Below are 57,671 nucleotides of genomic sequence, written 5' to 3' on the forward strand. Positions count from 1 at the left end.
GATGCCGAAGGCCACTGCGATCAGCAGGCCGAGCATGTGGCTGTCCCAGACCTTCTCATTCCAGCTGCTGACGTACTGCGGGTGCTGATCGCCTGGGATCGTCTGCACGCCCCGGATGATGATGAACTCTTCCGGCGACGACAGGCCCTTCTCACTGATCACACCGGTCGGCTTATCGACGCCGTACTGCTTGCTGAGGCTGGACCAGTGCTTGGCGACCTCAGGTGAGACGAAGACCTCGCCCGGCTTGGGTGTGTGGTCGAGGCCGGGAGGTGGCGCGAGTTCGTTGGGGCGGAGGACTGCGAGGTCGAGGACGCTGAGGCGGTGGTCATCGACGCGCTGGTCGTCGTCCAGGTTCAGTACGCCGATCGCCGTCGCCGGATCGGCCTTGTCGGCACTCCGCCACCCGATCCGCTCTGAGCGTTGCGACAGGCCGAGCGAGCCGGCGATCAGGAACGTCACGAGCAGCGCGACCACTGCGGTCGCGCCGAAGGCTGCCAGGTTCGCGGCACGCCCGCCTGGCCCGGGACGCCGTACGAACCGCAGGCCGAGGTCGGTCATCGGATTCATCGCACGGCTCCCATGGCGTCGCTGACTCGACCGTCGACGATGTGCAGCGCACGGTGGCAGCGGGCGGCGACAGCGTTGTCGTGCGTGACGACGACAACGGCGGCTCCGCGGTACGTCGCCGCGCCTACGAGCAGGTCGATGACCTGTGAGCCGGTGGCGGCGTCCAGTGCGCCGGTCGGCTCGTCGGCGAACACCACCTGCGGCTCGCCGACCAGTGCCCGCGCGATGGCGACGCGCTGCGCCTGCCCGCCGGACAGTTCACCCGGCCGGCGACCGACCTCAGCGGCGAGCCCGACCTGCGCGAGCGTCATGCGCGCCCGTCCGATCGCATCGCGCCGGCTCAGGCCGTCGACCATCAGCGGCAGGGCGACGTTCTCGTCCGCGGGCAGCTCGGCGAGCAGCTGGTTGTCCTGGAACACGAAGCCGAGCCGGCGACGGCGCAGTACCGTGCGGGCGGCGTCGTTCAGCTGGTCGACACGTTCACCGCCCAGCCACACCTCGCCCTGGTCGGGCGTCAGGATCCCGGCGAGTACGTGCAGCAAGGTCGTCTTGCCATTGCCACTCGGACCCATGACCGCGAGCGCTTCGCCCGAGCGGACAGCGACGTCCACTCCGGCCAGGCCGACCACGCTGCCGTAATGCTTCACCAGGCCATGCCCGCTCAACACAACCTGCGGGACCGCCTGCGACTGGGGACTCTGGAAGTTCATGCCCCGAGCCTTTCGCGATCACCGCCCGCGATCGTCGGCCCTCGGACCGGTCTTGCCGTCGCCTTTCGACCGGTCCGGCGTACGACCCAAGTCGTACGTCAAGCAGTCGGAAACGCCGACGGATAGGCGTCGCGGTAGCTCGGGATCGTCCCGGACGGGGTCTGCACCGACTCGGCGTTCAGCATCGCGTGCACGATCGCCCGCGCCAGCGTCCGCGCGCCGGCGGCGTACACGGTCTCCAGCCGGCCGAGCGCGGTCGGATCGGTCACGCTCAGCGGCGGCTCGTCCGTCGTCCGGGTCGAGAGCGCGAAGATGCTGTCGCCGTCGACGAGCGTGTGGATCGGGTCGATCGCCCGGGCCAGCCCGTCGTGGGCAACCATCGCCATCCGCTGCGTCGCCGCTTTGTCCAGCGGTACGTCGGTGGCGACGACCGCGATCACGGTGTTCATCGACGGGCCAGGGATGAGGTTGCGGCCGGGGGCCGCGGGCGGCGGCGGTTCGACCGGCGTCCGTAGGTGCGCGAACTCGGCGCCGAGTCCGAGGCGGGCGCCGTACAGGTTGCCGTCGGCATCGACCGTGGAGCCGGCCGCGTTCACGACCACCAGCGCGCCGACCGTCGTACCGTCGTCGAGCCGGACGCTCGCCGAGCCGACGCCGCCCTTCAACGACCTCGCCCTGGCGCCGGCCCCGGCGCCGTGGTTGCCTAGGGCGACTTGTCCGTCGGTGGCGGCGGCGATCGCGTCCGTTCCCCACGACGGCTCCGGGCGCGCCTTGAAGTCACCGCCGCGGGCCAGGTCGAAGATCACCGCGGCTGGGACGATCGGCACCACGTCGTACTCGCCCTGGCCGACGCGGACACCCTCACCGCGCTCCTCCAGCCAGCGCATCACGCCGCCGGCCGTGTCGAGCCCGAAGGCGCTCCCGCCGGTCAGGACGATCGCGTTCACGCCGCCGTTCGAGTTCACCGGTGCGAGGAGGTCGGTCTCGCGGGTGCCCGGCGCGCCGCCGCGGACATCGACGCCGGCGACGGCGGTCCCGGGGAGGTACACCACCGTCGTGCCGGTCAGGTACGGCGGGTCCACGCGCTCGACCTGCCCGACGAGAACTCCAGGGACATCGGTGATCGCGTTGTGCGGTCCGGGCTGCATGCCGCCGATCCTAATCCGGTTGCGGTGAGCGTTAGCGTGAAAGGCATGAACGCCGATCAGCTCTGTGGTCTGCTCGCCGAACCGTCGAGGTTGCGGACGTACTCCGCCGTCGTCCTCGGCGCGTCTACTCCCGGCGAGGTTGCCGGCAGCACCGGACTGGCCGCGCCGGTCGTGGTGAAGGCGCTGCAACGGCTGACCAAGGGCGGGCTGATCGCGGCCGGGCGGGATGGTTTCACGGCGGATGTGGACGCGTTCAAGGACGCCGTACGGGAGAGCCGGCCGGAGTGGGTGCCGCTGGATCCTGATCCGGCGCGCGACAACGTGCTGAAGTCGTTCATCCGGGATGGGCGGCTGACGCATTTCCCGACATTTCCGGAGAAGTATCAGATCGTTCTCGAGTACGTCGTGCAGGCGTTCGAGGTGGGTCGCAGCTATCCCGAGGCCGAGGTCAACGAGATCCTCAACCGCGTACACCCCGACCACGCCGCCCTGCGCCGAGGTCTGGTCGACGCGAGACTCCTCACCCGCGAGAACAGCATCTACGTTAGGTAAGTCGGCGGGCTGGGGTGTCCTGGCGGGGTTTTTCGTTGGGGGCTATGCGGATTCTGGTGTCCAGGACCGTCGCGCCTTGGGCGGCTACCAGGACTGAGCGGAGGTCGAGGCGGACTACTTCCTCGAGGTCGAGGGTGAGGCGGGAGACCCGGTGCAGGAGGTCCTCGATCGCGGGGATGTCGACCGGGTCCGAGCCGCGGTAGCCGTACAGCAGCGGCGCGGCCTTGACCTCGCGGACCATCTCGGCCGCGTCGCGGGTGGTGAGCGGCGGCATCCGGTACGAGCGGTCGCCGAGCAGATCCGTCGCGACACCCGACAGCCCGAACGTCACCACCGGCCCGAACGACACGTCCTCGATCGTCGAGATCACCACCGGTACGCCGGGCGGCGCCATCTTCTGCACGACGAACTGCGCCCGCGCCGGATCCGCCGCCACCCCGAACGTATGGGTCATCTCCGCCCAGGCCGCGCGCATGTCGTCCTCGTCGTGGATGTGCCGCCAGATATCGGCCAGATCCGGCCGCATCCGCCACTGCTCCGCGGTCGCCTTGAGAATCACCTCGAACCCGAGATCCGCCGCCCGCCCAACCGCCTCGTCCGCGGACAGCACCGGGAACGCCGGCAGCACCGAAATCCCGTAGAAGGTCAGCAGCCGCTGCCGATCCGCCTCGTCGAGGTCCGCGCCGGACGGGTGCCGTTGCAGGAACTCCGCGACGAAGTCCTCTCCCCCGCCGGTGTCGATCTCCGGCAGGTCCGGGATCCGGCTGTCCGACCGGCGCCGCCACTCCGCGTACTGCGTCGCCTTCGCGAGCGCGCCCACGGCGTACTGCGGGTTGAGGAACGACGGGATCGAGCCACGGGCGGCGCCGCCGTCCTCGTCCGGCACCTGCAGCTCGGCGGGCACGCTCCGGGACGCGAGGAACGTCGACACCACGGGTTTGTCCGATCCGGCGGCGGCCGCGGCGAGGACCTGCGCGACCTCACCGCCGTTCGACTGCACGGGCGGTGTGTAGATCACCACGACCGAGTGCACCTTGTCGTCGGCGAACACCTCGGACAGCGCGAGACCGAAGTCGGACGCGGTCGCGTCGGCGCTCAGGTTCCGCGGTTCACCCGCGACGTCCAGGCCGCAGCCCGCCATCGTGTCGAGCGCGAGCAGGGTCAGCGCGTCCGAGTTCGAGACGATCGCGACCCGGCGGCCCTTCGGCAGCGGCTGGTGCGCAAGCAGCTGGGCGACGTCGAACAGCTCACCGGTCGTGTCCACGCCGATCAGACCGCTCTGCCGGAACATCGACTCAATCGTTGCCGGTGGCAAATGACTGCGGCGCACCAGCTGCCCGACCGGGACGCCCTGGGTCGCACGTCCGGACTTCAGCGCGATCACCGGCTTGCGGCCCGCCAGTCGCCGCGACACCCGGCTGAACTTCCGCGGGTTGCCGAGCGACTCCAGGTACAGCAGCACGACCTCGGTGGCCTCGTCGGAGTACCAGTACTGCATCAGGTCGTTGCCCGACACATCCGCGCGGTTGCCCGCCGACACGAAGCTCGACAGCCCGAGACCACGCCCGACCATGTCGGCGAGGATCGGCACGCCCAGCGCACCCGACTGGCAGAAGAACGCGACCCGGCCCTTGCTCGGCATCAGCGGCGACAGCGTGGCGTTCAGCGAGACCCCACTGGCGGTGTTGATCAACCCCAGCGCGTTCGGCCCGATCACCCGCATGCCGTACGACCGCGCCAGACCGACCAGGTACCGCTGCCGCTTGCGCCCCTCGTCACCGATCTCCGCGAACCCGCTGGACACCACGACCAGCCCGCGCACACCCTTCGCCGCGCAGTCCAGGACGACGTCCGCGACCATGTCCGCCTTGACCGCGACCACCGCCAGGTCGACGGTGCCCTCGACCTCCCGGATCGTCGGGTACGCCGGGACGCCCTCGATCTCTGTCCCGGGAACGGCCTTCGTGTCGGTGTTCACGGCGTACAGCCGGCCGGGGAACCCGCCGTCGCGGAGGTTGCGCAGCAGCGCGTTGCCGATCGTGCCCTCACGGCGGCTCGCGCCGATCACGGCAACTGAGGACGGGGTCAGCAGGCGGGCGATCGACAGCGCCTCGGAGCGCTGCTCGCGGGCCTGCATCACCCCGAACGACGTGTCCGTCGGCGCGATGTCGAACTCGACCATGATCACGCCGTCCTCGAACTCCCGCGCGACCTTGTACCCGGCCTCGGTGAAGACCGTGATCATCTTCCGGTTGTCCGGCAGCACCTCGGCGACGAACCGGTGGATGCCGTTCTCCCGGGCGGCCTGCGCCAGGTGCTCGAGCAGCAGCTGCCCGAGCCCGCGTCCCTGATGCGCGTCCTCGATCAGGAACGCGACTTCCGCCGTACGCCGGTCGGTGCCCTCGTAGCGCCCGACGCCGATCATCTCGTCACCGACCGTGACGATCAGCGCCAGCCGCTGGTGGTAGTCGACCTGCGTGAACCTCGCCACATCACGGTCGGACAGTTCGGGGTACGGGGCGAAGAAGCGGTAGTACTTCGACTGTTCGGATACCCGCGCGTAGAACGCCACCAGGAGCGCGGCATCGTCCGGCGTGATCGGTCGCAGGTGCGCGGTCGCGCCGTCCCGCAGGACGACATCGGCCTCGTACTCCGCCGGATAGCCGTCCGGAGGCTCGGGGTCATACTGATCCGGCACCTGGACAGCGTACTCAAACAGGCACTTCGGAGGTTGTGAATTTGGTCGAGCGGATCGCGCCGGTGCTGGTGTTCCTGGTCGCGGTGACCGTCATCGCCGAGCTGGCCGACCGGGCCAAGGTGTTCGACGTCGCGGCGCGGGAGGCCGCGCACCTCGCCCGCGGCCGGGTATGGCGTCTGTGGCTGCTGGTCGTCGTCCTGGCCACGGGGCTCACGATCGTGCTGTCCCTGGACACCTGTGCGGTGCTCCTGACACCCGTGGTGCTGTCGATGGCCCGCCAACTGGACATCCCGCCGAAGCTGTTCGCGTTCACCACCGTCTGGCTGGCCGGTACGGCGTCCCTCCTGCTGCCGGTGTCCAACCTCACGAACCTCCTCGCCCTGCACCCGTTCCGCCAGCTGGACGTGAGCTATCTGTCCGTGAGCTGGCGCCCTGCCATCGCCGCGATCCTCGTCACGGTCGTGGTGCTCGCGGCGCTGTTCCACCGCGACCTGCCACGCCGGTACGTCGTCCCGCCGACACCTGCCGTCGAGGACAAGGTCCTGTTCTGGGGCTCCGCGGCTGTCTGTCTGCTGCTCGGCCCAGCCTTCGTGTCAGGTATCGAGGTGGCGATACCCGCGAGCATCGGAGCGCTCGTGCTGGTCGTTCTGTTCGCAGTACGGCGACGCAGTGTCCTTCGGTGGTCGCTGATCCCGTTCAAGCTCGTCGGGACCGTCGTGGTGCTGTTCACCGTGGTCGGGTTCCTCAGCTCCCACGGGCTCGAGGACCTCCTGCGGCGGGTCGCCGGCACCACCTCCGAGCTGCGCTTGAGCGCGACCGCGGCGCTCGGGGCGAACCTCTTCGACAACCTCCCGGCGTACCTGGCCATGGAACCGGTCGCCGCAGACAGCCCGCACCGCATGCTCGCACTCCTCATCGGCGTCAACTGCGGCTGCCTACTCACCCTCTGGGGCTCCCTCGCCACCCTGCTCTGGAGAGCCCGCTGCGACGCCGCCCGCGTAGACATCTCCTGGTGGTCGTTCCTGTGGCGCGGACTCATCCTCACGCCACTCGTGGTAACCGGAGCTGTCCTCGCCCTGAATGGGTAGTGTGCGCAGCATGGCGACGGAGCAGAGTACTTCGGAGGTCACCCGGGAGTTCCGGACTGCGCGCGACTTTCTGGTGGCGCACCGGGACGACTACGAGACGGCGTACCGGGACTTCAGCTGGCCGGCGTTCGAGCGGTTCAACTGGGCGCGGGACTGGTTCGACGCGCTGGCCGTCGAGCAGCCCGAGGTGGCCGCGCTGACGATCGTCGAGGAGGACGGTGAGGTCAACTCCCGGACCTACGCCGAGATGGGTGAGCGGTCCCGTCAGGTGGCCGGCTGGCTGACCGAGGCCGGGCTGAAGCCGGGCGACCGCGTCCTGATCGTGCTCGGCAACCAGGTCGAGCTCTGGGAGACCATGCTCGGCTGCATCCGCGCCGGCGCGGTCATGATCCCCGCCACGACCCTGCTGACGGACGCCGACCTCGCGGACCGCATCTCCCGCGGCAACGTCCGCGCTGTCGTCACCAGCAGCGCCGACACCGCCCGGTACGCCGGAATCGCGGACGACTGCATCCGCGTCGCCGTGGGCGAACCGACCGAGGGCTGGCTGACCTACGCCGATTCCGAGATCTACGAAGGCGCCGTCCCCGACGTCGACACCGCGGCCGACGACTCGCTGCTGCTCTACTTCACCTCCGGTACGACGAGCCAACCGAAGCTGGTCGAGCACACGCAGGTGAGCTACCCGGTCGGCCACCTGTCCACGATGTACTGGATCGGCCTGCAGCCCGGCGACGTACACCTCAACGTCTCCTCCCCCGGCTGGGCGAAGCACTCGTGGAGCAACGTGTTCGCGCCCTGGAACGCCGGCGCGACCGTCTTCCTCTACAACTACACGCGCTTCGACGCGGCGAAGATGCTCGACGTGCTGGCGACATACGGCGTGACCACGTTCTGCGCGCCGCCGACGGTGTGGCGGATGCTGATCCAGGCCGATCTGTCCGCGGTCGAGGTCCAGATCCGCGAGTGCATCTCGGCCGGTGAACCGCTGAACCCCGAGGTGATCGAGCAGGTCCGCAACGCCTGGGACGTCACGATCCGCGACGGGTACGGCCAGACCGAGACGACCGCGCAGATCGGGAACCCGCCCGGCCAGCCGGTGAAACTCGGGTCGATGGGCCGCCCGCTGCCCGGGTACCGCATCGCGCTGATCGACCCGTCCACGGACGAGATCGGCGACGACGGCGAGATCTGCATCGAGCTGGCGCCCGCGCCGGTCCCGCTGATGCGCGGGTACCGGGACGCGCATGAGCTCACCGAAGAGGTCATGCGGAACGGGTACTACCACACCGGCGACGTCGCGAGCCGGGACGCCGACGGCTACATCACGTACGTCGGGCGCTCGGACGACGTGTTCAAGGCCAGTGACTACCGCATCTCGCCGTTCGAGCTGGAGTCGGTGCTGATCGAGCACCCGGCCGTCGCCGAGGCGGCTGTCGTCCCGTCGCCGGATCCGGTGCGGCTCGCCGTACCGAAGGCGTACGTCGTGCTCGCGGCCGGACACGAACCGTCGCGGGAGCTCGCCGGGGAGATCCTGGCGTACTGCCGCGAGCACCTCGCGCCGTACAAGCGGATCCGGCGGATCGAGTTCGCCGAGCTGCCGAAGACGATCTCGGGGAAGATCCGGCGGGTCGAACTGCGGGCGGACGAGGCCGCTAAGGTCGAGAGCGGGACCAGCGGGCAGACGTACGACGAGGCCGACTTCAAGTAAATGTCCTTCCACACGGGCCTCGGCTGGGCGGCCGTCGGCGTCCTGCCGCTGCTGATCGCGATCGGTGTCGGGGCCTCGCGGTACGCCGGGCTCCGGCACGACAAAGGCATCGTCACGGCGGCGTTGCGCGCGCTCGTGCAACTCGCCGCGGTCGGGGCCGTGGTCGGCGTCGCGCTGCAGCATACGCTCGGCGCGATCGCGTTCGTACTGCTGATGTTCGTGGTCGCGACCGTGACGAGCACCCGACGGCTCCAGCACGCGGCGGTCGTCCCACGACAGTGGATGTACTGCGCGGCCGCGATCGGCGCCGGCGCGTTCGTCGTACTGCTGCTGCTCATCCTGCCGGGCGTCGTCCCACGGAACCCGGCGAGCATCCTGCCGATGGGCGGCATCATCGTCGGCGGTGCGATGACCGCGACCACGCTCGCGGGACGGCGCGTGCTGAGCGAGTACGGAACCCGGTACGGCGAATTCGAGGCGGGACTGTCGATCGGGCTGCTGCAGCCGGACGCGTTCAAGCTCGTTGTCGGTCCGGTCGCGGGTGATGCCCTGCTGCCGGCCCTTGATCAGACCCGCACCGTCGGCCTCGTCACCCTCCCGGGCGCGTTCGTCGGCATGGTCCTCGGCGGGGCCTCACCGACCCAGGCCGCCGCGCTCCAACTCGTCGTCCTGATCGGCCTGGTCGCGGCCGAGGCGATCGCGATCCTGGTGGTGACGGAGCTCCTGTCCCGCTCGAGCCTTCCGGACGGGCGTACCGTTTCAGCATGAGCGATGACAAGAGCATCTTCAGCCGGATCGACGAGCTGGTGGCCGAGGAGCACGAGCTGCGGACCAAGCACGCGGCGGGACAGGTGAACGACGCCGACGAGCACACCCGGCTCCGGGCCCTCGAGGTCGAGCTGGACCAGTGCTGGGACCTGCTCCGCCAGCGCCGCGCCAAGCGCGAGTTCGGCGAGAACCCCGACGACGCCACCGCCCGCTCCGCCGACATCGTCGAGGGCTATCGCAACTAGCAGCGCGGGATCAGAAGCCGCGGAGTTTCCCGGGGGTGATCCGGATCAGGACCGAGTAGTCGGCGTGGAACTGGTCCGGAGTCATCCCGAGCCCGGCGATGTCGTCGCCGTACTTCGCGTTGTACGCCGCCAGCGCGTCGCCGCTGATCGGGTCCGTGTCGACCACCGCCGTGCCGGAGATGACGCCGACGTCTCCCCCGGTGTGCGTCGCGTTGAAGTTGACGGTCACCTGCGGGTGGTCGGCGACGTTGTGCAGCTTGGCCTTGTTCGGCTGGCTGCTGATCAGGATCTCGTTGTCGTGCCAGAGGAACCACACCGGGTTCGGCGCCGGCGTACCTGACCTGCCGACGGTGGTCAGCCAGACCACGAGCTCATCGTCGAGCTGCCGTTCGATCCGCTTGCCGAAGCCGGTGGAGGTGTCGATCGTGAACATCGCTGCCCTTCAGTCGCTGTCAGACGGGTCCGAGGCGGGTCCGAGACGTCCCCACTCGATCGCCGGGCAGTGGTCCATCACCATCGTGAGACCCGCCGCCGTCGTTCGTGCGTAGGCGTCCTGATCCACCACATCGAGCTGGAACCACACCGCCTGCGCGTTGATTCCCACCGCCTGGTCCGCGATGTCGCCGGCCAGCTCGGACCGCACGAACACGTCCACGCAGTCCACCGGGAACGGGATGTCCGCGAGCGTCGCGTACCCCTGCTCACCGTGCACCGTCTCCGCGGCCGGATGCACCGGCACGACCCGTTTCCCGTGACTCTGCAGGAACCGCGCCACGCCGTACGCCGCCCGGCTGGTGTTGTTCGACAGCCCCACCACGGCCCAGGTGTCGCAGTCGGCCAGGATCTTGCGGATCGCCTCGTCCATCACTAACCCCTCAAGTACGTCAGCACTGCGGAAACGCGCCGGTCCAACCCCTCGTCCAACCGCAGCTTGGCGAAGATATTCCCGACGTGCTTGCGGACGGCGGCCTCGCTCACCACCAGGTGCTCGGCGATCGACCCGTTCACCCGGCCCTCCGCCATCAGCGCCAGTACCTCCAGCTCGCGCGGCGTCAGCGCCGACAGCGGACCGTCGTTCCGCCGCCGCGCCAGGAGCTGCCGCACCACCTCGGGGTCGACCACGGTCCCGCCGTCGGCGACCCGGTCCAGCGACTCGAGGAACTCGGTGACATGCCCGACCCGGTCCTTCAGCAGGTACCCGATCCCGCCGGTCGTTGTCTCCAGCAACGACGAGAGGTACGCGTCGGCGACGTACTGCGACAGCACCAGGATCCCGATCGCGGGCAGCTCCGCCCGGATCGCCGCCGCGGCCCGCAGTCCCTCGTCGCTGTGCCCGGGCGGCATCCGCACGTCGGTGATCACCATGTCCGGCGGGTTCTTGCGTACGACGGCCAGCAGCGCGTCACCGTCCCCGACAGCGTCCCGTACCTCGTGCCCGGCGCGATCCAGGATGCTGGCCAGACCCTCCCGCAACAGCAGCGAGTCCTCCGCCAGCACGATGCTCAATCGCCGAGTCGGCACGGGCACTCCATTCTCAATCGCGTCGGCCCTCCGGAGGGGCTGTCGACGTCGAGTGTGCCGCCCAAGGCGTCCAACCGCGTCACCAACCCGGTGAGTCCTGTCCCGGCGCCCAGTTGCGCGCCTCCGACACCGTCGTCCTGCACTGTGATGACGAGCCGGTCCCGATCCACCCAGCCGGTCACGTCGCAGGTCGTGGCCTGGGCGTGTTTGGCGACGTTCGCCAGCGCCTCACTGACGACGAAGTACGCCGCCGCCTCGATCGGCCCGGGCAGCCGGGTCGGGACCGACAGTTCCATGGTCACCGGCAGCGGCATCCGGTCCGCCACTTCGCGGACGGCTGCCTCCAGTCCGTGATCCACCAGCACGCGCGGATGAATGCCCCGTACGGCGGCCCGCAGATCCGCCAGCGCGGCCTCCGCCTCGCTGTGCGCCTTCACCACCAACCGCCGGCCCTCGCCGTCGGGCAGGTCCAGCTCGGCCAGACCGAGTGTCATGGTGAGCCCCACCAGCCGCTGCTGTACGCCGTCGTGCAGGTGCCGCTCGATCCGCACGCGCTCGGTCTCGAACGCGTCGACCAGGTCCAGCCGGGAACGACGCAGCTCGGCGAGGTTCCGCTGCAGCTCCTCCTGCCGGGGCCCGAGCATCGCCCGCGCCAGCGAGGCTTCCGCGCCGGCGATCACCCCGAGCAGGTACGAGCTGACCACGTAGTACGGCGGCCCGAACAGGACGAGGAACAGGAGCCCTTCCCCCGCGGTGTCCATCGTCCACGGGCCCATGCCCATCTGGTCGCCGTCCGCGATCACCGGCGAGGCCAGCGTCGTCAGGAGGATGGTCACGCTGAGCCCAGCGAAGAGCGCACTCAACGGCCATACGAAGACACCGAGCACGAAGCCGTACCCGAGCGCCCGCATCGACGCCTGCTCGCGGCGCCGGAACGTCACCTTCGCCCGCCGCGTCAGGCCGGCCGGGAGCTTCGCGTGCGGGCTCTTGATGCCGTCGACGAGCATCATCCCGGCCCGCCGCCGCTCCACCCACCCGATCGCCGCGCCGATCAGCGGGAACGCCGTCAGCATCAGGATCCCGATCAGGATCGGACTCAGCAGCGCACTCAACGCGGCCAGCCCGACCAAGACCACGATCGACACCGCCCCCATCGGCACCGACGTGAGGAGGTACGCATAGCTCCGCCACGGCCACGACGAGATCAGGTAGCGCGGCGAAGCCAACGCGGCCCACACGGTCACGGGGCCTCCCAGAGACCCTCGCGCCGCGGGCGCGGCATTCAACGCCGTCATGGGCCAACCCTAGGCGGGCGGCGGTCGCTGGGCGGTAGCGTGCGCGCTACTGCGGGTCTCCCCTGTGGGCCAGCGTCCAGAGCGGCGTACGGCGGTTTGCTGGAACCATGACCGCTACCGCGCCCACCTATCCGTTCACCGCACCGGCTGAGCCGCCTGCACTTCTGCTGGACGGCATCACCAAGACATACCGCTCCAAGGCCGGAGCGGTCGACGCGCTGCGCGGGGTGACGTACCACTTCGCGCGGGGCTCCTTCACGGCTGTCATGGGCCCGTCCGGCTCCGGCAAGTCGACGCTGTTGCAGTGCGCAGCGGGGCTCGACCATCCGACCACGGGCACTGTGGTGCTCAACGGGGTCACTCTTCTGGGCCTGAACGAGGTGGAGCTCACCAAGCTGCGCCGGGCCGAGATGGGTTTCGTGTTCCAGGCCTACAACCTGCTGCCGTCGCTGACCGTGTACGACAACGTCGCGCTCCCGCTGCGGCTCACCGGTCGCCGGCCGGCGCGGGACGACGTACACCGGGTGCTGGACCAGGTCGGCCTGGAGGGGAAGGCGAAGCGGCGGCCTGCCGAGTTGTCCGGCGGGCAGCAGCAACGGGTCGCGATCGCGCGGGCGTTGATCACCCGGCCGTCGGTCTTCTTCGCCGACGAACCGACCGGAGCACTGGACAGCGGCACCAGCCGCCAGATCCTCGGCCTGTTGCGCGAGGCAACCGACCGCGCCGGCCAGACCGTCGTCATGGTCACCCACGACCCGGTAGCCGCCGCCTACGCCGACCGCGTCCTCTTCCTCGCCGACGGTCTCCTCACCGGCCACCTCGACCGAGCCACCCCCGCCCAAATCGCAACAGCCATGAGCGACCTGGAGCGATGATGTTCTTCCTCAGTCGGCAGACCGTTGGGCGGCACAGGTCGTTGTATGCCGGGTCGTTTGTGGCGCTTGCGGTGGGAGTGTTTCTGCTGGGGCTGGCCGCTACGGCGACGGCTGCCACGGTCGCGTATCGCGGGCCGGCCTCGGCAAGTATCAGCGTCACCACACCTGGCGGTGACGGTACGCCGCCTCAGACGGTGAAGGTTCCGTTGTCGGATGCCGATGTGTCCGGGTTGCAGACCGTGCTGAGCATGGTGGGGACGATCAGCGGGTTCATCACGGTCTTCGTGATCGCCAGCACGTTCGCGTTCGCGGTCGCGTCGCGGCGGCAGGAGCTTGGGCTGCTCCGGCTGATCGGCGCGACGCCGCGGCAGATTCGCCGGATGGTGCTCGGCGAGGCGGTGGCCGTGGCGCTTGCCGCCTCGCTCACCGGAGCGGTCGCGGCCCAGCTCGCCACACCGTTCCTCCTGAGCAAGGCGTCGTACACCGAGTTGGCGCCGGTGAAGCTGGAGCCGGCGTCGCCGTGGGTTCCGCTGGCGATCGCCGTCGGGGCCGGGCTGCTGGTGGCGATGCTCGGTGCGCGTTCGGCGGCCCGCCGAGCGGGCCGGGTCGCGCCCATCGACGCGCTGCGGGAGGCCGCCCTGGAACCGCCGCGGATCGGGCCGGTGCGGATCGTGTTCGGGCTGCTGTTCCTGGCCGGCGCGATCACGATGCTGACGCTGATCCGGCCGTCGAGCGGCGAGGGTGCAGTACCGCTCGCGATGTTCACGCCGATGGTGATGGTGATCGCGCTGACCTTGCTCGCGCCGCTCGTCGTACCGGTGGTCGGACGGGTCTGGGCGCTGCCGCTGGTGGCGTGGACGCAGGTCTCGGGCCGGCTGGCCCGGAGCAACGTGCTCGCCGCGCCGCGACGGAGTGCGTCCCTCGCGGCGCCGATCCTCGCGATCTCGGCGATCGCCGGGTCCATGGTGCTCAGCCTCAGTTTCGCCGCGGACAGTGCCGAGGCGACGATTCGGGATGCTGTTCGCGCACCGATCGTCGTCACCGGGGTGGCACCGGCCGCCGGCCCTGACATGAAGGCGGTGGATGCCGGACTGCCGGTTCAGATGGTGCGGGTCGCGGCGGACTACGCGGAACTGGAGGACGCGGAGGGGATCGACCCGGGGATTGCCGCGCAGACCCGGGATCTCACTGAGTTGTCAGGCAAGCTGAGTGACCTGACCGGGAACACCGTCGCTGTCAGCAAGGAGATGTCGGGGTTCGAGGGGTACGACGTCGGCGACGAGATCCCGGTGGTGTTCGCCGACCAGACGTCGGTGAAGCTCCGGGTGGTGGCCGTCGTGAAGAACGCGTTCGGGGTGAACCCGTCGTTCCTGATCCCGCTCGATCTCGCCCGCAAGCATGCGCCCGACGCGCAGGCCGAGCGCAGTTTCGTGCTGCCCGCCGACGGTGTCGATCCGGGTGAACTTGTGAAGCGCTTGCCTGGCGCGCAGTTGGCCGCGGACTGGGAGGCCGACCAGGCGGAGGGTGTTCGGAAGGGAAACCGGGTCGGGCTCGTCATGCTGCTCGGGCCGGCCGCGCTCTACAGCGCGATCGCGATCGCCAACACCCTCCTGATGGGCAGCCTGCAGCGCCGCCAGGAGTTTGTCACCTCACGGTTGCTCGGTGCGACGCCGGCGCAGCTGCGGCGGATGGTGCTGTGGGAGTCGTCGCTGGTCGGGGCGGTCGCGCTGAGTCTCGGGACCGCGACCACGGTGACGGTCGGCGTGCTGATCCGGCACGCGATGACCGCGGGCGTCGCCGACGTACCGGTCACCGTGCCGTGGGGCATCCTGCTGGGTATCGGCGCGCTGTGTCTGATCCTGGCGGTAGGGTCCGCTCTGGCCCCGACGACGTACCTCCTGCGGGTCGCGGCCGGAGAAACAGGAGTTCACCAGGGACAATAGGTACGGCGCTGGACCGTCGCGGCGCCCGTACCGGTTGATCGAGGAGTTCGTACCCGCATGGCACGCCGTACCAGCACCGCCGAACCCGAGGACTTCGAGGAGCGCATTCTCGACGTCGACGTCTCCGACGAGATGCGTAACAGCTATCTGGAGTACGCGTACTCGGTGATCTACGCCCGGGCGCTGCCCGACGCCCGGGACGGGCTCAAACCGGTCCAGCGGCGGATCCTGTTCTCGATGGCGGAGAACAACATCCGCCCCGACCGCGGCCATGTGAAGTCGGCCCGCGTCGTCGGTGAGGTCATGGGTAAGTACCACCCGCACGGCGACGGCGCGATCTACGACGCACTGGTCCGGACCGCCCAGCCATGGTCGATGCGCGTCCCGCTGATCGACGGCCACGGAAACTTTGGAAGTCTGGACGATGGTCCGGCGGCGATGCGCTACACGGAATGCCGGATGGCGCCGCCGTCGATGGCGATGACGACGGGGCTGGACGAGAACGTCGTCGACTTCAAGCCGAACTACGACGGCCAGGAGACCGAGCCGTACGTACTGCCGGCCGCCTTCCCGAACCTGCTGGTCAACGGCGCCGCCGGGATCGCGGTCGGGATGGCCACCAACATGGCCCCGCACAACCTGGTCGAGGTGATCCAGGCGCTGCGGCACCTGATCAAGACGCCGGGTGCGGACCTCGACGACCTGATGCGGTTCATTCCCGGCCCGGACCTGCCGACCGGCGGCAAGATCGTCGGCCTGGAAGGGATCAAGGACGCGTACGCGACCGGCCGCGGCAGCTTCAAGATGCGCGCCACCGCCCGCGTCGAGAACGTCACCCCGCGCCGCAAGGGCATCGTGGTCACCGAGCTGCCGTACTCGGTGGGCCCGGAGAAGGTGATCGAGAAGATCAAGACCCTGGTGCAGAGCAAGAAGCTCCAGGGCATCGCGGACGTCAAGGACCTCACCGACCGCACGCACGGCACCCAGCTGGTCATCGAGGTCAAGAACGGCTTCGTCCCCGAGGCGCTGCTCGAGCAGCTGTACAAGCTCACCCCGCTCGAGGACGCGTTCCACGTCAACAACGTCTGCCTGGTCGAGGGACAGCCGCGCACGCTCGGGCTGAAGGAGCTCCTCGAGGTCTACCTCGAGCACCGGTACGACGTGACGCGCCGGCGCAGCGAGTTCCGCCGGAAGAAGGCCCAGGACCGGCTGCACATCGTCGACGGCCTGCTGATCGCGATCCTGGACATCGACGAGGTCATCCAGGTGATCCGCAGCAGCGACGACTCGGCCGCGGCCCGGTCCCGGCTGATCGAGATCTACGACCTGTCCGAGATCCAGGCCAACTACATCCTGGACATGCCGCTGCGCCGGCTGACGAAGTTCTCGAAGCTCGAACTGGAGACCGAGAAGGGCGAGCTGGAGCGCGAGATCGAGGCGCTGACCGCGATCATCGAAGACCCCGCGCTGCTCCGCAAGATGGTCTCCGACGAGCTCGCCGAGGTCGCCAAGACCTACGGGACGCCGCGGCGGACGGTACTGCTGGAGTCTTCCGGCGCGACGAAGACGGCCGCTGTGCCGCTTGAGGTCAGCGACGACCCGTGCTGGATCCTGATGAGCTCGGCCGGGCTGCTCGCGCGCACGAACGGTGTAGAGCCGTTCGGTCCCAGCGACTCGCGGGCGAAGCACGACGCGATCGTGTCCGCGGTGCAGAGCACCGCCCGCGGGCAGTACGGCCTGATCACCAGCGCGGGCCGGTTGATCCGGCTCGAGTCGCTCGACCTTCCCGCCGTACCGACGACCGCGAGCGCGCCGAACCTGCAGGGTGGCGCGCCGATCGCGGAGTTCGTGTCGCTGGACCCGGGCGAGAAGGCGCTGGCCCTGACCACGATGGATCCGGACTCGGTCGGTGTGGCCCTCGGTACGACGGGCGGTGTGGTGAAGCGCGTCGTACCGGATCACCTGAGCAACCGGGACTCGTGGGAGATCATCGGCCTCAAGGACGGCGACGAGGTCATCGGTGCGGTCGAGCTGACCACGGGCGAGGAGGAGTTGTGCTTCATCACCTCCGACGCGCAACTGCTGCACTTCCCGGCGTCGGCCGTGCGGCCGCAGGGGCGGACCGCCGGCGGTATGGCCGGCGTACGGCTCGCCGCGAAGGCGAAGGTGGTCTTCTTCGGGGCCGTCGACACCGCGCGCGAGGCGCAGGTCGTCACCATCGCGGGATCGTCGTCGGCGCTGCCGGGGACCGAGGTCGGTGCGGTGAAGGTGACGCCGTTCAGCGAGTACCCGGGCAAGGGCCGCGGGACCGGTGGTGTGCGGTGCCAGCGGCTGCTGAAGGGCGAGGACGGCCTCCTGCTCGGGTACGTCGGCACCGCGCCGGTGAAGGCCAGCGCGAACAGCGGCGCACCGGTCGAGCTGCCGCCCGTGGACATGCGGCGCGACGGCTCCGGCGTGCCGGTCGCTCAGCCCATCGCTGCATGCGCTCCTGATCTGGCAGGCTGACTTCTGTGAAGAGAGTGCTCGCGCTGTGCGCGGTCGTGGTACTGGCGGTGGCGGGCTGCAGCGACAAGAAGGAGTCGGGCGGCGGAGGCGGGTCCGGCGGCGACGCGGTCGCGCTGCTGACCGACGTCAAGAAGACCATCGACGAGGCCGCCAGCGTGCACATCGTGCTGACCGGGCGCGACCTGCCGGACAACGCGCAGACGCTCGCCAGCGGTGACGGCGTCGCGACGCACGCGCCCGCGTTCAAGGGCAAGCTGACCGTGCGGTCGTCCGGGTCGCCGATCGACGCCGACGTGGTCGCGGTCGGGAACAAGGTCTACGCCAAGGTGTCGTTCTCCCCCAGCTACATCGAGCTCACACCGGCGCAGCTGGCCGGGCTCGGCGCGCCCGACCCGGCGATCCTGCTCGATCCGGCGAAGGGCCTGACCGCGGTCCTGCCGACGCTCAAGGACGCCAAGGTGAAGGGCGAGACCCGCGAGGGCTCCAAGGTCCTCACCGAGGTCACCGGCTCCGTCGAGGGCAAGTCCCTCCAGGGCATCTTCCCGAAGGCCCCGGCCGACCAGAGCTTCCCGAGCACCTTCAAGATCGACAAGGACAGCAAACAGCTGGTCTCGGCGACCATCACCGGCCCGTTCTACACCGGCGCCACCAGCAGCTACGACGTCACCCTGGACAAATACGGCGAGAAGATCGAAATCACGAAACCGTGAGCTCGATGAGCAATCCGAGGACCCGCCTCACGCTGGCCTCGATCGCTGTCGCGTTCGCGGCGGCCGATACGTACGTCGTCGTCCTCGCGTTGCCGGACATGATGGCCGGGGTAGGGCTGTCCGCGGACGAGCTGCAGCGGGCGGCGCCGATCATCTCCGGGTTTCTGCTCGGGTACATCGCGGTCCTGCCGCTGATCGGGCGGATCGCGGATGTCGCGGGGCGTACGCCGGTGCTCGTCGGGGCGCTGCTGCTGTTCGCGGTCGGGTCACTGATCACGGCGGGCGCCTACGACCTGCCGCTGGTGGTAACCGGTCGGTTTCTTCAGGGCGTCGGCGGTGGCGGACTGGTGCCCGCGACGCTCGCGCTGGTCGCCGACCTGTGGCCGGCCGAGCGGCGCGGGATGCCCTTGGGCGTGGTCGGGGCGGTACAGGAGCTCGGCTCCGTACTGGGCCCGCTGCTGGGTGCCGCCGTACTCGCGGTGGCTGACTGGCGGTACATCTTCTGGCTCAACCTGGTCGTCGCTGTCATCCTCGCGCTGCTGCTCCGCGGCCGCTGGCGACCACGCATCTCAGGCGCCGTCGGATTGCTCGCGTGCGTCGCGTTAGGCCTGACGCTCACAGCCCCGGATCGACTCGCATCCGGGGTGACCCTCGGTCTGCCCTTCGTGCCCTTCACCGGAACGTCCCGCCTGCTCACGCCGATCGGCGTCGTCACGCTGGTACTGGCGCTTGCCTGGCTCGGGCTCGTCCTGGCGCGAACTCGCGGCCACCTGGCTGGGTTGCTCCAGCGAGTCGACCTCGTCGGCGCGCTCCTGCTCGCGCTCGCACTGGCCGGCGTCGTGCTCGCCTTCGCGACGGCAGATCCCGAGCGCGAACTCATGTCGCCAGCCGGACCGTGGCTACTCGTCGCGGCAGCGGTGTTCGCTGTCGCCTTCGCGCTGTGGCAGCGACGTACGCCAGCCGCGATCGTGCCTCGTGGCCTGCTGGGTGGACGCCCAGCCTGGGGTTCGCTCGTGGTCAGTTTTCTGATCGGGTGCGCGCTGATCGCGGCGCTGGTCGACGTACCGGTGTTTGCTCGCACGACACAGGGCGGTGGGCAGCTCGCGGCCGCGCTGGTGCTGCTGCGGTTCCTGATCGCTCTACCGGTCGGCGCGGTCGTCGGCGGCTGGCTGACGCGGCGCCACGGCCTCGGGCTCATCACGGGCGTCGGGCTCGGCTTGTCCGGGGCGATGTTCGTCGTGATGGCGTTCTGGAGCCGTACGGCGCTGGATCACTGGCCCGCGACCGTCGTACTGCTCGTCTGCGGCTTCGGATTCGGATTGGCGCTGTCACCGCTGAACACGGCGCTGCTCGGTGCGACGCCGTCGGACAGCCACGGCCTGGTGAGCGCGCTCGTCGTCGTCGCGCGAATGGTCGGCATGCTCGTCGGCGTCTCCGCGCTGACCGCGATCGGCCTCCGCCGGTACTACGCGATTGCCGACGGCATCAAATCGCCCAACGAGCTCTGCCCGACGTCCCCCGGCGACTGCCGCCCGTACGTCGACGCGCTCCGGGACGCCGCCGTTTCACAAGTTCACGCAATCTTCGCCGGGGCCGCCATGTGCGCCTTTCTCGCGGCGATCCTGGGTGTCCTGCTGCTCGGGCGACGTGGCCCAATTCACACCTAGCGCACACATGATGATCATCATGAGGGACAGCCGTCTCAGGTCGCGTACCGTTCTGGTGTGACCCCTGCTCCTGCCGCCGGCCTGTGCTCGACGTTCTGTCGGGTGCTGCAGGAGCCGTTGCCCGGTACGGCGGTCGTGGCGAGCGGATGGGTCGTCGTCGAGCAGCCCGGTCCGTGGGGCGCGAAGGCGCCGACGCAGAGTCACCTCGACCCGGGATTCGGCGGCGCCTTCGACGACGAGTGCAAGAAGGTCGACGTACGGTTCGGCCTGATCCGCTCCCCCGGCCGGCACGCGGACTCGGTCGAGCGGTCGCACCAGGTCTTCGTCGCCTCCACGCGGCCGGGCAAGTCCTGGCTGCTCGGCGGGCGGGTCGCGGATCCGTCCGAGCTCAATGACCTCGACCTCGGCGCGGTCGCCCGTGGCGATCGCGCGGCGGCTCTCGCCTCGTTGCCCGTTCTGACGCCGCTCGACGAACCGATCGTGCTGGTCTGTACCAACGGCAAGCGCGACGAGTGCTGCGCCGTACTCGGACGGCCGCTGGTGTCCGGGCTGGCCGGACGCGCGCCAGGCCGGGTGTGGGAGGCCAATCACTTGGGCGGGCACCGGTTCGCCCCGACCGCGACGTACCTGCCGGCGGGCACCATGCACGGGCATCTCACGGTTGACACAGCGGTCGAGGTGCTGGCCGCGGCCGACCGTGGCGAGACAGTACTGACCGGGCTGCGCGGCCGGTCCACCTGGACCAAGCGCGGTCAAGCCGCCGAGGTCGCCGTACGCGAGCTGATCGGCGATCTCTCACTGGATTCGCTGCTGGTCGTCGGCGAAGGCGCCGACACTGTCACCGTCCAGCACGTCGACGGGCGGTCGTGGATCGTGCCGGTGACCAGCGCACCAGCCGATCCACCCCGTCCGGACTCCTGCGGAAAGGAACCGTTCGCCATGTCGATTCTGCAAACCGGTACCCCAGTGTCAGGACCAAGGCGATGAGGGGCGGGTTCGACGATGTGCTCGCCGCCAACGCGGAGTACGCCGCCGACTTCCACTACGGCGGCTTCGACGGGATCGCCCATGCCGGGATCGGCGTGGTCACGTGTATGGACTCGCGGATTCCGCCGCTGGAGATGCTCGGGCTCAAGCCCGGTGACGCGAAGGTGCTGCGTTCGGCCGGCGGGCGGGTCACCGAGATCACGATGACCGGTCTGGTCCTCGGGGTGCAGCTGCTCGGCATCCGGCGGATCATGATCATCCCGCACACCCGCTGCGCGATGGCTGCGATGTCCGAGGACGAACTCCGCGCGAAGGTCGAGCTGGCCGCCGGGAAACCGGCCGGTTACCTGCCCATCAACGTCATCCCCGACCAGCACGAGGCCCTCCGCCGCGACGTCGCCGCGGTCCGCGAACACCCGCTGATCGGCGACGACATCCTGGTCGGCGGCTTCATGTACGACGTCGACACCGGCCTGCTCACCGAAATCGACTGATCCCGACCGGTTAACTCTCGACGGTGACTTTGCCGGTGTCGAGTTCGTAGTAGGCGCCGGCCAGTTGGAGTTTGCCCGATTGTTCGAGTGGGGTGATGACGGGTGATCGGCGGAGTTCGGCGAGGACGTGGGTGACGTTCGCGTGGACGGCGTTGGTGAGGCGGTCGCCGGGCTTGCCGGAGGTCTGGCGGACGGCCGGGGCGAGGGTGTCCACGAGGTAGCCGAGCTTGCCGGGGTGGGCGGTGGGCTTGTCGAGGGCCTTGATGGTGGCGTCCAGGGCGCCGCAGCGTTGGTGGCCCAGGACCAGCAGGAGCGGGGTGTGGAGTTCGGCGACGCCGAATTCCAGGCTGCCGATCACCGACTGGTCGAGTGCTCCGCCGGCGCTGCGGACGACGACCAGGTCGCCGAGGCCCTGGTCGAAGACGAGCTCGATCGGTACGCGTGAGTCGACGCAGCCGAGGATCGTCGCAAACGGGTGCTGTCCCTTGCTCACCGCGATCCGCCGGGCGATGCCCTCGTCGAGATCCTGCTCCTGCGCGGCCACGAACCGCGCATTACCCGCCAGCAACCGCTCGAGCGCCTGCTTGCCATCAGCAACTGAACTCCCGGTCGGTGGGACTGTTCCCACTACCTGTTCCTCAGACTGTTGACGTCCACATCCGACCAATCCCAAGGCCAGAGCGGTGCTGAGGATGCGGCGGCGGGACGGGGTGTTCATCGGCGGTCTCCTCGGGGCGGACGGCGGGGCGGTGCCGTCTCATCGACCGTAGCAGATTGCATACAGTCTGCAGTACCCACGAACACTGAGGATCTCTCGGATCCCGCCCCGAAATCTGATAGACACCCCTTATGAGACTCCGCCCCAGCTCATTCCACCGCTCCCTGGTCGCCGGCGCCCTCGCGCTGACCGCCGTACTCTCCAGCGCCCCGATCGCCCAGGCGCTCCCGGACACCGCTCCCGCCTTCCGCGGCGGACCGGTCACCGGCTGCCTGGACCACTCGATCGTCGGCACGGTCGAGGAGCAGCGACTCAGCCGGGGCATCAACGGCGGCCCGTCGGTACCCGCCGAGATCCTGCGCCGCTCAGGCTTCGACCGCCAGATCGACCTGTTCACGCAACTCCTGTGCCGCGTCCCCAGCCGCCAAGCCGCAGCGACCCTCGTACGCACCCAGGGCGAGGCTCTCTGGCGTACGGCGACCCAACGCGCTCAGCGCACCCCGACCGGCACCGACGCCCTCCCAGCCACCGACGACCGCGGCCTGTACTGGGCACGCATCTCAATGGCCCTCGCGCTGCGCCAATGGCAACCAGCCTTCGGCCTCGGTACGACGGAACGCGCCAGCCTGATCCGCTCGTTCGAGTACGCCTCCCGCGGTATCACCAGCACCCGCTTCGCGCCGGGCGTCCGCAAGATCCTCGTCACCGGTTTCGACCCGTTCACGCTCGACGCGGACATCCGGATCGGCAACCCCTCCGGCGCCAACGCGCTGACGCTCGATGGTCAGCGCTGGCGGGTGAACGGTACGACGTACGAGATCCAGACGGTGATGTTCCCGGTCCGGTACACCGACTTCGACGAGAGCATGGTCGAGGACGCGCTCGCCCCGCACTACCGCTCCGGGCCGCAGCACGCCGACCTGGTGATGACGGCCAGCCAGGGCCGGGTGGGCATCTTCGATCTCGAGGTCTTCAACGGGCGCCGGCGTTCGGTCAGCTCGATCGGCGACAACAACAACCTCTGGGGCGGCGGGACGATCAGCGCGCCGGTCGTCTCCCCCAGCATGCCGGCCGGCCCCGAATGGCTCACCTCGAGCCTGCCCCTCGCGCGGATGGCGCAGACCGAGGTCCCGCCGTTCCGCACCCGCGTCAACACGTCCGTCCTGGAGATCCCCGCCGGCGAGACCACACCGGTGCGCCGGCCGGACGGGCCTACGGCCGGTTCGATCGCGTCCGAAGGAGCGGGTGGCGGCTACCTCTCCAATGAAGTTGCCTACCGCAACACTCTGCAACGCGACCTGCTCGACCCCTCGATGCCGGCCGGCCACCTGCACGTCCCGGTCCTGTCCTTCGACCTGACCAACAAGGCCGTGATCACCGACCCGACCTACGAGGCGAACCGCGACGCGATCGTCGCGGGAGCCCACGCGATCCTGCGATCCGCCCTCTCGTGATCAGAATTGTGGGCATGTGATCACTATTCTGATCACAGTCTGAGGATGTCGGCCGTCCGAACGGGCAGCCCAGTCTCGAAGGATCGGTTCGCGGCCAGGCCGGTCACCAGGGCGAGCGCCGCCTGACGCGCATCGGCGACCTCAGCACCTTCGGTCTCCTCTCCGTCCAGCAGCGCCGCCAGGACTCGCGGGTCCGCGCCGCCGTGGCCCTCGTGGTCATGCTCGACGGTGTGATCGATCGGCTCCGACCACAAAGGCCGCAACGTGATGCTGGTAAATGTCGACTCTTCTACATTCAGCTCTAGCCGGCCGCCGGATCCGTTGAACATCACGCGGTAGCCCTCAGTCGGTGAGTACGCCGTGAGGTGGTAGGTCATCGTGGCGCCCGTGTCGTACGAGACCAGCACCGCCATGTCGTCCTCGATCGACACGCCTGGGGCGAACACGTTCCGGTCCCGGTAGTACCCGTCCTCCCCCTCCGCGTCCAGGTAGAGGTCGCGCATCGTCGCGTTGTCGGCCAGTTGCAGCGCGAACGGATCGTCGGCCGCGTCGCTGGATCCGTGCGCCCGTACGTAGTCCCGCGCGTACCCGTGCTCGTGCCCGGGTCCGTAGAACGCCAACTGTCCGCGGGCGTAGACGGTTTGCGGTTCGGCACCGAGCCACCAGTTCACGAGATCGAAGTGGTGACTGGCCTTGTGCACCATCAGCCCGCCCGAGTTCGACTTGTCGCGATGCCAGCGCCGGAAGTAGTCCGCTCCGTGCGAGACGTCGAGCATCCACTCGAAGTGCACCGAATGCACCCGGCCGATCGCACCCTCGGCGAGCAGCTGACGCACCCGCCGATGCACCGGATTGAACCGGTAGTTGTACGCGACCGACAACGAGCCGCCCGTCTCCCGAACCGTGTCCAGGATGCTCTGCGCCTTCACCGCGTCGGTCGTCATCGGCTTCTCGCAGATCACCCGTACGCCTGCCCGCAGCGCGGCCTCGATGTATCGGTCGTGGGTCGCGTCGACGCTCGTCACCACCACGAGCTCGACCCGCTCCACCCGCAACATCTCGTCGTACCGCGCCGGCGGCCAGAGGTGCGCCGTACGGCGGCCCGCCGCGAGCAGCATGCGGTTGTGGAACGCCATCCGTACCGAGTTCGGGTCGCACAACGCGACCACCTCGTACGCGTCCCGTTTGGCCAGCCCTTCGGTGAACAGCTGGGCCCGGTGGCCGGTGCCCACGATCGCAGTGCGCATGAAGTCCTCCTATTGCTTGACCGCGCCGGCCAGGCCGTTGACGAAGAAGCGCTGCAGCAGCACGAAGAGCAGGATGATCGGCGCGAGCGTGATGACGGTGCCCGCGCAGAGCAGCGTCCACTCGGTCGAGTTCTCGCCGATGAACGCGTACATCCCGATCGCCAGCGTGCGCAGCTCGGGCCGGCCGAGCGTGAACACCAGCGGGATGAAGAAGCTGTTCCAGGCGGTGATCGCGGTGAACAGGCCGACCGTGGCCAGCATCGGGCCGGACAGCGGCAGCATGATCCGGGCGAACGTCTGGTGGAAGTTCGCGCCGTCGACCTGGGCGGCGTCCTCGAGTTCTCTGTCGACGGCCATGAAGTACCCCATGAAGAGGAACGTTCCGAAGACCACTCCCCCGGACGCCTGGACGATGATCACCGACCACAGACTGTTCAGCAGATGCAGCCGCTGCATCAGGTCGAACACCGGGATGATGGTGTATCCGTGCGGCAGGAAGAGCGTCGCGGACACCAGCCCGAGACAGAACCCGCGACCCGGGAACCGTGTGCGGGCAAGTACGTATCCCGCGCAGGAAGTGACTACTAACGTGATCACGACCGTGCCTAGAGTGATCAGAATAGTGTTCATGAAGTACCTGCTGAACGAGGCCTCGCGCCAGGCGTTCAGGTAGTTCGCCCAGAGGAAGTGCGACGGCATCGGATTCAGCCCGTCGGTGAAGAAGTCGTCGTCGCTCTTCAGTGAGCTCCCGAGCGCCCAGAACAACGGATAGAGCCACGCGAGCCCACTGACCAGCAGGGCCACGTGAGTCATCGCGGTCACCGCACGCCGCCGAGTCATACCGTCCCCCTTCGCTTGGCGAGTGAGCGCAGTACGACGACCTGCACTACCGAGAACGCGATCAGCAGTACGCCGTACACGAACGACGCGGCCGAGGCGAGGCCGATGTCCGGCTGGACCGCGTTCGCGTTACTGCCCCCGAACGCCAGGTGGTAGATGTACGTGTTCACGACCTCGGTGGCGAAGAACGGACCGCCGCTGGTCAGCACCTGGACCAGGTCGAAGATCTGGAAGGTCCCGATCACCGCGAGGATCACGATCACCACGCCGACCGCGCGCAGCATCGGGATCGTGATGTACCGGAACGTCGCGAACCGGCCGGCGCCGTCCAGCCGGGCGGCCTCGTACAGTTCGTCCGGGATGGTCTGCAGACCCGCGAGGAAGTACACGAGGTTGTAGCCGAACGTGTGCCAGATCCCGACCAGGATGATGATCCCGAGGGCGAAATGCGGATCCCCCAGCCAGTCGACGTGCTGGTCGATCACGTGCAACTTGAGCAGTACCGAGTTGATCGAGTCGCCGAAGTTCGACACCAGTAGCTGGATCACGACACCGATCACCGCGGCGGACGTGACGACCGGCAGGAAGAACAACGTTCGGTAGAACGACGCGAACCGCAGCTTCTTGTTGTTCAGCACGAGCGCCAGCGCCAGCGCGAGGATCAGCTGGATCGGTACGACGAACGCGGCGTACACGAAGGTGTGGCCGAGCGACCGCCAGAAGATGCTGTCGTGGACGATCTGGCGGAAGTTGTCCAGCCCCACGAAGTCCGACGGGTCACCGATCCCGTCCCATTTGTAGAACGTGTAGCCGAGCGAGGCGATGATCGGGTACACCACGAACACCAGCAACAGCACCATCATCGGCGCCAGGTACACGTACGACCACAGGTAGGTCCGGCGGCGGGCGCGACGCCGCCCGGCCGAGCGCGGCGGCTCGGCGCGGGCGGTGTCGGTGGAGTGCTCGCGGACCGGGGCGGTCACCGCCATCAGGCCCCCGGCCTGGTCGTGTAGGGCTTGGTCAGGTCCCAGTCAGCGAACGTGAAGTCCTTCGCGCTGACACCCGGCGCCTTGGTGATCGCATCACCGAGCGCCTGGTTCATCTTGTCGGTCAGCTCGTTCAGCGCGGCCTGCGGATCCTTCAGCTGGCCGGTGTAGACGCCGGCGAGGACGTCGTTGATGTCCGGCTTCACACCAGGCAGTTGGACGGCCGCCACCTTCGGGTTCCGGATCGTCGGCTGCGGCCCGACGACCGCGGCGCCGGACATCGCGACGTACTGCGCGAACGGTGCGAAGGTCACGCTCTTCGGGTCGTTGTTCTTCGCGTACACCGAGAGCCCTTGCCCCTGCTCGACCCACCGCTTCCCCGCGTCGGGGCTGTACAGCCAGTCGAACCACGCCCACGCCTCGTCGGCATGCGTCGTCTTCGCGCTGACCGCCACGAACTTGCCACCGGGCGGGCCGTAGAACAGCGCCTTCGGGTCACCGGCCGACGGGGTCGGCAGCGTGACCAGGCTGTAGTCGGTGAACTTGTGCTTGGTCCATTCCGGCTGGTTCCAGACACCGCCGACGGTCATCCCGAACCGGCCGCGTTCGAAGAAGGCCCGGGCCTGCTCGTCGGAGATGCTCATCGAGTTCGGGTAGAACCAGTTCTTGTTCTTCCATTCGAGCAGCAGGTTGATGACGTCGAGGTAGTTCCGGTCCGTGCCGAACGTCCACTTGCCGACCCGGTAGTCCATCCCGTCGATACCACCGACGGCCGCACCACCCGGCGTCCCGGCGCCGCGGACGAACAGATCCAGCCACCAGGCCAGGGTCGTGTTCGTCGAGTTGCCGAACCCGAACGGCGCGACCTTCCCACCGCTCTTCGACGCGATCGCCTCCGCGGCACTGGTCACGTCGTCCCACGTCTTCGGGAGCTTCACGCTGCCGTCGTCGTTCGTCAGCCCGGCGTCCTTGAACACCCCGTGGTGGACGTACAGCTGCAGCGACGGGGCCGGCGCGGCGAACGGCGCCGTGTAGACCTTTCCGCCGAAGACGTCGACTCCCTCGACGAAACTGTTCTCCGGGAACCGTCCCTGCCAGGAGTCGGTCGCCCACTTGTCCAGGGGCAGCAGCCAGCTCTGCGAGATCTGCTGGCTCAGCTGCGGGCTCTTCGGCACCATCAGGATGTCCGGCGCGTTGTTGCTCCGGTACGCCAGCGACACCAGGTCGGCGTACTTGTCGCTGACCTGTGTGGTCTTCTTGACCGCGATCCCGGGATGGGCCTCCTGGAACAGCTTGATCTCGTTGTCGACCCAGCCGGCCTGGCTGGCGTACCAGTCCCAGTAGGTGATGGTCGTCGAGGCCTTCGACCCGCTGGAGCCTCCGTTGGCTCCGTTGTCAGCCGAGCAGCCGGCCAGTGCCCCGGCGCCGGCCAGTCCGGCCGCCCCGCGGAGCAGTGTCCGTCGTGAGATGCGTGATGACATGAGTGTTCCTCCAGTGACTTAGCTGCAGGCCGGCGTGGCCGACGACGCGGTCTGGCTCAGTGCGCCGAGCCGCCAGGTGAGTGGGCTGCCGTCCCAGGTGACCGCCACGCGGCGCGGTCGCTGGAAGGGCAGGAACGAGACGGTCTGGCCGCGGTCGGATGGTCCGGGGCTGAACGCGTTGTCCGCGCCGACAGGGACCGGGATGTAGTAGCTGTTCGCGTTGGAGTACCCGAAGTACGCCGTGTACGTGTTGTCGCCGGTGTTGCGTACGACGCACGCCGCGGTCGGCTGCACCGGGTTGAAGGCGGTCTCCGCCGGACCGGTACCGGCTGGGGCGGTCGTGGCCATCGGGGCGAAGGACGCGTCGTCGACGAGCAAGCTGCCGGTGCCGGTCGTCGTACTGATCCACCATTCGGCCTTGGTCAGCGTGCCGGTCCACGAGACCTGTGTGTCGGCCGCCGAGATCCGGGTCCACCCGGTCGAGGTGACCGGCGCCTCACCGAGCCGGATGGTCGTCGAGCCGGTTGAGGTGGTCAGTTTGAGGCTCACCATCGCGGTGTCCGATCCGCTGGTCAGCCGCACCCAGGCGGACGAGTCGTAGAACCCGCCGTTCACGACCGGCACTCCCTGCGCGGGCCCGGCCCACGCGGCCGCTCGCGCGGTCACCGACAAGTCACCGCTGCCCGTGTGCGGGGTCGTCGACGCGTTCTTCAGGGTGCACGTTCCCAGGCAGTACCAGCCCGTCGTGTTCGACTGGTTCTCAAGAGAGCCGTTGCTGAGGATCGACGGCGTCGGAAGGCGAAGCGCGACCGCGGGTGGGCCCTGAGCCGGTGGCGGCGTGCCGTCAGTGGGGGTGATCGCGAGATCGTCCAGAGTGCACTCAGTCGAAGTCGTACCGGGGTTCGACCAGGCGAACGCCTGAATCCACTTCGTCCCGGTCGGTGGCGTGAAGGCGGCCAACTTCTGTGTGTACGCGCGTTCGTCGGCGTAGGAGAGGACGTACTGGAAGGTCGGCGTACCAGCGGTCGCACCTCCCCGTACGCCGGCGTAGCACTGGGTGCCGCCGCCGTTCAGCCTCCCCCAGCCGGACAGCAGGTAGCTGGTGCCGGGCGTGATGCCGGTGAGGTTCTGCGTGACACCGGAGCCTGGGCTGAGCGACAGCGCGCCGTGACCACTGTGCGCGTTCGCCGCGGTCGCCGGACCGGTGCCCAGTGGGGTCCAGCCGCGGGTGCCGGTCTCGAAGTCGCCGTCGCCGATCGGGTTCGGCTGATCGGTGCGCACGGTGGTGGCGATGCCGTCGGTGGTCACCTTGACCGACGCGCCGGCCGTGGTCGGCATCGCGACCTTGACCTGCTTGGAGATGCCGTTCACGGTGACCGTCACCAGGTAGTCACCGAGGAAACCGCGCGTTCCGAACGTTCCGGCCGCACTGCTCTGGCCGCTCACGCTCGTGTGCCACTGGCGAGTGATCAGGTCCTCCCACACCAGTGCGTTCGGCTTGGGCGACCAGTCGTCGTTGTAGAGCGCGACGCGCGGGTTGTAGATGTTCTTCGTCCACAGGCCGAAGTTGCTGATCTGGTTCACGTTCGGGTTCGAGAACATCGCGGTCATGAAGTCGCGGGTGTAGTCCGCCTGCAGTTGCAGGTCGTCGGTGTCCACGTCGAACTCGGTGATCGCGACCTTCACACCGAGTGCCGCGAACTGGTCCACGATCGCGAGCAGGTCGTCCGGCGACGTCAGCTGCACGCCGTTGAAGTGACTCTCGAAGCCGACCAGGTCGATCGGTGCGCCCGAGGCCTTGAGCGACTGCACGATGTTGTAGACATGGTCGCGGTGGCGGGTCTCCCAGCCGTTGTTCTCGACGAGGCCGTAGTCGTTCAGGGCGAGCTTCGCGGTCGGGTCCGCCTGACGCGCCAGCCGGAACCAGGACTCGATCTCGTTCGGCCCGAGGATGTCCTGCAGGCTGTGCTCCGAGTACGGCTCGTTCACGACGTCCCACTCGTCGACGATCCCGGCCAGTGCGCCGGCCTCGTCCAGGACGTGGTTGTTGACACGGGTCCGCAGCGCGGCCGGGTCGTTCTGCAGCGTGCTCAGATCGGGCGGCAGGTAGCCCCACGACGGCCAGACCAGGTTGTGGCCGCGGATCCGCAGTCCGCGCTCCCGCATCCACTGCATCGCGGGCAGCGTGATCGTGTCGCGTTCCGTCGGGTTCTCCCAGTGGTTCCACTTCAAGTTGTTGCCCAGGGCCCCTTGGTTGAAGATCGTCGAGGCCTTGCTCTGGTACTGCGCGAGGTCGGCGGCGCTGATCCCGCTGGACGGGTCACCGATCAGGCGCGAGCCGTCCGACGCAGCGCCGAACTTGAACGCGCTGGTCTGCTGTACGGCGGAAACAGTCGCGCCACTCACCGGGTTACCGGCTGCGTCGACGACCGACACCGCGAGATTTCCCTTGCGGTACTGGTCGATCCGGGCGTTGGCCGCCGTACGCCAGGCCGCGTTCGCTTCCCGGCCGTCATACGTCACCTGCGGGTAGCCGACCGGCGTACCCGGGCCCCAGTTCTGCACGGAGACGGCGGCGATCTGGAAGGTTTGCGCGCCGTACCCGAGCCAGAGGTTCAGATGCGCCGCGGTCGTGGTGCCGGCCGTGTACGTCGTCGTCGCGCGGAACGGGAACTGGAACTTCTGCCACTCGGTGCCGTACCGGAGCGCGGCGTTGAGCGACTTCTTGTACGGCGACCCGTCGGTCTCGAACACGACGTGGGCGTTACCGGCGCTCGGCGAGATCGCCCGCGCCCACAGGGTGGCGACGAGCGCATCGCCTTGGGTGACGGTCGCGGCAGCCGGTACGCCGAGGGTGATCTCGTACTCGCCGTCGAGACCGGGACTCTGTGGACCGTTCGGGACAGCGATCTGCAGGGCCTTGGTGAAGTTCGGGTTTCCGGTGATCGGGACCTGCTGGGTCGCGTCGGCCGGGAGGCTCTTGAACTCGGTGAAGTTGGCAACGGCATCGGGCGGGAGGACTTCGACGGGGGCGGCGTCGGCGCGCGCAGCGGGCTGCATCGCGACCACTGCGACGGCCGCGACCAGAGCGACGATCACCCCGGTGGCCAGTTTTCTGATCACTGGACGAACCTTTCGGAGGGCGCACAGCAGCGCGGACCCGCCGGCGGTACGCCGGGGTCCTGCGAGGGGACTGCTGCGATCGGACGGTCGGGCGGGACCTCGATCCGGGACGGATCAGGCCTTGGAGGTCGTCTTGCTCGTCTGCGAGCGTCCGCGCGGGGATCGGGTCACGGGCACCGGCCCGCAACTCGCCCGGACGATCAGGCTGGTCGGCATCACGAGCCGGGGACGCTCATCCACCGGCTCCTGGTCATCGGAAACAGCGTCGGGGTCGGCCGGGCCGATCGCGTCGAGCAGCAGCTCGGCGGCGCGCTTGCCCATGTCCACGAACGGCTGCTGAATGGTGGTCAGCGGCGGCCGGATCTGGGCCGCCGACTCGATGTCGTCGAAACCGATCACCGAGACGTCCTCCGGGACCCGCAGTCCGGCCTCGGCCGCGGCGGTCATCACGCCGTACGCCGTCACGTCCGAGTGCGCGAACACGGCCGTCGGACGCTGGTCCGGAGGGAGCGCAAACAGCTCCGCCGACCGAGCGCGGATCTGCTCGGGCAGGAAATCACCGGGTTTGGTGAGCTCGGGATCGGGCTGGATGCCGGCCGACCGGAGCGCGTCCAGGTAACCGCGGTAGCGGTCCTGACAGCACCGGTAGACCATCCGTCCCTGGACACAGGCGATGCGCTCGTGTCCCAGCTGGAGCAGGTGGTCCATCGCCGTCAGTGCGCCGTCGTAGTTGTCGGCGGTGACCGACGGCAGCGCGACATCGGCGTCGATCGTGTTCACGAGGACGACCGGCAGGCCGTCGGAGTGCAGCTGGACGAGCGGCTCCAGCGGTTGCTCGTGGCTGACCACGAGCAGGCCGGACACCATACTCGACGTGAGAATGCGGTCGATCAGCGAACCGTAGTCACGGTCGTTGGTCGCGGTGTAGAGGATGATGTCGAACCCGCTGCGCTCGGTCACCGCGGCCACGCCGATGTTGATCGAGGCAACCATGTGCCAGGACAGGCCCGGCACGACCATCCCGATCAGCCGGGTACTGCCCTTGGCCAGCGCGGTCGCCGCGAAACTCGGGACGTACCGGTTGCGGCGCATCACCGCGAGCACGTGCCGCCGCGTCGCCGGGTCCACCTTCGGGCTGTTGTTCAGCACCAGGGAGACCGTCGACTTGGAGACACCGGACAGCGCGGCGATGTCACGAATCGTCAGCTTCGCCATCCGGCCACCTCCTTGCTGGATCCGTTGGACTGGTCCAACGGGCTTGTGCACCGGAACGTAACAGCGCCCCGCAACCCCGTCAACACCTGACCCGAAAACGGTTTCCCATCGAGGGATTGCGCCGTACGGCGTCCTCGTGCCACGATCGATCCACCGTGTTGGACCGGTCCTACGCAGGCCGGGATCACCTGCCCGGACCGGTCCGGCACGCCCACCCCAGCGCGCCCCGCTCTCCCGCCCCGCGCCTTTGAGCACGCGCGCTCGGTGGCGGGCGCCTCGCCTTGTCCGCGAATCAGGAAGGCCGCCCATGCCGCCGTACACCCTCGACGACTTCAGCTTCGACCTGCGCCGCGCCGTACCGCCCGCCGAGCTCTGGGTCCGCAGCACCACCGCGACCGTCACCCAACTCGCGAACACCGTCTGCGGCGTCGGCGGCTGGTTCGCTCCCCCGCTCGCCGCGCCCGACAGCCGGCTGACGATCTCGTTCGAGGTCGACCGCCGGCGCATCGTCGACGCCGCCCGACCCGGCGCCGGAGATCGCGGACTGCTCCCGGCCGGCGGCACCTGGCGTCCCGACCGCCTGGTCCGCCACGGCACCTACCACCAGTACGCCGACGGTCGACTGACCTGTCTCGCCGTCGAGTCGACTGTCGCTCCGGGCGCGTCCGGCTACGAGCTCACGCTGACGGTCACCAACCGCTCCGCCAACACCCACGAGGTGTCGATCGAGCCCGACCTCGCCCCGACCAAGACCCACCAGGTACCACTCTCCGAATGGGGCTGGGTCCCACCCGGCCCGGGCACGGGCGCCGAAATCCCCTTCCACCACAGCGATCTGACCGCGACCCTCCCACCCCACGGCAGCATCACCTTCACGCTCGCGGTCGGACACACCCCGTCCACCAACACGCTGGCCGACGTACTCAGCCGGCTCCCAGTCCTCACGTCCGACATCCCAGGTCTCGAGCAGTACTACCGACGCTCGCTGGCGAGCGGCCTGGTGTGCTGGTGGGATCACCCGGACTTCGTCACCCGCCCGTTCCTCTCGACGTCCGGCCTCGACGGCGGCGCGCTCTGCGCCTACGCGTGGGACACCGGCGGCTACGCACCCAACCTCCTCAGCCTGATGCTCGGCGACCGCGTCGTCGACATCATCGAGTCGTTCCTCGACGCCGACCTCACCGACCGCTACGCGATCGCCCCCGACGGCACCGGCCTCGGCGTCGCCTACGCGTACAGCGGCTGGTCACTCGTCTCCCTCGCCCGCGCCGCCGCCGCGGAACGCCAACTCGATCCCACGCTCGTGTCCCGGCTGTACGACGTACTCATCGCCCTGGACAAGCGATTCCAGCCGGATGAGCAGACCGGCGTACTGCGGGACTACGGCGATCAGAGCAACCTCCTCGAGATGCGGAGCACCGGCTGGGAACATGTGGTCGCAAGCCCCAACGCCGAACGCGCCTGGGCCCTCGACACCCTCGCCGACCTGTCCGACCTCACCGGCGCCGCACTCCCGGCCGCTGACCTTCGGGACTCCGCACAACTGATCCGCAGCGAGGTGATCCGTCAGTTGTGGGACTCCGACGCCGGCTGGTTCCGCAGCCGCTACCCGGACGGCCACACCGAGCTCGCGTACTCGATCCAGGCGTACGACGTACTTCGCGCCGGCGCCTGTCCACCCGACGTCGCCGCCGCGCTGATCAGCCACTTGCGTCCGGACGCGTTCCTCGGCGAGTACGGCGTCAGCAGTGTCAGCGCCGAGGATCCACTCCACTACGAGACCGCCGATATCGACTGGTCCGGGGCCGGCGCCTACACCGGCGAGGCCCCGCAACTGGCACTCACCCTCTGGGAACACGGCGAACCCGACCGCGCGTGGGACGTCCTGCGCCGCCTGTTCTGGATGGGCGAGCACTACCCCTACTTCCCCCAGGACCACTACTCCGACAAACCCGGCGCCCCCGCCACCGGCCGCCGCATCAACATCATCGCCGGCCTCACCGGAGCCGAAGCCCTCCTCACCGGCCTCCTAGGCATCCACCCCCACCCCGACGGCTCCCTCACCATCACCCCCACCCCACTTGCCACAGGCAACCTCAGCCTGACCAACCTCACCTACCGCAACCACACAATCGAGCTAGCCGTCGAACCCCGCCGTACGACGATCACCGTCAACGGCCGCGAGGTCGCGCCGGGGCAGGTCATCCCGCCAAGATGACCGGGAACACCTCTGTGATCGAGTCGAACTGGTGGTCCGCCGTCGGCGCGTCGGGCACGTGGCGACTCCCGATCTGGATCGTGTGGAGGCCGGCGGCGATGCCTCCCGCGATGTCGTGGGAGGGGTGGTCGCCTACCATCCAGCCGTTGGTCAGGGTTGTGCCGGTGTGAGCTGCGGCGAGCTCGAAGATCCGGCGGTCGGGTTTGCGGACACCGACCGTCTCGGAGACGCAGGCATAATCGATGGCGTCGGCGATCCGCGTGTACTCCAGCTTCAGATTCTGCTGAACGCTCCCGCCGTTCGTTACGACCGCGATCCGCCACCCGGCCGCGCGCAGGTCGGCCAGCCCATCGAGCACACTCTGCTCCACCCAGGCGAACAACGGATGCTCCTCGTCGTACGCCGCCACCAGCTCATCCACAGGAGCGGCAAGCCCAAACCGCTCCCGAGCCAACCCAAACAACTCCGCCCGAGGCCGGAACCCACCGTTGTCATGAGCAACCAGCCACTCAACCCCGGCCACCCCCAGCCCGTTCAACTCGGCCCACCACCGAGCCCACTGGAGAAACGCCCCATCCCGATCAATCAGCGTGTTGTCCAGATCAAAACAAACCAACCGAGGCATCCGCTCCCCCCAGCGTTTGGTGGGTTGGCGTCCGAGATGCAGGGTTGGCGGCCAGGATCTCGGACGCCAACCCTGCACCTCGTGGGTCGACCCACGAGATTCTGCGGGCCTGCTGTCAGACGTCGATGCGGGTTTCGTCCAGTTCGTAGGCGCCTTGGACTATGAACTCCTTGCGGGGGGCTACGTCGTTGCCCATCAGGAGGTCGAAGACCTGGGCGGCGGCTTCGGCGTCGTCGACCGTGATGCGGCGGAGGGTGCGGTGCCGGGGGTCCATGGTGGTTTCGGCCAGCTGGTCGGCGTCCATTTCACCGAGACCCTTGTAGCGCTGCGGCGGCTCCTTCCAGCGGACGCCCTTCTTCATGAGTTCGGCCGTCTTCCGCTGGTACTCCGAGTCGCTGTACGTGTACAGGTACTTGTCCTGCCCCTTCTTCGGGTTCGTCAGCTCGAACCGGTGCAGCGGCGGTACGGCGGTGTAGACCCGCCCCGCCTCCACCAGCGGCCGCATGTACCGGAAGAACAGCGTCGCGAGCAGCGTCCGGATGTGGGCGCCGTCGGAGTCGGCGTCCGCCATGAAGATGATCTTGCCGTAGCGCGCCTGCTCGAGGTCGAAGGTCCGGCCCGAGCCGGCCCCGACCACCTGGATGATCGACGCGCATTCGACGTTCTTCAGGACGTCCCCGACGGACGCCTTCTGCACGTTCAGGATCTTGCCCCGGATCGGCAGTAGCGCCTGGAACTCGGAGCTGCGCGCGAGCTTCGCCGTACCGAGCGCCGAATCACCCTCGACGATGAACAGCTCGGACCGGTCGACGTCGTTGCTGCGGCAGTCCGCGAGCTTGGCCGGCAGCGCCGACGACTCCAGCGCGGTCTTCCGCCGCTGCAGCTCCCGGTGCTGACGCGCCGCGACCCGGGTCCGTGACGCGGCGACGATCTTCTCGAGTACGGCGCGCGCCTGCGCCTTGTACTCCCGCTTCGTCGAGGTCAGGAACGACTCGAGCTCGGACTGCACGACCTTCGCCACGATCCGCGACGCCGCCGGCGTACCCAGCACTTCCTTCGTCTGCCCGTCGAACTGCGGCTCGGCCAGCCGCACCGTCACGACCGCGGTCAGGCCCTCGAGTACGTCGTCCTTGATGATCTCCTCGCCGCTCTTCAGCAGCCGGGTGCCGTCGAGTGCGTTCGTGAAACTCTTCGACAGCGCCCGCTCGAACCCGGCGACGTGCGTGCCGCCCTTCGGGGTCGCGACGATGTTCACGAACGAGCGCAGCTCGGTCTCGTACCCGTCGCCCCAGCGGACCGCGATGTCGACGTCCAGGTCCCGCTCGACGTCGGTCGGGGTCATGTGGCCGGCGTCGTCGAGCATCGGCACGGTCTCGGTGAAGTGCCCCGTCCCGGCCAGGCGGACGACCTCGGTCACCTTCTGGTCGGTCGCGAGGAACTCGCAGAACTCGCTGATCCCGCCGTCGTGCTTGAAGGTCTCCTCGGTGACCTCGTCGCCGCGCTCGTCACGGATCACCAGCTCGAGCCCCGGCACCAGGAACGACGTCTGCCGCGCCCGGGTGACCAGCTCGTCGTAGTTGAAGGTCGCGTCCTTGGTGAAGATCTGCCGGTCCGCCCAGTACCGGATCCGGGTGCCGGTGACACCCTTCTTCGCGCGGCCGGCCTTCCGCAGGCCCTTCGCCGGCGTGAACGACGCGCTCGCCCCGTCGCCGTCGAACTCACCGGCGACACCGCGCCGGAACGACGTCGTCCAGATCACGCCGCCACGGTCGACCTCGACGTCCAGCCGCGCGGACAGCGCGTTCACCACCGAGGCGCCGACGCCGTGCAGACCGCCGGACGCGTTGTACGACCCGCCGCCGAACTTGCCGCCGGCGTGCAGCTTGGTGAACACGACCTCGACACCGCTGAGCTTGGTCTTCGGCTCGATGTCGACCGGGATGCCGCGCGCGCGGTCGACGACCTCGACCGAACCGTCCTTGTAGAGCACGACGTCGATCCGCTCGCCGTGCCCGGCCAGGGCCTCGTCGACGGCGTTGTCGATGATCTCCCACAGGCAGTGCATCAGGCCGCGGCTGTCGGTGGACCCGATGTACATACCCGGCCGCTTCCGGACCGCCTCGAGACCTTCGAGGACGAGCAGATGGCGGGCGTTGTACGCCGGGTCGATCTCGGTACTGCGAGGCGTCGGGGCGGCCACAGGGCTCCTTCACTGGATTGCCACACTTACACACCGCAGCTTATGCGGCCGCACCCCCAAAACGTGGCAGGCGGGGCCCTCGGGGACTGACGGGTGGGTACCGGAGATGCATGTCGCGACAGGTATCGATCCGGACTCGATTAGGAGTGGCGTACGACACTCCGATTCCGAGCAGACGGTGACGGGATCATGGCGCACAGTGAGAGAAGAAGCACCCCGCCTCCGTGTCTCACCAGAAAATCGCCGTGTCGCGAAACGATTCCGCGTCAGCAAGCGTCATACGAAGACAGGTGGTTCGTCTCACATACGGACACGTTGTCCCCACCGGGAAGCGATCCACGTGTCAGGATGTTGCTATCTGGTGAGTACGGAACTAGATGAGATGAGGCCTCAATGACTACAGCACTCGCCCCGAGTTCGGCGCTGTCTGCCGCGGATCGTTGTGACCGCTGCGGTGCGCAGGCCTACGTCCGAGTCACCCTGACCAGCGGTGGGGAGCTACTTTTCTGCGCCCACCACGGCCGCGAGCACTCGGAGAAGCTGCGCGACATCGCGATCACCATCCACGATGAGACCGGTCGGCTCGAAGCCACCCCCACGGTCGCCGTAGACGACGAGCGGTGACCCACACGCTGTTCTAAACGCGCCAGCGCCGGCGCCAAAGTCATCACAGGCTTCGATGGCGGTTCACCCGAGAGGTGAACCGCCATCCCTCTTTTCTCCCACCTTGCTTACACGACAGGTACGCCGGGGCCGGGCCCGTGCCGCCGCAGTTCCTGCCAGGCGCGCGAGAGCCGTGTGACCGCATCATCAAGCACTTGCTCGGAGTAGGCGAACGGCACCCGTAGGTAATCGTCGTGCGCACCCGACGGATCCATGGCCTGTCCGGCCACCACCTCGACGCCGTGCCGCAACGCGACCTGGGCGAACACCCGGGCATCGGTGTCCGGCAACCGGACCCACAACGCCGACCCGCCGACCGGCGGCGACCATTCCCAGTCCGGTAGTCGGTCGGTCAGCAGCTCCCCCATCAGCTTCTTCCGCACCGTCGCCAGCCGTGCCCGCGCCGACGTCAGCTCGGTGAGCCGCGGCAGCAGCCGAGCAGTCAGTGCCTGGTCGATGACCGGGCTCCCGAGATCGGCCAGTGCCTTGTGCCGCGCCAGCCGCTCGGCCAACGGCCGCGACGCCCGGATCCACCCGATCCGCAGTCCACCCCAGACCGCCTTCGACACCGACCCGATCGTCAGCACCTCGGCGTCGTCCGGCGCGTACGCCGCGAGCGGCGGCGGGATCTCCGGACCGGCCGGGTCCCAGGCCGAGTACGCGTTGTCCTCGACCACGACGACCTGGTGCCGCGCCGCCAGCTCCGCGACCTGCCGGCGGCGGTTCGCCGACATCAGCCGGCCGGTCGGGTTGTGGAATGTCGGCATCACGAACAGCATCGCCGGCTGATGCTCCGCGAACGCGGCCTCGAGCAGGTCCGGCCGGATGCCGGCGTCGTCCAGCGGTACGCCGACCACTCGCCCGCCGGCCGCGCCGAACAGGTCGAAGCATCCCGGCCAGCTCGGCTGCTCGATAGCGACCGCGGCGCCGGTGCGCAGGTACATCTGCGTCGCCAGCGCGATCGCCTGGTGCGCGCCGGTCGTCACCACGATCTCGTCGGGCGACGTCGGCAGTCCGCCCTCGGTGAAGTGCTCCGCGATGCGCTCGCGCAGCACCGGCAGACCGCGCGGGTGGTAGCCGACGTCGCCGAGCAGTGCGGGCAGCTCGTCGGAGGCGAGTTCGATCAGCTCCGACGACAGCTCGGGCAGCCCGGGATCCACGGCGTACGTCAGCGAGATCACCTCGCCCGGTCCGACCGTGATCCGGTGGAACAGCGACTCGCCGTACCCGGCCGGCATCTGCTTGTCCGATCGTGAACGACCACGTCCGGCCGCGCGTGCGACCGTCGTACCGCTGCCGCGCCGGCTCTCCACCAGGCCGCGGGCGCGGAGTTCGTCGTACGCCGAGACGACCGTCGAGCGGCTGATCGCCAGCGCGTCGGCCAACCGTCGCTCGGCCGGAAGGCGGGCGCCGACCGGGAGCTCGGCGGAGCCGATCAGGGCGGCGATCTCGTCGGCCAGCCTTCGGTACAGGCCGCCGGTGCGGGTGCTCAGCCGCTGGCCGATCAGGTCGGCCAGTGCCGCCGGGTCTCCAGAACGGTCCACTTCTCCTCGGATTGGCTCGGGTGGACTGCTTCTCGCGCCGCCAGGCTAGTACCGGAAGGCAGTCCAGTTCTAGGAGACGGTATGGGGATCGGGCAATTGGCGGGCTTCGCGGGCGCGACGGTGGTGCTGGTCGGGATGCCGGGGCCGAACAATCTGTACATCTCACTGCGCAGCCTCACCCAGGGCCGGCGGGCGGGTGTCGTCTCGGCGCTCGCCATCGAGACCGGGACGCTCGTCTACATCGTCGTGACCGCGCTCGGCCTCGCCACCCTCGTGCAGGCGTCGCCCACGCTCTACACCGCCATCACCGTCGCCGGGGCGCTGTACCTCGCGTACCTCGGTCTCAAGCTGCTCAAGGCTCCGGCCAACGACCACGCCGCGGACATCCAGGCCGCGCCGCTCGGCCGCGTGTTCCGCGACGGCGTCGTGGTGAACCTGCTCAACCCGAAGGCCGCGCTGTTCTTCCTGGCGTTCCTGCCGCAGTTCGCGACCCGCGGCGCCGATCCCGCTCAGCTCCGCACCGAACTCCTGCTGCTCGGCGTCGGCGCCCTGCTGATCGGCCTCACCCTCGACCTCTGCTACGCGGTCGGCGCCGACGCCGTCGGCCGCCGCTTCCGCGGAGCGCGTACGACGAGCCGCCGGCGCAACCTGATCGTCGCGGCGATCTACCTCGGGCTGTCCGCGTTCGCGCTGATCACTGCCCTGTGACGACGGTGGCCTCGCCGCCCTCCAGCCGCACGGTCAACCTCTCGCCGCCGACAATCAGCCCCTCGAGCTCGAGCTTCTCCCACGGGACCGAAGCCGCCGGGTTGATCGCCAGCGTGCCGCCGGGTACGTCGGGCTCGATCCCGAACGCGGCCACCAGGACGGCGACCGCCGAGGCCGCTGCCCACGCCTGCGGGCGGCACGAGAGCGGGTACGGCGTCGGCGTACTCTCCGCGCTCGTCCCGCGGCCGCCGTACAACTCCGGCAGGCGGTAGCCGAACACCTCCGCCGCGCGGACCAGTCCCGCGACGTACGACGACGCCACGTCGGACTGACCACTCGCGAACAGGCCTTCGACCGTCATCGCTGTGTCGTGCGGCCACACGCTGCCGGTGTGGTAGCCGAGCGGGTTGAAGCGGGTCATCACGGTGGACAACGTCCGCAGCCCGAAGCCGCTGTTCAGGTCCTCGCCGGCCAGCACGTCCGCGACCGTCTGCTCTTCGTCGGCGTCGAGCAGCCCGGTGCCGAGCAGGTGGCCCATGTTCGACGCACGCCCGGCGACCGGGTTCTTCGCGCCGTCGAGCGCGATCGCCGGGTACCCGTCGACCCAGAACGTCGCGCGGAAGCGCTCCTGCAACGCGGCCGCCCAGGCGCGCCACTCGTCCCCGGACTCGCCGTACGCCTCGAGCAGCTCGGCGCCCTTGACCGCGGCGGCGTACGCGTAGCCCTGGACCTCGCACAGCGCGATCGGCGCGGTCGCCAACGTCCCGTCCGGCCATTGCACCGCGTCGACGGAGTCCTTCCAGCCCTGGTTCGCGAGCCCGTGACCCGACTCGTCGATGTACTCGAGGAAGCCGTCGCCGTCCGGGTCGGCGTACTCCTTCATCCAGGTCAGCGCGCGTCGCAGGTTCGGCAGGAGGTCGCGGACCTCGTCGGCGGGCATGCCCCAGCGCCACGCCTTGTGCAGCGTGATGATCCACAGCTGGGTCGCGTCGTGGGTGCCGTAGTACACCGCCGGGAGGACCAGGCCGCCCCCGTGGTCGGCGACCTCGGCACGGAGCTCGTGCGGGATCTTGCCCGGCTGTTCCGCGGACCCGGCGTCGACCTTGGTGCCTTGCCGGGCGGCCAGCGCGCGCAGCGTGCCCGCGGCCAGGGTCGGGTCGACAGGGATGAGCATGCCCGACGAGATCAGCGAGTCGCGGCCGAACAGCGTGAGGTACCAGGGCGGACCGGCGCCGAGGTAGCGGTCGTCGTCGGCAGCGAGCTGGAGCGCGCGCACGTCCTCCAGCGAGCGGTCCAGCCAGCGCTCGACGCGTTTGTCGTCACAGCGGACAGTGACGTCGTACGGCGTACGCTCGGCCGGCGGCTCGATCGAGAAGCCGGTGTTCGATTTCGGGAAGTCGGCCGTGACCCGCACCGTGATGGTGAACTCCTCCCCCGGCTCGATGCGTGGCGTGGCCGAGACGCCCGGATCGGCAGTGACGACGACGCGGGTGTCGTCGCTCTCCCAGCGCGTACGGCCGGGCCCGTCCGGGAGCGGTGCGAGTTGCGGCAGGTTGACCGCGGCGCCGCTGCGGACCGCGGCGGTACCGGCGAGGTCGGTGCCGAGGGCAACATCCAGCTGGCCCTCGATCGCCGACCGGGAACGGTTCACCAGGGTGATCCGCTCGGTCAGACCTTCGGAGTCGACCGTCCGGGTCCGGTACAGCATCACGGTCGGGTCGTGCCGGGTGTCGCCGAGTCCCTCGACCATCGCGACGTACTCGTGGGTGGCCGCGTCCCGTTCGTCGACATGCACCGGGAGCGGCTCGCGTCCGTCGACTGTCACGCTCAGACGGGACAGGATCCGGCGGTCCCGGGCGTACACGCCCTCGGCGCCGGAACCGGTCAGCTGACCGGACCGCGGCGACAGGACCACCCACGGAGCAGCGAGGGCGGTGACCAGTTCGTGCAGAGGCGACATGTCTCCACCCTAAAAGGTCGGTCGGTGCGAGAGAGTGTGGGTATGGAGACAGGGGTGACCGTACTGGTCGGGATCGCGATCTTCGTCGGGATCGTGGGCATCGTCGTACCGATCCTGCCCGGGGCGATCCTCAGTCTGGCGGCGATCCTGGTCTGGGCGATCGTCGAGGGCAGCGCGACCGGGTGGGTGGTGTTCGCGATCGCCGTGGTCCTGATCGGTGCGAGTCAGGTGGTGAAGTACGTCGTACCGGAGCGGCGGCTCCGCGAGGCCGGCGTACCGCGGCGGTCGATGGTCTTCGGGGTGCTGCTCGGCATCGTCGGGTTCTTCGTGATCCCGGTGGTCGGCATGTTCGTCGGCTTCCCGATCGGCGTCTACCTGTCCGAACTGCAGCGCCAGCGCGACAACTCGGCGGCGTGGACCTCGACCAAGCACGCGCTCCGCGAGACCGGCGTGTCGATCCTGATCGAGTTCGTCGGGACGTCGCTCGCCGCAGCTGTCTGGCTTGTTGCAGTGCTGTTCATCGTCTGAATTGCCAGGGACTTTCCAGTCCCGGCGCAGAGCTGTCCAAGGTCCGCCACGAACGGTGGAAGGACCAGTGCCGGGCATCTCCCGGCACGCAACGGAAGGCACTGCAGTATGGCGTTGCATCAGAAGCTCATCGACAACCGCTGGCGGGCGGCCGGCACGATCGCGGCGGTGGCGGCGACCACGGTCGGCGGCGGGGTCGCGTTCGCGGCGACCGGCGACAACACCACCCCGGCTCCCGCGACCCAGCCGTCCGAGGGATCGTCCAACCAGAAGGCACCCGATCACGGCAAGGGTCCGCGGGACGGGCTGTTCGGCGCGTTGCACGGTGAGTTCGTCGTACAGAAGGACGGCGGCGGGTACGAGACCGTCGTCACCCAGTCCGGTTCGGTGACCGCGGTCAGCAGTACGTCGATCACCGTGAAGAGCGCGGACGGGTACACGCGGACGTACGTCGTGAACGCGGACACGAAGGTGAACCGGGACGGCAAGATCGCCGACGTGAAGACCGGCGCGACGGTCCGGATCCGAGCGGTCGTGTCCGGGAGCACCTCGACGGCGAGCTCGGTCGACGACGGCAGCAACCGCCCGGCCGGCAACCCGCCGAACGGCGCCAAGCCCGGGTCGTCGGAGAGCACCCCGAAGTAGTTCCGTCACGGTGCGGGCCGGTCACGCACCGGTCCGCACCGCAGGCGACCTCGAAGGTCAGGTCGCCCACGCACCGTTTCTTAGGTGATTGCCAGCTTCTTCTTATCCGCAGCGGAGGTTCGTCCAAGCTCCGCGCGCCACCGTGTGAAGGAACAGTGCCGGGTGACGTCCCGGTACGCAGTACGGAAGGCACAGCAGGATGAAGCTCTCACAGAAGCGATGGCGGCTGCTCGGCACCGTGGCCGCCGTGGCCGTGACGACCACGGCCGGCGGGGTCGCCTGGGCTACGAGCAACGCGGACCCGACACCGTCGCCGTCGGCCTCCCCCTCCAGTCCGGCCACGCCCGGGCAGCAACAGAAGCCGGACGGCCCGGGCCGGGGCGGATTCGGCCCGCGGGGCGAGTTCGGTCTCGGCGGGGCGCTGCACGGCGAGTTCGTCGTACCGAAGGACGGCGGCGGGTACCAGACCGTCGCGACCCAGCGCGGCGAAGTCACCGCTGTCAGCAAGGAATCGATCACCGTGAAGAGCGCGGACGGGTACAGCCGGACCTACACGCTCACCGAGGACACGCTGGTGAACGCAGCCCGCGACGGCATCGACGACGTGAAGACCGGGAACACCGTGAGCGTGACGGCTGTGGTCACGGACGGTAAGGCGACCGCGAGCTCCGTGAACGACGGGACGGTCCGCGACGCGGCCGGTCAGAAGTGGGGGTTCAAGCACGGGCCACGGTGAGTGGTCGCGGACGACTCACAGGTGATTGCCAGGAACCTTCCAGGGTTCGCATGGGAATCGCCTGCACACTGAGAACCATGAGTCCGCATCTGCTGGTTGTCGACGACGAGCCGAACATCGTCGAGCTGCTGTCCGCGAGTCTGCGTTTCGCCGGGTACGACGTGACCACGGCGACCCACGGCGCCGAGGCGCTGCGCAAGGCACGCGACGTGGAGCCCGACCTGGTCGTGCTCGACGTGATGATGCCCGGGCTGGACGGTTTCGAGGTCGTACGCCGCCTCCGCGGTGAGGACCGGCACGTGCCGGTGCTGTTCCTCACCGCCCGGGACGCGGTCGAGGACAAGGTGCTCGGTCTGCAGACCGGCGGCGACGACTACGTCACGAAGCCGTTCAGCCTGGACGAACTGGTCGCCCGCGTCCGCGCACTGCTCCGCCGGTCCGGTCACCGCGAACAGACCACGACCGAGGCCGCCGTACTGCGCTATGCGGACCTGGAACTGAACGAGGACAGCTACGAGGTCTTCAAGTCGGGTCAGGCCGTACAGCTGTCGCTGACCGAGTTCAAGCTGCTGCGGTGCCTGCTGGAGAACGCGGAGCGGGTGATGTCGAAGGGGCAGATCCTGTCCGCGGTCTGGAACTACGACTTCGCCGGGGACGCCGGCGTGGTCGAGTCGTACATGTCCTACCTGCGCCGTAAGGTCGACACCGGCGACCAGAAGCTGCTCCACACCGTCCGCGGGGTCGGCTACGTCCTGCGCACTCCGCGAGGCCCCAACTGATGCAACTGAACCACCGGCGGTTCGCCGACCGGTACCCGCTGCGCGTCACCATCGTCGTCGTCCTGCTGGCGCTGGTCGCGCTCGCGCTGGCCGCATCCGGCGTGCTGGCGACCACGATCATGCGCGGCTACCTGATCGACCGCGTCGACGATCAACTGCGGCAGGCTGCCATGCCCCTGTCGCACGTCACGAACGATCGGCGCCCGGTGCCTCGCCCTGGCGGTGGGCAGGGGCCGCGGCAGTTGCCGAGCGAGTTCGTCGTGCAGTTCAACGACTCGGAGGGCGCCAGCGACAAGGGACTGGTCGGTCAGCGGCTCGCCGACACCGAGCCGTTGCCGAAGCTGCCGACCCTCAACCTGAACCAGGTACGCAACCTCGGCGGGAAACCGTTCCAGGTGGACGCCGAGTCGGGCGGGGCGACGTGGCGGGTGCTCGCGGTGCCGACCGAGGACGGCAAAGGCTCGGTCATGGTCGCGCAGAGCCTGAAGGACATGGACCACACGATCCAGCGGCTCATCGGAATCCAGGCCGCGGCCGGGGTGATCCTCCTGGTGCTGCTGGCCGGCGTCGGGACCTACGTCGTACGGCGAAGTCTGCGCGGGCTCGAGGACGTGGAGCACACCGCGGTCGCGATCGCCGGCGGGGACCTGAGCCGCCGGGTGCCGCAGCGGGACCCGCGGACCGAGGTCGGGCGGTTGTCGCTGGCGCTGAACCAGATGCTCGGGCAGATCGAGACGGCGTTCGCGCAGCGCACCGCGTCCGAGTTCGCGGCGCGGCGCAGTGAGGACGTGGCGCGACAGTCGGAGGAAGCCGCTCGGCAGTCCGAGGACCGGATGCGGCGGTTCGTGGCGGACGCTTCGCACGAGTTGCGTACGCCGTTGACGTCGATCCGGGGGTTCGCGGAGCTGGCCCGGCACCGGGGCGACGTGACCGACGCCGACACGATGCGCCGGATCGAGGACGAGGCCAAGCGGATGGGCCTGCTCGTCGACGACCTGCTGCTGCTCGCGCGACTCGATCAGCAGCGTCCGTTGCGCTCGGAGTCCGTCGACCTGCTCCCGATCGCGGCCGACGCCCTGCACAACGCGCAGGCCGTACAGCCCGACCGCCATATCTCGCTGACGATCCTGCCCGACTCAGAGGCGCCGGTCGTCTCCGGTGACGAGGCCCGACTGCGGCAGGTCCTCGGGAACCTGGTCAGCAACGCGCTCCACCACACCCCTGTCGACGCACCCATCACCGTCTCCGTCGGCACCCGCGGCTCCGAAGCCATCCTCGAAGTCAGCGACACCGGCCCCGGCCTCACCGACGAACAAAAGGCCCGCATCTTCGAACGCTTCTACCGAGTAGACACCGCCCGAACCCGCTCCACCGGCGGCTCCGGCCTAGGCCTCTCCATAGTCGCCGCCCTCGTAGCCGCCCACCACGGCCACGTAACCGTCACCAACACCACCCCCCAAGGCGCAACCTTCACCATCCACCTCCCCCTCACCACCTAAACACCTCACGCACGTACGCACCCGCTAATTCGTCGCTCCGCTCCTCAACGCGGCCACTCCGCGAGCTCCCACCCACCCCCGGCTTAGCGCCGTACATCCGTTTCCGGCTACCGCCGGGAGCCGCAGGCTGCCGCCCGCAATTGCTCGCTACCGCTCGCAGCGACCTCCCCGTAATGTCGGCAACCGGGATCAGTAACCTGCGACGTTGCCACCTGTGACCTCCGGGGCTTGACCATCGCCGCACAGCGACTCGAGGTCGCAACAGGCGTGGACCGTGCCTTCGCGCCGAACGAGACCGTGGACGGACACCACCCAAGAACGCGCCCTGGGCAACCTCTTTTCGGCTGTCCCGGGCGCTTGGCGTGCAACTCAGAGCGCGGACAGCATGCCCACCCGGATACGCCGGGACATGCCCGCCTCCACGCCACCCTCCACCACTGCCTCACCAACGCCCGCACCGCGATGGCCATACTCACCCCCCCGGCCGATCCGGGGGCGCTCCGGATTTCGGCAAGTCGACAGTACGTATACCTCCACTGCCCGGCGATCCCGCCTGCCGCACGGTTCGGGGTGGCAGGTAGTAGGCGTATACGTACTGTCGAGCTGCTGGTTCCGACCGACTGCGGCCACCCGTGAGCGTGGTCGGCCGGTTGCCGGGGGAACAGACACCTTCCGGGTGCTGCGGACAGGGAATGTCAGGTGCGAGCCCACGAGAACCTGTCTTCCAGCCCCGCAGTTCACCCACACATCGGACACGAGAGCCGGATATCCACGCGCGCGGCGGGATCACCGCGCTAGGCGGGCGTGCGTGGGACGGGCTTACAGGACCGGGAAGGTTCGGGTGGCGGATTCGCCGTGTTCTAGGACTTGGGTGGCGGGGCCTAGGAGGTTGGGGTCGGGGTGGCCTACTAGGGCGGTGTCTTTGTCTGTGTAGTCGTAGAGGGAGAGGACGTGGCGCATGGCTTCTAGGCGGGCGCGTTTCTTGTCGTTGCTTTTGACTACGGTCCAGGGGGCGTGGGGTGTGTCGGTGTAGTGGAACATCGCCTCCTTGGCCTCGGTGTATGCCTGCCACTTGTCGAGTGACGCGAGGTCCGTGGGTGAGAGCTTCCATTGCCGGACCGGGTCGATCTGGCGGATCGTGAACCGGGTCTGCTGTTCGGCCTGCGACACCGAGAACCACAGTTTCACCAGCAGGATCCCGGACCGCACCAGCATCCGTTCGAACTCGGGCGCCTGCCGCATGAACTCCTCGTACTGCTCGCGCGAGCAGTACCCCATCACGTGCTCGACGCACGCGCGGTTGTACCAGGAGCGGTCGAACAACGTCATCTCACCGGCCGCCGGCAGATGCGCGACGTACCGCTGGAAGTACCACTGGGTCTGCTCGCGCTCGGTGGGCTTCTCGAGCGCGACGATGCTCGCCCCGCGCGGGTTGAGGTGCTCCATGAACCGCTTGATCGTCCCGCCCTTGCCGGCCGCGTCACGGCCCTCGAACACGATCACCAGCCGCTGCTTCGACCGCTTCACCCAGTACTGCAACTTCAGCAGCTCGATCTGCAACAGCCGCTTGTCCCGGTCGTAGATCTCCCGCGCCAGGCGTTCGCCGTACGGATAGCCCTCGCGCCACGTGTCTACCGGCGTACCGTCGGCCCGCAGCAGCACCGGGTCGTCGTCCTCCTCGTCCAGCACGCGAAAACCGAGCTCTTGCACCAGATCAGGCTCACTCATCGTCGTCCTCGCTTCGCTCCGGGCGCCGATGAGGCACAAGGTGTGCTGTGCCTTCTGATGACCTCGCTTCGCTCGCTCATGACGACAGACTCAGCCCCCCGGATGACGCCCAGGTGAACAGGTCTCAGCGACGCCGCAGCTTGACCGTGCTGTCGCGACGGTTGATCGGTACGCCGTCACGCAGCACCTGCGCCCGGTCATGCGCGCGACTGACGAGCGTGTCCCACTCGCCCTCGGGAAGCGCCAGGCTCTCGATCACCTCGTCAGGCTCCGGGAAGTGCATCTCGGGATGCGGGTTGGGCTCCCCCGGCGGGAATCCCAGATGACCCTCGATCAGCAGTACGCCGCCTCGCGCGACAGCCGCCGCCGCGCTCCGCAGGATCTCCTCCCGCGCCAGCTCAGTCTTCGAGTGCAGGAACTGCGCGGACACCAGATCGAACTCCCCCTCCGGGAACGACTTCCCCAACTCGTGCTGCTGCCAATCGATCCGGTCGTCAACGCCGGCAGCCTTCGCGTGCCCGGCCGCGCGCCCGAGCGCAACCGTCGAGATGTCGACGGCCGTGACGGTCCAGCCCCGCTCCGCGAGCCAGATCGCGTCGGCCCCTTCGCCGCAGCCGAGGTCGAGCGCCCGGCCCGGGGTCAGGCCGGACACCTCGTCGACGAAGGCGGCGTTCGGCTTGCCGCTCCAGATCTGCTCGTGCTCGGTGTAGAACGCGTTCCAGTGCTCGTCGGGGAGCTGTTCGGTGGTCATGCACCGATGCTCCGCGACGCCGCCAGGAGATGGCAAACATTCTTGCCGGATCGGCAAACGCTAGCTGTCCCGGACCGGCAGCGGTTCGGCCTTCCCGACCACGAACGCGTACGTCAGCGCTCCGATCACCGCCACCACTCCCGCGACGGCGAACGACGGCAGGTACGACCCGTGGTAGATGTCGAGCAGCAGACCGAAGACGTACGGGCTGATGATCCCCGCGATGTTCGACGCGAAGTTCTGGATGCCGCCGATCGACGCCACGTGCCGCGACGACGGCGCCACGTCGCCCGGCAGCGACCAGATCCCGGTCGCCGCGATCGCCAGGCTCGCGTACGAGATCGCCAGGAACAGCAACGCGACGTACACCGACTTCGCCGGTGCCGCGAACACGATCGCCGCGCCGCCGAGCAGCCCGCCGACCATCACGGTCTTCCGGACCCGGGTCACGTCCGCGCCGGCCCGGATCCGCCGGTCGGCGACGATCCCGGCGATCCAGCCGCCGGCGATCGCGGTGATCCCGGGCAGCGTGCCGAGCGTCCCGAGTTCCTTGAGGTCGAGCCCGCGGGCGTCCTTCAGGTACGACGGGAACCAGGTCAGGAAGAAGTAGATGACGAAGTTCAGGCAGAAGAAGCCGAGCATCATCCCGCGGATCGTCCGGTACCGGAACAGGTCCCGCCAGCGCACCTGCGCCGCGGCCTCGGAGTCGTTCTCGTCGAGCCGCGCGCCGTTGGACACGATGTAGGCACGCTCCTCGGCGTTCGCGTGCTTGTGCTCCATCGGATCGCGGTAGTACCAGTACCAGACCGCCGCGAGCATGATCCCGAGGACGCCGAGCACGACGAACGAGAAGTGCCAACTCACCAACGCGATCAGCCCGGTCACGACCGGCAGCGACAGAACGGTCCCGACCCTCGACCCCGAGTCGATCACTGCGCTCGCGAACGCCCGCTCGTGCGCCGGGAACCACCGCGACGCGGCCTTGGTCGCACTCGGGTACGCCGGCGCCTCCCCCGCACCGAGCGCGAACCGGAACGCGAACAACGACCAGAACCCGCGCGCCAGCGGCGTCAGCGCGGTGACGACGCTCCACCACAGCGCGGCGAACGTGAACGCCTTCCGCGAGCCCACCTTGTCGGCGAACCAGCCCGCCGCGAGCATCGCCCCGTCGTACGCCCAGAAGAACGCGCCGAGGATCAGGCCCTTCTCGGCGTTGCTGAGGTCGAGGTGCAGATCGTCCTCGATGAACGGCAGCGCAACGCTCAGATTCGCGCGATCCAGGTAATTCAGTGAGAGCCCGACGAACGCGAGCCCTAGGATCAGGTACCTCGTACGGCTGGCTCCGGATGGGGCCTTCACTGGAGTGGTGGCGGTCACTCTGCGCCTCCGATCGAGTGCGGATCGTGGGCACGTTACCTTGCGCGTGTTCTTTGTGCAGACAAACGTTTCATCCAGCGGAATGAGGGCTCAGTGATCGAGGACGGCGAGGAGATTCCGCTGCTCGGCGGTGACGTGACCGAAGGGCTGGTCCGCGTCGGCGACACCGTACGGCGACCGCCGGGCGAGCGGGCCGCGCTGGTCCAGGACGTGCTGCTGTACCTGGAGAAGGTCGGGTTCGGGGGTGCACCGCGGTTCCTCGGGATCGACTCGGCCGGCCGCCAGGCACTCACGTACGTCGAGGGCGAGGTCGCGGGCCGTCCGCGCCCGCCGTGGATCGCGGACGAGGAGCGGATGGTCTCGGTCGCGCGCCTGCTGCGTGCGTACGACGACGCCGTCGAGGGATTCGGGATCCCGGACAACCTGCCCGCGCCGATCGAGCCGCCCGGTCTGCCGGACCTGAACGATCCGCCCGAGCTGGTCGGCCATCAGGACGTCACGCCGGAGAACGTGGTCTTCCGGGAGGGCCGCGCGTACGCCCTGATCGACTTCGACCTGGCCCGCCCGGTGAGCCGGGCCCGGGAGTTCGTGAACCTGATGCTGTGGTGGGCCCCGCTCGGCGCCGATGACGATCTCGACCCCGAACTCCGCGGCCTCGACCGTCCCCGCCGCTGCCGGCTGCTCGCCGACGTCTACGGCCTCTCCCCCGCCGACCGCGCCCGCACCCTGGAGCTCACGATCGGTTTGAACGAGCGTGCCTGGCACACGATGAAGTACCGCGCCGACACCCTGGGCGGCGGCTGGCAGCGGATGTGGAGCGAGGGAGTCGGCGACAAGATCCGCGCCCGGCAGACCTGGCTCGAGGAGAACGCCGACTCCCTCACCACCGCCCTGCTCAGCTGACTGCGACCTCTTCCTTCATCTCTTCTGGAGCCGCTGCCTTCCGGTCCCGCAGGAGTACGAGGGCGAGGACCGCCGACCCCAGCACCGCCACCGCGCTGACCATGAAGGTGCCCGACATCGCCTCCGCAAAGGCCTTCCGGGCGACTCCAGCTACTCCTGCATCTCCGAGAGCGAAGGCTTCACCGATCGATCGGCGCGCCTCGGCCGGCGCCGATTGCGGCATGTTCGCGGTGAAGTTGTTCGCCAGCGCTGACCCGAGGATCGCGATCCCCAGCGCCGCGCCCGCCTGCTGCACGGTGTCGTTCAACGCCGATCCGACACCGGCGTGCTCGTGCGGCACCGCGCCCATCAGCGCCGCGGTCGCAGCAGGCTGGGCCAGCCCGGCGCCGACGCCGAACACACCCAGCGCCAGCGCGACCATCCCGAACCCGTCGTCCGCGGACAGCGTCGACATCACCCAGAACCCGCCGGCCAGCACGACCAGCCCCGCAACGGTCATCGGCCGGTTCCCGATCTTCTGGCCGAGCGTCGCCCCGACGCCGTTCACCAGGATGACCGCCACCGCCATCGGCGCCATCGCCAGACCGGCCTTCGTCGGCGAGAACCCGAGCACGAACTGCAGGTACTGCGTCAGCGCCAGGATCAGTCCGCCGTTCGCGATCTGCAGCAGCACCAGCGACAGGCTCCCGCCACTGAAGTTCCGGTCGCGGAACAGCGCCAACGGCACCATCGGCACCGGGGTCCGCAGCTCCCACCCGACGAACAAGGTCAGCCCGGCGACGGCGACCGCCAGCATCGGCCACGACAGACCGTGCTCCGGCAGGTCGATGATCACCCAGACCAGCGCGACCAGTCCGACCATCGACAGCACTGCACCGATCGGGTCGGGCTTACGCCACGGCCCCTTCGACTCCGGCATCAGGATGACGGCGGCGATGATCGCGATCACCGCGACCGGCACGTTGATCAGGAACACCGAGCCCCACCAGAACTTCGCGATCAGCGCGCCGCCGAGCACCGGGCCGCCGATCAGCCCGACCATCAGCACCGAACTCCAGATCGACATCGCCTTGCGGCGTTCGTCGTCGTCGAAGACCGTGATCAGCACCGAGAGGGTGCTCGGCATCACGACCGCTCCCCCGACGCCCATCAGCACCCGTCCCGTGATCAGCATCTCCGGAGTCCCGGCGTACGTCGCCAGCAGGGACGCGGCGCCGAAGATCGCGAGGCCGGCGATCATCACCTTCTTGCGCCCGTACCGGTCGGACAGGCTGCCGGCCGTCAGCAGCAGGCCGGCGAATACCAGGATGTAGCTCGCGACGATCCACTGGATCTCCTGCGCGCTCGCGCCGAGGTCCTCGGTCAGTACCGGGATCGCGACGTTCAGGACGCCGTTGTCCAGGACCAGCACCATCGTGCTCAGGCAGAGCACGATCAGAATCAGCCATCTGCGCGGATGCCGAGCGGTCATCGCGCACCTCCTCGAGTCGATTACTTGAACAGCGTTCAGCCTGCCTGAACAGTGTGCAATTAGAACTGAACGTTGGTCAAGTCCTGCACAGTGTTCAGTAATCGGCTAGGGTTGTCCTCGACGAGGAGGTACGACGATGGCGAGCGAGGAGTACACGTCCGTCTGGACGCGGCCGAAGCGCGGCCGGCGCCGCGAGCAGCCCGCACTGACCCAGGAGCAGATCGTCGCGGAGGCGATCAAGCTGCTGGACGCCGACGGGCTGGAGGCGCTCACGATGCGCAAGCTCGGCGCCGCGCTCGGCGCCGTGGCGACCGCGGTCTACTGGCACGTCGCGAACAAGGACGAGCTGCTCGAGCTCGTCGTCGACGAGGTGTACGGCGAGGTCGAGGTGCCGGCGGTAGCGGACCCGTCCGCGTGGCGCCCGGCAGCCGAGGCTGCGGCGCGCAGTGTGCGCGCGATGATCGTCCGGCATCCGTGGGTGGCGCCAACGCTCGCCGACGTCGGCATGAACTACCTCGGGCCGAACCTGATGCGGATCTCCGACGACCTGCTCGGCACGTACCTCGCCGCCGGCTTCGAGCTGATCGAGGCGGACCAGGCCGCGAACACCGTGCTCGGCTACGTGATCGGTGTCGCGTCGGTCGAGGCCGCGACCGTCACCAAGCTCAAGCGCACCGGCAAGGACATGGCCGCATGGCAGGCCGAGGTCTGGCCCGCAGCGGTCAAGGCCGCGGAGCCGTACCCGCACATGCGGGCGCTGTACGCCGCCAACAGCGGCACCGACCTGGAAGCGGGCGGCGAGGACAACTTCAGCTACGGCCTGGCCAGGATCCTGGACGGCCTCGAAGCCCGCCTGTGACGGGCCGTTTGCCCGAGGCTGTGATGCCTCGGGCAACGGCACTGTGTCAGCGGGTGATGGCGACCTCGGCGCCGCTCTTCGCGGACTCGTAGATCGCGGTCAGCATCCGGGCCATCTCCAGGCCCTGCTCCGCGGTCGCGTCGGCCGGGATCTCCCCGCGGCAGATCCGCAGGAAGTGGTCGATCTGGTTCGCGAACCCGATCCGGAAGTCGAACCCGAGCGAGTCGATCTGCGGCTGGACGTGCAGCAGCGTGTCGTGCCGCTCGGTGATCATCAGCAGCTCCGGCTCGATCTCCGCACCGCCCTTGTCACCGTGGATCCGGACGCTGATCTCGTTGCGCGCGTGCAGCGAGAAGGACGTCGCCACATCGAGGACCGCCCCGCCCTCGAAGCGGATCTGCGCGGTCGCGAAGTCCTCGACCGTGTTCGGCCGCGCGGCCGACGCGGCCTTGTAGCGGGTCAGGTTCTGGATGTTGTCGCGGGCACCCAGCGGCGCGAACGTCGCACCGGACGCGGACACCGCCTTCGGCATCCCCATCAGGTACCAGCACAGGTCGATGATGTGGACGCCGAGGTCGATCAGCGGACCGCCGCCGGACAGCTCCACGTCACCGAACCAGCCGCCGGGGTTGCCGGCCGTCCGCAGCAACGTGGCCCGCGCCGCGTAGATGTCACCGAACTCGCCCGCGTCCAGGAACCGCTTCGTGACCAGGGCGTTCGGCGCGTACCGCCGTACGTACCCGATCTGCAGCGCCTTCCCGGTCTCCTCGACCGCCTTCACCAGCGCCTCGGCCTCCGGCACGGTCACGGTCATCGGCTTCTCGACCAGCACGTCCTTGCCGGCCCGCAGCGCCGCCTCGGCGATCGGGGCGTGCAGCGTGTTCGGCACGCACACGCTGACCGCGTCGACGTCCGGGTCCGAGAAGATCTCCTCGGCGGAGCCGGTCACCCGCGCGACGCCGAACTGCTCGCCGCGCGCCTTCGCCCGCTCGAGATCCACGTCGCACACGGCGACGAGCTCGGCCTGCGGGTTCAGCTGGTACGCCTTCAGGTGCTCGACGGCGATCGAGCCGAGGCCGATCACCGCAATCCGCGTCGTCATGTCACGCCACGCTTTCGTTCAGTCGGATGATGTTCGCCAGCGAACGCTCGATCGCCGCCAGCGGAGCCTCCATACCCTCGAACTCCAGGCTCACCGGTACGTCGGGCTTGGTCGCGACCAGTGCGAGCAGACCGGGTACGTCGACGTCGCCGTGGCCCGTGACCGTCCCGAGCAGGTAGTCGCCGGCGAGCGTCTTCAGCCAGCCGTCCCCGGCCGAGCGGCGGATGTGGAAGTCCTTGATGCCGATCGACGCGGCGACGTCGATCAGGCCCGCGGCCGTCTTGCCCGGCACCTCGCCGACGCACAGGCCGTTGCCGAGGTCGAGCGTGACCCGGAAGTTCGGGCGGTCGACGGCGTGCACGAGCCGGGCCAGCCGGTCGCTGCCGTTCATGAAGAAGCCGTGGTTCTCGATCGTCGACACGATGCCCAGGTCCGCGGCATGGTCGGCGACCGCACGGCACCCCTCGACGACCTTCGCGAACGTCGACTCGAACTCGCCCGGGTCCTGCTCCCGCCACGCCCACGGCGCGACGTCGTGCCGGAAGATCCGGGCGCCGAACCGGTGCGCGACGTCCAGCTGCCGGCGGAGGCGGTCGATCTCCTCGCCGTCGGCGGTCCGCAGATCGCCGCTGACCAGGTAGTTCACGATCGGTACGCCGATCTCCTCGGCGTGCTTGGCGGTGTCGCGGACGACACTCTCGTTCTCCAGGTAGTACTCGCCGTCCATCGCGGCGACCTCGATGTGCCCGGCCGGGGAGGCCGCGACCCAGTCCAGGACCGCGATCAGGTCCATCTCGCCGCTCGTCATGAGCTGGCGGAAACAGTACGAGCTGACTCCGAGCTTCACTTGGTGGTCCTCTCCACTTCGTGAGTGATGTGGGCCCACGGACTGGGATAGCCGTGGACACCGTAGATAGCTGAGCTGCATCGGTCGAACGCGTTGCCGACCGCCCCGAGCACCACTGCCTCGCGCCCCAGCGCCGAGGCGACGAAGGGTGGGCGTTCAGGGAAGACCAATTCCTGCTCGACCGCTGCCGCGAGCGGACGGAGCAGAGCGCCGCTGTCCTGCAAGGCCCCGCCGCGCACGACCACGACCTCGGGATCGACGACCAGGAGAACCGTCGCGATCCGGCCGGCGATCTGCGCGCAGAAGTCCTCGAGCTCCGCCTGTGCGTCGGCGTTGCCGGCTGCGGCGGCGCTCAGTACCTCCGCGCTGGTCGGTCGTACGGACCAGACCAGCTGTCCGCGCTGGGCGTTGCGGGTCCAACGCATACCGCGCTGCGCGCCGAGCTCACCCGCGAGCCGGTGGCGGCCCTGCCGGATGACTCCGTTCAGGACGATCGAGACCGACAGGCGATGGCCGATCTGGAGATAGACGACATCGGAGTACCCACGGCCCGCGCCGCCGCGTTGCTCCGCCAGCGCCGCGAGCTTGATGTCGTTGTCCACGACGATCGGCTGCCCGAACTCCTTCGCCAGCAACTCCGCGACCGGCAGCCCCACCAACTCCGGCATCGCCAAGCTGGCCCGCAATTGTCCGTCCGCCTCAACCACACCAGGCAGCCCAACCCCAACCGCCCGCAACCGCCCAAGGTCGAGTGCGCCTGCTGCCGCATCCAGCGCTTGCGGGATGAGAGCGAGGGCCTCGGCCCCGCTGACGGAGCCGGTGGCCGGTGCGCGGCGATCGGCGTCCGCTGGAAGCTCGGCGTAGCCGAGGCGGTGGCCGGAGAGGTCGCAGATGATTGCTCGTGCTCCGCGGGGACCGAGGTCGACGCCTGCGACGAGGCCGGTCTCGCGGGCGAACCGGAACGCGCGAGCCGGCCGGCCAGGACCGGCAGAGGCCGGGCTGGCCGCCTCGACCAGCCCGGTCTCGAGGAGATCGTCGAGGACGGCATGCACCGTCGGTCGCGACAGGCCCGTGCCCTCGCTGATCACCCCGACCGTGCGGGCCTCGTCGGCCTCGGCCAGGAACCGCAGACACGCGACCTGATTCGCAGATCGCTCCGCCTGGGCGGCGCCGCGTGCAGTGTCCATCGACCCCAACCCATTATGGAACCGGCTTTAATAAAGACGGTAACAGAATTCTCCAGGCGAGGGCAACGACCAATTCAGAAGGCAGACGCAACTTTCGGGTTATACTCCCATTTGTGTCATTGACCCATTATCGGAAGGACCATCATGTTCGCTCAAGTTGTGTCCGTGGAGGCAGAGACCGACAAGCTCCCCGGCCTCCTCATGTTCTGCGAGGAGCAGCTCCCCAGCTTCCGTGAAGCTCCCGGGTTCAAGGGTTTCTACCTGCTCGCCGACCGTCGGAGTGGCAAGATCGTGACCGTCTCCCTGTGGGACAGCGACGCCGATCTGCGGCGAAACAACGACGGCCGAGGTGCTCAGGCACGCCAGGAGGCGAGTGCGGAGCTGGGTGTGACCCCTCCTCCGGTCGATGTCTACGAGGTCGTGCTGCAGGCATGACTCCCGGTGGTCCGTGAGGAGAAACCAGCAGGATGAGCGCAGCGACCAATCCCTCCCCCGGTCTGCGGGAACGTAAGAAGATCAAGCTGCGCCACACCATCCAGACCGCGGCGCTGCGCCTCTTCGAGCGGCAGGGCTACGAGCACACCACCGTCGAGCAGATCGCCGAGGCCGCCGAGACCTCCACCACCACGTTCTACCGCTACTTCCCCACCAAAGAGGACGTCGTACTCGACAACGACGCCTCTCCGCTGTTCGAGACCACCGCCGCCGAGCGACCGGCAGACGAACCCCTGACCGCGACCGTTCGCGCCGCCATGGGCGCGGTCGTCGCGGCGGCCGAAGCCGACCGCGA

At 68.9% G+C, this 57,671-nt stretch carries 51 protein-coding genes (2 of these 51 cut by a window edge); 25 read left to right on the forward strand and 26 right to left on the reverse strand.

Annotated features, from left to right (window positions below):
• The 3 genes from E0H92_RS33140 to E0H92_RS33150 form a co-directional block, all read right to left on the reverse strand.
• On the reverse strand, positions 1-570 hold the start of the coding sequence (locus tag E0H92_RS33140) for an FtsX-like permease family protein (protein ID WP_131499029.1). 1,080 nt of this gene lie to the left of the window's left edge; 570 of the gene's 1,650 nt are visible here — the first part of the coding sequence; it begins with the start codon at positions 568-570; its stop codon lies off the left edge, out of view.
• Positions 567-1,280 carry an ABC transporter ATP-binding protein gene (locus tag E0H92_RS33145; RefSeq protein WP_202873950.1) on the reverse strand — a complete coding sequence of 238 codons (714 nt, stop codon included), beginning with the start codon at positions 1,278-1,280 and terminating at the stop codon, positions 567-569. The genes E0H92_RS33140 and E0H92_RS33145 overlap by 4 nt, the downstream gene beginning before the upstream one ends.
• 98 nt (positions 1,281-1,378) lie before the next feature.
• A complete protein-coding gene (locus E0H92_RS33150) occupies positions 1,379-2,428 on the reverse strand; it encodes a P1 family peptidase (RefSeq protein WP_131461657.1) in 1,050 nt (349 codons plus the stop codon).
• A 45-nt stretch (positions 2,429-2,473) separates the two neighbouring features.
• Between E0H92_RS33150 and E0H92_RS33155 the strand changes: the two genes are divergently transcribed.
• Positions 2,474-2,980: a DUF2087 domain-containing protein gene (locus E0H92_RS33155; RefSeq protein WP_131461658.1), complete on the forward strand. Its 507-nt coding sequence runs from the start codon at positions 2,474-2,476 to the stop codon at positions 2,978-2,980.
• Here the strand turns inward: E0H92_RS33155 and E0H92_RS33160 are convergent.
• Positions 2,973-5,678 carry a bifunctional acetate--CoA ligase family protein/GNAT family N-acetyltransferase gene (locus tag E0H92_RS33160; RefSeq protein WP_165550141.1) on the reverse strand — a complete coding sequence of 902 codons (2,706 nt, stop codon included), beginning with the start codon at positions 5,676-5,678 and terminating at the stop codon, positions 2,973-2,975. The genes E0H92_RS33155 and E0H92_RS33160 overlap by 8 nt on opposite strands.
• A gap of 41 nt (positions 5,679-5,719) precedes the next feature.
• On the opposite strand from E0H92_RS33160, the gene E0H92_RS33165 reads away from it, so the two are divergent.
• The 4 genes from E0H92_RS33165 to E0H92_RS33180 are packed head-to-tail and all read left to right on the forward strand — an operon-like array spanning position 5,720 to position 9,490.
• Positions 5,720-6,766: an ArsB/NhaD family transporter gene (locus tag E0H92_RS33165; protein ID WP_238152652.1), complete on the forward strand. Its 1,047-nt coding sequence runs from the start codon at positions 5,720-5,722 to the stop codon at positions 6,764-6,766.
• A 10-nt stretch (positions 6,767-6,776) separates the two neighbouring features.
• Positions 6,777-8,477 carry an AMP-binding protein gene (locus tag E0H92_RS33170; RefSeq protein ID WP_131461661.1) on the forward strand — a complete coding sequence of 567 codons (1,701 nt, stop codon included), beginning with the start codon at positions 6,777-6,779 and terminating at the stop codon, positions 8,475-8,477.
• Positions 8,478-9,245 (forward strand): ABC transporter permease, encoded by a 768-nt coding sequence (locus E0H92_RS33175; protein ID WP_131461662.1) that lies wholly within the window; start codon positions 8,478-8,480, stop codon positions 9,243-9,245. It abuts the gene before it with no gap.
• Positions 9,242-9,490: a DUF2630 family protein gene (locus E0H92_RS33180; RefSeq protein WP_131461663.1), complete on the forward strand. Its 249-nt coding sequence runs from the start codon at positions 9,242-9,244 to the stop codon at positions 9,488-9,490. Before E0H92_RS33175 ends, E0H92_RS33180 begins: the two co-directional genes overlap by 4 nt.
• 10 nt (positions 9,491-9,500) lie before the next feature.
• On the opposite strand, the gene E0H92_RS33185 is transcribed toward E0H92_RS33180, so the two are convergent.
• From E0H92_RS33185 to E0H92_RS33200, 4 genes are read right to left on the reverse strand one after another with little or no spacing between them, the layout of a single operon-like run.
• On the reverse strand, positions 9,501-9,923 hold the full coding sequence (locus tag E0H92_RS33185) for a TIGR03667 family PPOX class F420-dependent oxidoreductase (RefSeq protein ID WP_131294454.1): 423 nt from the start codon (positions 9,921-9,923) through the stop codon (positions 9,501-9,503).
• Between the two features lie 9 nt (positions 9,924-9,932).
• Positions 9,933-10,355, reverse strand: a complete 423-nt coding sequence (locus E0H92_RS33190; RefSeq protein WP_131499032.1) for a CoA-binding protein — start codon at positions 10,353-10,355, stop codon at positions 9,933-9,935.
• A gap of 2 nt (positions 10,356-10,357) precedes the next feature.
• Positions 10,358-11,011, reverse strand: a complete 654-nt coding sequence (locus E0H92_RS33195) for a response regulator transcription factor (RefSeq protein ID WP_131294450.1) — start codon at positions 11,009-11,011, stop codon at positions 10,358-10,360.
• Positions 10,993-12,255, reverse strand: coding sequence for a sensor histidine kinase (locus tag E0H92_RS33200; protein WP_238173707.1), 1,263 nt, complete (start codon positions 12,253-12,255; stop codon positions 10,993-10,995). Before E0H92_RS33200 ends, E0H92_RS33195 begins: the two co-directional genes overlap by 19 nt.
• 158 nt (positions 12,256-12,413) lie before the next feature.
• Here E0H92_RS33200 and E0H92_RS33205 point away from each other — a divergent pair, with 158 nt between their 5' ends.
• The 7 genes from E0H92_RS33205 (at position 12,414) to E0H92_RS33235 (ending at position 21,487) form a co-directional block, all read left to right on the forward strand.
• Positions 12,414-13,181, forward strand: coding sequence for an ABC transporter ATP-binding protein (locus E0H92_RS33205; protein ID WP_131499034.1), 768 nt, complete (start codon positions 12,414-12,416; stop codon positions 13,179-13,181).
• A gap of 71 nt (positions 13,182-13,252) precedes the next feature.
• Positions 13,253-15,124, forward strand: coding sequence for an FtsX-like permease family protein (locus E0H92_RS33210; protein WP_238173708.1), 1,872 nt, complete (start codon positions 13,253-13,255; stop codon positions 15,122-15,124).
• A gap of 57 nt (positions 15,125-15,181) precedes the next feature.
• A complete protein-coding gene (locus tag E0H92_RS33215; protein ID WP_131461667.1) occupies positions 15,182-17,629 on the forward strand; it encodes a DNA gyrase/topoisomerase IV subunit A in 2,448 nt (815 codons plus the stop codon).
• Between the two features lie 5 nt (positions 17,630-17,634).
• Complete coding sequence (locus tag E0H92_RS33220) at positions 17,635-18,339, forward strand: LppX_LprAFG lipoprotein (RefSeq protein WP_131461668.1); 705 nt, start codon at positions 17,635-17,637, stop codon at positions 18,337-18,339.
• A gap of 5 nt (positions 18,340-18,344) precedes the next feature.
• Positions 18,345-20,006 (forward strand): MFS transporter, encoded by a 1,662-nt coding sequence (locus E0H92_RS33225; RefSeq protein WP_131461669.1) that lies wholly within the window; start codon positions 18,345-18,347, stop codon positions 20,004-20,006.
• 57 nt (positions 20,007-20,063) lie between these two features.
• Positions 20,064-20,993, forward strand: a complete 930-nt coding sequence (locus E0H92_RS33230) for a sucrase ferredoxin (protein ID WP_131461670.1) — start codon at positions 20,064-20,066, stop codon at positions 20,991-20,993.
• Complete coding sequence (locus E0H92_RS33235) at positions 20,990-21,487, forward strand: beta-class carbonic anhydrase (protein WP_131499036.1); 498 nt, start codon at positions 20,990-20,992, stop codon at positions 21,485-21,487. The genes E0H92_RS33230 and E0H92_RS33235 overlap by 4 nt, the downstream gene beginning before the upstream one ends.
• A gap of 10 nt (positions 21,488-21,497) precedes the next feature.
• On the opposite strand, the gene E0H92_RS33240 is transcribed toward E0H92_RS33235, so the two are convergent.
• Positions 21,498-22,115, reverse strand: a complete 618-nt coding sequence (locus E0H92_RS33240; protein WP_238173709.1) for a carbonic anhydrase — start codon at positions 22,113-22,115, stop codon at positions 21,498-21,500.
• A gap of 221 nt (positions 22,116-22,336) precedes the next feature.
• On the opposite strand from E0H92_RS33240, the gene E0H92_RS33245 reads away from it, so the two are divergent.
• The gene (locus tag E0H92_RS33245; RefSeq protein ID WP_131499038.1) at positions 22,337-23,659 is read left to right on the forward strand and encodes a C15 family peptidase; all 1,323 of its coding nucleotides are present in this window, start codon (positions 22,337-22,339) and stop codon (positions 23,657-23,659) included.
• Positions 23,660-23,691: 32 nt separating this feature from the next.
• On the opposite strand, the gene E0H92_RS33250 is transcribed toward E0H92_RS33245, so the two are convergent.
• From E0H92_RS33250 to E0H92_RS33275, 6 genes are all read right to left on the reverse strand, one after another.
• Complete coding sequence (locus tag E0H92_RS33250; RefSeq protein WP_131461674.1) at positions 23,692-24,906, reverse strand: Gfo/Idh/MocA family protein; 1,215 nt, start codon at positions 24,904-24,906, stop codon at positions 23,692-23,694.
• Positions 24,907-24,915: 9 nt separating this feature from the next.
• Positions 24,916-25,746 carry a carbohydrate ABC transporter permease gene (locus E0H92_RS33255; protein ID WP_131461675.1) on the reverse strand — a complete coding sequence of 277 codons (831 nt, stop codon included), beginning with the start codon at positions 25,744-25,746 and terminating at the stop codon, positions 24,916-24,918.
• Entirely contained in the window at positions 25,743-26,735 is a 993-nt protein-coding gene (locus E0H92_RS33260) for a carbohydrate ABC transporter permease (RefSeq protein ID WP_131461676.1), read from the reverse strand. The genes E0H92_RS33255 and E0H92_RS33260 overlap by 4 nt, the downstream gene beginning before the upstream one ends.
• A complete protein-coding gene (locus E0H92_RS33265) occupies positions 26,735-28,213 on the reverse strand; it encodes an extracellular solute-binding protein (protein WP_238152657.1) in 1,479 nt (492 codons plus the stop codon). Before E0H92_RS33265 ends, E0H92_RS33260 begins: the two co-directional genes overlap by 1 nt.
• 18 nt (positions 28,214-28,231) lie before the next feature.
• Complete coding sequence (locus E0H92_RS33270) at positions 28,232-31,336, reverse strand: endo-1,4-beta-xylanase (protein WP_238173710.1); 3,105 nt, start codon at positions 31,334-31,336, stop codon at positions 28,232-28,234.
• Between the two features lie 114 nt (positions 31,337-31,450).
• The gene (locus E0H92_RS33275) at positions 31,451-32,551 is read right to left on the reverse strand and encodes a LacI family DNA-binding transcriptional regulator (RefSeq protein WP_165550142.1); all 1,101 of its coding nucleotides are present in this window, start codon (positions 32,549-32,551) and stop codon (positions 31,451-31,453) included.
• A gap of 307 nt (positions 32,552-32,858) precedes the next feature.
• Here E0H92_RS33275 and E0H92_RS44405 point away from each other — a divergent pair, with 307 nt between their 5' ends.
• On the forward strand, positions 32,859-34,769 hold the full coding sequence (locus E0H92_RS44405) for an MGH1-like glycoside hydrolase domain-containing protein (protein WP_165550143.1): 1,911 nt from the start codon (positions 32,859-32,861) through the stop codon (positions 34,767-34,769).
• Here E0H92_RS44405 and E0H92_RS33280 read toward each other — a convergent pair.
• A complete protein-coding gene (locus E0H92_RS33280) occupies positions 34,753-35,394 on the reverse strand; it encodes an HAD family hydrolase (protein ID WP_131499039.1) in 642 nt (213 codons plus the stop codon). The genes E0H92_RS44405 and E0H92_RS33280 overlap by 17 nt on opposite strands.
• A gap of 115 nt (positions 35,395-35,509) precedes the next feature.
• Complete coding sequence (locus E0H92_RS33285) at positions 35,510-37,594, reverse strand: DNA gyrase/topoisomerase IV subunit B (protein ID WP_131461679.1); 2,085 nt, start codon at positions 37,592-37,594, stop codon at positions 35,510-35,512.
• 393 nt (positions 37,595-37,987) lie between these two features.
• Between E0H92_RS33285 and E0H92_RS33290 the strand changes: the two genes are divergently transcribed.
• Positions 37,988-38,218, forward strand: a complete 231-nt coding sequence (locus E0H92_RS33290) for a DUF7455 domain-containing protein (protein ID WP_131461680.1) — start codon at positions 37,988-37,990, stop codon at positions 38,216-38,218.
• 107 nt (positions 38,219-38,325) lie between these two features.
• Here E0H92_RS33290 and E0H92_RS33295 read toward each other — a convergent pair whose 3' ends face one another.
• Positions 38,326-39,801, reverse strand: coding sequence for an aminotransferase-like domain-containing protein (locus E0H92_RS33295; RefSeq protein ID WP_202873951.1), 1,476 nt, complete (start codon positions 39,799-39,801; stop codon positions 38,326-38,328).
• Positions 39,802-39,882: 81 nt separating this feature from the next.
• Here E0H92_RS33295 and E0H92_RS33300 point away from each other — a divergent pair, with 81 nt between their 5' ends.
• Complete coding sequence (locus tag E0H92_RS33300) at positions 39,883-40,509, forward strand: LysE family translocator (RefSeq protein WP_131499041.1); 627 nt, start codon at positions 39,883-39,885, stop codon at positions 40,507-40,509.
• Here the strand turns inward: E0H92_RS33300 and E0H92_RS33305 are convergent.
• On the reverse strand, positions 40,496-42,469 hold the full coding sequence (locus E0H92_RS33305) for an amylo-alpha-1,6-glucosidase (protein ID WP_131499042.1): 1,974 nt from the start codon (positions 42,467-42,469) through the stop codon (positions 40,496-40,498). The genes E0H92_RS33300 and E0H92_RS33305 overlap by 14 nt on opposite strands.
• A gap of 42 nt (positions 42,470-42,511) precedes the next feature.
• On the opposite strand from E0H92_RS33305, the gene E0H92_RS33310 reads away from it, so the two are divergent.
• The 5 genes from E0H92_RS33310 (at position 42,512) to E0H92_RS33330 (ending at position 46,656) form a co-directional block, all read left to right on the forward strand.
• A complete protein-coding gene (locus E0H92_RS33310) occupies positions 42,512-42,997 on the forward strand; it encodes a DUF456 domain-containing protein (RefSeq protein WP_131499043.1) in 486 nt (161 codons plus the stop codon).
• 108 nt (positions 42,998-43,105) lie between these two features.
• Positions 43,106-43,642 (forward strand): hypothetical protein, encoded by a 537-nt coding sequence (locus tag E0H92_RS33315; protein ID WP_131499044.1) that lies wholly within the window; start codon positions 43,106-43,108, stop codon positions 43,640-43,642.
• Positions 43,643-43,841: 199 nt separating this feature from the next.
• A complete protein-coding gene (locus E0H92_RS33320) occupies positions 43,842-44,378 on the forward strand; it encodes a hypothetical protein (RefSeq protein ID WP_131461685.1) in 537 nt (178 codons plus the stop codon).
• A 77-nt stretch (positions 44,379-44,455) separates the two neighbouring features.
• The gene (locus E0H92_RS33325; RefSeq protein WP_130385800.1) at positions 44,456-45,157 is read left to right on the forward strand and encodes a response regulator transcription factor; all 702 of its coding nucleotides are present in this window, start codon (positions 44,456-44,458) and stop codon (positions 45,155-45,157) included.
• A complete protein-coding gene (locus E0H92_RS33330) occupies positions 45,157-46,656 on the forward strand; it encodes a sensor histidine kinase (protein WP_131461686.1) in 1,500 nt (499 codons plus the stop codon). Before E0H92_RS33325 ends, E0H92_RS33330 begins: the two co-directional genes overlap by 1 nt.
• An 819-nt stretch (positions 46,657-47,475) precedes the next feature.
• Here E0H92_RS33330 and ppk2 read toward each other — a convergent pair.
• From ppk2 to E0H92_RS33345, 3 genes are all read right to left on the reverse strand, one after another.
• Complete coding sequence (gene ppk2, locus E0H92_RS33335) at positions 47,476-48,384, reverse strand: polyphosphate kinase 2 (RefSeq protein WP_131499045.1); 909 nt, start codon at positions 48,382-48,384, stop codon at positions 47,476-47,478.
• Positions 48,385-48,508: 124 nt separating this feature from the next.
• Positions 48,509-49,135 carry an SAM-dependent methyltransferase gene (locus E0H92_RS33340; RefSeq protein WP_131461689.1) on the reverse strand — a complete coding sequence of 209 codons (627 nt, stop codon included), beginning with the start codon at positions 49,133-49,135 and terminating at the stop codon, positions 48,509-48,511.
• 60 nt (positions 49,136-49,195) lie between these two features.
• Positions 49,196-50,512: an MFS transporter gene (locus tag E0H92_RS33345; RefSeq protein ID WP_202873952.1), complete on the reverse strand. Its 1,317-nt coding sequence runs from the start codon at positions 50,510-50,512 to the stop codon at positions 49,196-49,198.
• 93 nt (positions 50,513-50,605) lie between these two features.
• Here E0H92_RS33345 and E0H92_RS33350 point away from each other — a divergent pair, with 93 nt between their 5' ends.
• Positions 50,606-51,415, forward strand: a complete 810-nt coding sequence (locus E0H92_RS33350) for a phosphotransferase (RefSeq protein ID WP_131499046.1) — start codon at positions 50,606-50,608, stop codon at positions 51,413-51,415.
• Here E0H92_RS33350 and E0H92_RS33355 read toward each other — a convergent pair.
• A complete protein-coding gene (locus E0H92_RS33355; RefSeq protein ID WP_131499047.1) occupies positions 51,408-52,886 on the reverse strand; it encodes an MFS transporter in 1,479 nt (492 codons plus the stop codon). The two genes, E0H92_RS33350 and E0H92_RS33355, sit on opposite strands and share 8 nt — an antisense overlap.
• 136 nt (positions 52,887-53,022) lie before the next feature.
• Between E0H92_RS33355 and E0H92_RS33360 the strand changes: the two genes are divergently transcribed.
• Positions 53,023-53,745, forward strand: a complete 723-nt coding sequence (locus tag E0H92_RS33360; protein ID WP_131461692.1) for a TetR/AcrR family transcriptional regulator C-terminal domain-containing protein — start codon at positions 53,023-53,025, stop codon at positions 53,743-53,745.
• A 46-nt stretch (positions 53,746-53,791) separates the two neighbouring features.
• Here E0H92_RS33360 and E0H92_RS33365 read toward each other — a convergent pair whose 3' ends face one another.
• The 3 genes from E0H92_RS33365 to E0H92_RS33375 are packed head-to-tail and all read right to left on the reverse strand — an operon-like array spanning position 53,792 to position 56,881.
• The gene (locus E0H92_RS33365) at positions 53,792-54,847 is read right to left on the reverse strand and encodes a Gfo/Idh/MocA family protein (protein ID WP_131292066.1); all 1,056 of its coding nucleotides are present in this window, start codon (positions 54,845-54,847) and stop codon (positions 53,792-53,794) included.
• Position 54,848: 1 nt separating this feature from the next.
• Entirely contained in the window at positions 54,849-55,694 is an 846-nt protein-coding gene (locus E0H92_RS33370) for a sugar phosphate isomerase/epimerase family protein (RefSeq protein ID WP_165550144.1), read from the reverse strand.
• A complete protein-coding gene (locus E0H92_RS33375) occupies positions 55,691-56,881 on the reverse strand; it encodes an ROK family transcriptional regulator (protein WP_131461694.1) in 1,191 nt (396 codons plus the stop codon). The genes E0H92_RS33370 and E0H92_RS33375 overlap by 4 nt, the downstream gene beginning before the upstream one ends.
• A gap of 144 nt (positions 56,882-57,025) precedes the next feature.
• On the opposite strand from E0H92_RS33375, the gene E0H92_RS33380 reads away from it, so the two are divergent.
• The gene (locus tag E0H92_RS33380) at positions 57,026-57,316 is read left to right on the forward strand and encodes an antibiotic biosynthesis monooxygenase (protein ID WP_131499049.1); all 291 of its coding nucleotides are present in this window, start codon (positions 57,026-57,028) and stop codon (positions 57,314-57,316) included.
• Positions 57,317-57,348: 32 nt separating this feature from the next.
• Positions 57,349-57,671, forward strand: partial view of a TetR/AcrR family transcriptional regulator gene (locus E0H92_RS33385; RefSeq protein WP_131499050.1) — the 5' portion only. 286 nt of this gene lie beyond the right edge of the window; the window shows 323 of its 609 coding nt (coding positions 1-323); the start codon lies at positions 57,349-57,351; its stop codon lies beyond the right edge, outside the window.

Source organism: Kribbella speibonae, from assembly GCF_004331375.1.
GTDB lineage: Bacteria > Actinomycetota > Actinomycetes > Propionibacteriales > Kribbellaceae > Kribbella > Kribbella sindirgiensis.

Excerpts from the sequence above, each read along its gene's own strand:
- E0H92_RS33145 (WP_202873950.1), bottom strand. The coding sequence starts at position 1,280 with ATGAACTTCCAGAGTCCCCAGTCGCAGGCGGTCCCGCAGGTTGTGTTG.
- E0H92_RS33150 (WP_131461657.1), bottom strand. The coding sequence starts at position 2,428 with ATGCAGCCCGGACCGCACAACGCGATCACCGATGTCCCTGGAGTTCTC.
- E0H92_RS33155 (WP_131461658.1), top strand. The coding sequence starts at position 2,474 with ATGAACGCCGATCAGCTCTGTGGTCTGCTCGCCGAACCGTCGAGGTTG.
- E0H92_RS33170 (WP_131461661.1), top strand. The coding sequence starts at position 6,777 with ATGGCGACGGAGCAGAGTACTTCGGAGGTCACCCGGGAGTTCCGGACT.
- E0H92_RS33175 (WP_131461662.1), top strand. The coding sequence starts at position 8,478 with ATGTCCTTCCACACGGGCCTCGGCTGGGCGGCCGTCGGCGTCCTGCCG.
- E0H92_RS33180 (WP_131461663.1), top strand. The coding sequence starts at position 9,242 with ATGAGCGATGACAAGAGCATCTTCAGCCGGATCGACGAGCTGGTGGCC.
- E0H92_RS33185 (WP_131294454.1), bottom strand. The coding sequence starts at position 9,923 with ATGTTCACGATCGACACCTCCACCGGCTTCGGCAAGCGGATCGAACGG.
- E0H92_RS33190 (WP_131499032.1), bottom strand. The coding sequence starts at position 10,355 with ATGGACGAGGCGATCCGCAAGATCCTGGCCGACTGCGACACCTGGGCC.
- E0H92_RS33205 (WP_131499034.1), top strand. The coding sequence starts at position 12,414 with ATGACCGCTACCGCGCCCACCTATCCGTTCACCGCACCGGCTGAGCCG.
- E0H92_RS33215 (WP_131461667.1), top strand. The coding sequence starts at position 15,182 with ATGGCACGCCGTACCAGCACCGCCGAACCCGAGGACTTCGAGGAGCGC.
- E0H92_RS33225 (WP_131461669.1), top strand. The coding sequence starts at position 18,345 with ATGAGCAATCCGAGGACCCGCCTCACGCTGGCCTCGATCGCTGTCGCG.
- E0H92_RS33235 (WP_131499036.1), top strand. The coding sequence starts at position 20,990 with ATGAGGGGCGGGTTCGACGATGTGCTCGCCGCCAACGCGGAGTACGCC.
- E0H92_RS33245 (WP_131499038.1), top strand. The coding sequence starts at position 22,337 with ATGAGACTCCGCCCCAGCTCATTCCACCGCTCCCTGGTCGCCGGCGCC.
- E0H92_RS33250 (WP_131461674.1), bottom strand. The coding sequence starts at position 24,906 with ATGCGCACTGCGATCGTGGGCACCGGCCACCGGGCCCAGCTGTTCACC.
- E0H92_RS33255 (WP_131461675.1), bottom strand. The coding sequence starts at position 25,746 with ATGACTCGGCGGCGTGCGGTGACCGCGATGACTCACGTGGCCCTGCTG.
- E0H92_RS33260 (WP_131461676.1), bottom strand. The coding sequence starts at position 26,735 with ATGGCGGTGACCGCCCCGGTCCGCGAGCACTCCACCGACACCGCCCGC.
- E0H92_RS33265 (WP_238152657.1), bottom strand. The coding sequence starts at position 28,213 with ATGTCATCACGCATCTCACGACGGACACTGCTCCGCGGGGCGGCCGGA.
- E0H92_RS33275 (WP_165550142.1), bottom strand. The coding sequence starts at position 32,551 with ATGGCGAAGCTGACGATTCGTGACATCGCCGCGCTGTCCGGTGTCTCC.
- E0H92_RS44405 (WP_165550143.1), top strand. The coding sequence starts at position 32,859 with ATGCCGCCGTACACCCTCGACGACTTCAGCTTCGACCTGCGCCGCGCC.
- E0H92_RS33280 (WP_131499039.1), bottom strand. The coding sequence starts at position 35,394 with ATGCCTCGGTTGGTTTGTTTTGATCTGGACAACACGCTGATTGATCGG.
- E0H92_RS33290 (WP_131461680.1), top strand. The coding sequence starts at position 37,988 with ATGACTACAGCACTCGCCCCGAGTTCGGCGCTGTCTGCCGCGGATCGT.
- E0H92_RS33300 (WP_131499041.1), top strand. The coding sequence starts at position 39,883 with ATGGGGATCGGGCAATTGGCGGGCTTCGCGGGCGCGACGGTGGTGCTG.
- E0H92_RS33305 (WP_131499042.1), bottom strand. The coding sequence starts at position 42,469 with ATGTCGCCTCTGCACGAACTGGTCACCGCCCTCGCTGCTCCGTGGGTG.
- E0H92_RS33310 (WP_131499043.1), top strand. The coding sequence starts at position 42,512 with ATGGAGACAGGGGTGACCGTACTGGTCGGGATCGCGATCTTCGTCGGG.
- E0H92_RS33315 (WP_131499044.1), top strand. The coding sequence starts at position 43,106 with ATGGCGTTGCATCAGAAGCTCATCGACAACCGCTGGCGGGCGGCCGGC.
- E0H92_RS33320 (WP_131461685.1), top strand. The coding sequence starts at position 43,842 with ATGAAGCTCTCACAGAAGCGATGGCGGCTGCTCGGCACCGTGGCCGCC.
- E0H92_RS33325 (WP_130385800.1), top strand. The coding sequence starts at position 44,456 with ATGAGTCCGCATCTGCTGGTTGTCGACGACGAGCCGAACATCGTCGAG.
- E0H92_RS33330 (WP_131461686.1), top strand. The coding sequence starts at position 45,157 with ATGCAACTGAACCACCGGCGGTTCGCCGACCGGTACCCGCTGCGCGTC.
- ppk2 (WP_131499045.1), bottom strand. The coding sequence starts at position 48,384 with ATGAGTGAGCCTGATCTGGTGCAAGAGCTCGGTTTTCGCGTGCTGGAC.
- E0H92_RS33340 (WP_131461689.1), bottom strand. The coding sequence starts at position 49,135 with ATGACCACCGAACAGCTCCCCGACGAGCACTGGAACGCGTTCTACACC.
- E0H92_RS33355 (WP_131499047.1), bottom strand. The coding sequence starts at position 52,886 with ATGACCGCTCGGCATCCGCGCAGATGGCTGATTCTGATCGTGCTCTGC.
- E0H92_RS33360 (WP_131461692.1), top strand. The coding sequence starts at position 53,023 with ATGGCGAGCGAGGAGTACACGTCCGTCTGGACGCGGCCGAAGCGCGGC.
- E0H92_RS33365 (WP_131292066.1), bottom strand. The coding sequence starts at position 54,847 with ATGACGACGCGGATTGCGGTGATCGGCCTCGGCTCGATCGCCGTCGAG.
- E0H92_RS33375 (WP_131461694.1), bottom strand. The coding sequence starts at position 56,881 with ATGGACACTGCACGCGGCGCCGCCCAGGCGGAGCGATCTGCGAATCAG.
- E0H92_RS33380 (WP_131499049.1), top strand. The coding sequence starts at position 57,026 with ATGTTCGCTCAAGTTGTGTCCGTGGAGGCAGAGACCGACAAGCTCCCC.